Genomic DNA, 55,791 nt, shown 5'->3' on the forward strand with positions numbered 1-55,791 from the left:
CATTGCGACACGATCTGCAGCTCTGCGAGGCGGCGCTCGAGCAGGGCCGCGGGCTGCCGGGCTTCGAGCCGGGTCAGGGCGACGCCGCCGTGCGTTTCCAGCCGAGCGGCCGGCTCTACGGTCGCGAGTCGGCGCAGGCGCAACTCGGTCAGGCCTTCGAGGACGCCGCGTCCGGCCCTGCCATCGGCGCCGGGCTGGTGGCGGTGGCCGGCTTCTCCGGCATCGGCAAGACCGCGCTGGTGCTGGCGGCGCAGCGCAGCCTGCTGGCGCAGCGCGGGCATTTCGCGGCGGCCAAGTTCAATCAGTACGGACAGGACCGCGCTTACGGCCCGCTGCTCCACCTGCTGCTCCAGCGCGCCGCGCAGGTGCTGGCGCTGCCGGCGCCGCAGCAGGCGATGTGGTGCGAGCGCTTGGGCGAGCGCCTCGGCGCGAATGCCGCATTGCTCGCGCAGGCCCTGCCGGAGATGAGGCCGCTGCTGGCCGTGGACGCCCCGCTGATGCCGGTCGGTCCGGCCGAAGCGGAGAACCGTTTCCTGCGCGCCGTCAGCCAGGGGTTCGCGGCGCTGGCGCGCGAGGGCGAGCCGCAGACGCTGTTCCTCGACGACTGGCAGTGGGCCGACCGCGCCTCGCGTCGCCTGCTGCGCGAGTGCCTGCACGACGCGACACTGCGCCACACGCTGTTCGTCATCGCCTACCGCGACAACGAGATTCCGCCCGGTCATCCGATCGCGCAGGAACTCGCGGAACTGCGCCAGCAGCTCGGCGAGCGCTTCATGCCCTTGCGCGTCGGTCCTCTCGGACTCGACGACACGCGGCAACTGCTGGCCGACAGCCTGCATCGCGACCCGTCCGAGGAGGACGCGGGGCTCGACGAGCTCGCCCGCCTCTGCCAGACGCGGACCGCCGGCAATCCCTTCTTCCTCCGCCGCCTGCTCGAGGACCTAGTCCGGCGCGGCCTGATCCATTACGACCCCGCCGCGCAACGGTGGGACCACGCACTGGAGCGCATCGCGGCCACGCGCACGGCAGACAACGTCGTCGCGCTGATGCTGCAGCAGCTCGAGCGCCTGCCCGACACGACGCGACAGGCGTTGAGCGTGGCCGCGCTGCTGGGCGCGGGTTTCGGCCTGGACAGCCTGGCGACCGCGCTGGACGTGCCGGCCGATCTGCTCGCCATCGACCTGTTGCCGGCGCTGCAGGCGCAGTTGCTGGTGCCGGCGAGCGCGCTGTACCGCTACGCGCCGCAGCTGCAGGGCCAGGCCAGCGAGTCGGTCCGTTATGCCTTCGCGCACGACCGCGTGCAGGAGGCCGCCTTGCAGCGCATCGCGGCCGACCAGCGTCCCGCCTTGCAGCTGCGCATCGGCCGCCTGCTGCGCGACGGCCACCTCGCCGCGCATCCCGATGTGCCGCTGCCCTACACGGTGCTGCATCACCTGAACGCCTCGCGCCTGCTGCTGCACGAGGCGCACCACGATGCCGAGCGCCAGGCGCTGGCCGGCTTCAACGCCCAGGCGTCCCGGCTGGCGATGGACGCCGCCGCGTTCGAGCCCGCGGCCGACTACGCCGAACTCGCGCTCGAACTGGCGCCCTGCTCGCCGCAGCGCGCCGCCTGGCTGCATCACGCGGCGCGCATGGCCTACCTGGCCGGTCGTCCGTCCCGTATGGACGCGCTGCTGGAATCGGCGATCGCCGATGCGGCGGACAACGCGCAGCGGGCGCGGCTGCTGGAAGTCCGCATGGAGGCCTTCTACGCGCAGGGCCGGCTCGCGGACACCGTCGATCTCGGGTTGGAGCTGTTCCTGCTGCTCGGCGCCGAGCTGCCGCGCGCCGGCGGTCCCGATGCGATGGCCCAGGTCATGCAGCTGCTGGCCGACCTGCAGCAGGAGATCGCCGGCATCGGCCTGGACACGCTGGCCGCGCGCGGACCGATGCGCGACGAGCAGCGGCTGCTGCTGATCTCGATCGCCGCCAAGATGACCGCCGCGGCCTACATCGTGCGGCCGGCGCTGCTGCCGCTGCTGACGCTGTTCCAGGTCCGCCTGATGGTGGACCACGGCCATGTGCCGCAGGCGCTGTCGGCGTACTCGGTGCTGGGGCTGATGTGCGCGGAGTTCCTCGGCGACTACCGCTTCGCCCACGACCTGGGCCGCATGTCCACGCAACTGGTCGAGCGGCACGGCTGGATGCAGGTCTTCGCGCATGCGGGCTTCTCGTTCCATGCCTTCCTCAGCCACTGGGTGCAGGGGCTGCGCGTGAGCATGGACGGCCTGATGCAGACGCACCGCAACGGGCTGGAATTCGGCAACCTGCGGCATGCGGGCCTCGGCCTCTACGTGCACGACGTGCATGCGCTGCTGTCCGGCAGGCCGCTGCCGGCGCTGGAAGAGCAATTGGTCACGCACGGCCAGCGCCTGCGCGCGATGCGCCAGCCGGTGGCCGCGGACTATGAAGAGGCGCTGCTCGGCCTCGTGCGCGCGTTGCGGCAACCGCGACTGCCGGACGAAGGCTTCGACGGCCTGGAGGCCTTGGCGCGCACCTACGGCGAGCGCCAGGACCAGACCGGCCTGATGTTCCTGCACGGCTGGCAGGCGGTGCTGCATTTCATCGCCGACCGGCCGGCGCCCGCGCTGCGCCTGGCGCTCGAAGCGCGGTCCCTGTTCGCGGCGGGACGCGGCATGCACGCGCAATCGCTGCTGCTGTTCGTCGCGGCCTGGGCGGCGCAGCGCGTCGCGTTGGCGGGCGGTGCGCGCGATCAGGCCCTCGAGGACGACGCGCTGCTGCGCCTGCGGCGCTGGCGGGATGCCGGACCCGGCCACCTTCACGACCGTGTCGCGCTGCTGCAGGCGCAGCAGGCGATGCTGTCGGGAGCGCCGGAGCAGGAGGTCGACCGGCTGCTGGCCGAGGCGCTGGACGCGGCGGCCGGACCGCAGGGGACGCCGCTCGATCTGGCGGCGGTGCTGCGGGCCCAGGCGGACGCCTGGCGCGATCGCGACCCGGCGCGGGCCGCCCAGGCGCGGCTGCGCCTGCAGCGCACATGGAAGGACTGGGGCGTCACCGCGCTGGCAGGCGAGGCGATGTCCTTGCCGATCGAGGACGGACCCCCCGCGATCGAGGCGGCCTCCGACACCGGCGAGATCCGTGCCGACGCGGCCGACCTCAGCACGCTGACCAAGGCCGTGCAGGCGATCAGCAGCCAGCCCGATCTGCCGCGTCTGTTGCGACGTCTGCTGGAAGTGGTCGCCGAGAACGCCGGCGCGCAGCGCGCGGCGATCGTGCTGGCCAGCGGCACGGCCGGTCCCTCGCGCTGGGTGCTGCAGGCGGAAGCGACGCTGGGCGAGCTGCCCCGGCTGCATCTGCTCGAGCAGCTCCCGCTGGAGCGCGCGGGCCAGCAGCTGCCGCTGTCGCTGATGAGCCGCGTGCTGCGCGACGGTCAGCGCGAGTTGATCGTCGACGCCCGCGGCCTGGCCACGATGGAGGACTACTTCCAGCGCCACGCCTCGCCGCCGCGTTCGGTGCTGGCGCTGCCGCTGCTCAAGCAGGGACAGACGGTGGGCGCGCTGTACCTGGAGAACGCCGCCGCGGCCGGCGTGTTCACCGAGGCACGCGTGAGCTTCCTGGAACTGCTGTGCGCCAACGTCGTCAATGCCGTGGACAACGCGCGGCTGGTGACCGAACTGCAGGAGCTCAATGCCCACCTGGAGCGCCGCGTGGCGCAGCGCACGCGCGAGCTCGCCGACAGCGAAGAGCGTCTGCGCGCCGTGCTCGATCACGCGCCGATCCCGATGGTCGTGACGCGCGATCACGACGCGCTGATCGTGTACGCCAACGGCCCGTCGGCGGCGATCGTGGGCCGTCCGCTGGACGACCTCGTCGGCAAGCCGGCGATCAGCTTCTACCGCGAGCCCGGCGAGCGGGACCGCATCCAGGTGAAGTTCAAGGAACACGGCCGGCTGCAGGGCGAGGAGATCTGCCTGCTGGCCGCCGACGGCAGCGAGCTGTGGATGCTGCTGTCGATGGTGCCGGTGGTTTACGACGGCGCGGCCTCGGTGCTGAGCACGCTGGTGGACTTCACCGACCGCAAGCGGCTGGAGATCGAGCTGCAGCGGCTGGCGACGACCGACGCGCTGACCGGCGCGGCCAACCGGCGCTGCTTCCTGGAGCATGCCGACGCGGAACTGGCGCGCAGCCGGCGCTACGGCTTGGAGATGTCGCTGGTGATGATGGACGTCGACCACTTCAAGCGCATCAACGACACGCTGGGCCACGCGCGCGGCGATGCGGCGCTGTGCCACCTGGTGCAGCTGTGCGCGCAGATCGTGCGCAAGCAGGACCTGCTGGGCCGGCTCGGCGGCGAGGAGTTCGCGCTGCTGCTGCCGCAGACCTCGCTGGAGGACGCGACGCACCTGGTGGAGCGCCTGCGCCACCACATCGAGATCAGCGGGATGGCGCTGCAGCCGGGCTCGGCGCCGACCTCGCTCACGGCGAGCTTCGGCGTCACGGCGCTGCGGCCGGAGGATCTGCGGGTCGAGGAACTGCTCGGCCGCGCCGACCAGGCGCTGTATCGCGCCAAGGACGGCGGACGCAACCGCGTGGAGCGGCAGTCCTGAGCGTCGCGAGTGCCGCGAGTGCCGCGAGTGCCGCGGCGTCGGCGGGTCGGCGGTCGCCGGCGATCGCCGATGACCCCCGTCGGTGAGGATCAGGGGTCGATGCGAGACGGTTTGCTGCGCTCGCGATAGAACGCATCGAAGCGCGCCGCATAGTGGGCCTTCGTTTCCGGCGTGAGCCAGCGCATCAGGCCCTGCCGCAGGTTGGCGGCGCCCTCTGGCCGGCCGTAGGCCTTGTCGATGCCGCGGATCGCCGCGAGTCCCCACGGCGTCCTCGCGCAGGCGATGCCGGCCATCACCAGCTCGCTGGCGCCCTGGATGGGCACGCTGACGAGGTCCTCCGGATTCCCGGCCATGACCAGCGCCATGTCCATCTCCACCGAATAGTCGGCGCGCCCCAGGCTGAGCATCTGCAGCACGCGGGCGCCGAAGTCCTTGGGCGAATAGAGCGTGACGGTGCTGTCGACGGACCGGGCGGCCAGCATCTCGTCGAGCGCCGGCCCGTAGCTGCGGCCGTCGATGAGCGCGCCGCGCAGGGCGTGGTCGGCGAGCAGCCGGGGCAACTGCACCTCACCGGCGGCGTTGCGCGGCAGCAGCTTGAGCTTGTCGCGACGGACGATCAGGCCCGGCGGCGGGGTGAGCTGGGTGTTGATGAAGTAGGCCGACTTCTCGCGGTCGGGCGTGCGGACCATGTTGGCGCGGCACACCTCTTCGCCGTTCTCGATCATCTGCCAGCTGCGCTTGGCGTTGGCGAAGACGACCTCGTGCCGCACGCCCGGCCATTGCTTCTCGAGGTAGGCGGTGACGCGCGCGGTCACGCCGCTGGCGTTGGCGCCGGTCATCTGGGGTGCGTGGTCGGACGCAAGCCAGGTGATCTTCGTGACGGGAGGGGCGGGGGCCACGGCGGTGGCCGTGGGGGCAGGCGTTGCGCCGGACGCCTGGGCATGTGCATGCGGCGCCGCCATCAGAAGGATGGCCGACGGCAGGAGGGCGGCAAGGCGCGAGCGGAGCGGAGCGAGGAACTTCACGACCGACAGCATACGGGGATCGCTGCGGGCGACGGTCGCGCGGCGGCCATGGCGTGCGCCGGGGACCGGTAGTTGGTCACTGCCGGTCCTGATCCGGCGGGGGAGACGAAAAAAGGCCCCGCCGGCTTGTGGCCAGCGGGGCTGCTCGCACAGAGCGAACGGTCTGGTTGCCTATGACGCCGCTTGCGCAGCGCCCGAGACCGACCGAGGAGACAAACGTTGATGCGTGAAGCGCGGTCCCGTCGGGACTCAGCGCACCGCGCTGATCTGGTCGAAGACGCCGCCGTCGTCGAAGTGGGTCTTCTGCGCATTGCGCCAGCCGCCGAAGACCTCGTCGATGGTCACCAGCTTCACCGGCGCGAAGGTCTTGGCGTACTTCGCGGCGATCTTGGGATCACGCGGACGGTAGTAGTTCTTGGCCGCGATCTCCTGGCCTTCCGGCGAGTACAGGTACTCCAGGTAGGCCTGCGCCACCTTGCGCGTGCCCTTCTTGTCGACGGTCTTGTCGACCACCGACACCGGCGGCTCGGCCAGGATGGACAGGCTCGGCGTGACGATCTCGAACTTGTCCGGCCCCAGCTCCTTCACCGCCAGGTAGGCCTCGTTCTCCCAGGCGATCAGCACGTCGCCGATGCCGCGCTCGACGAAGGTGGTCGTCGAACCACGCGCGCCGGAATCCAGCACCTTGGTGTTGGCGTAGATGCGCTTGACGAAGGCCTTGGCCGACTCCGCATTGCCGCCCGGCTGCTTCAGCGAATACGCCCAGGCCGCCAGGTAGTTCCAGCGCGCGCCGCCCGAGGTCTTCGGGTTCGGCGTGATCACGTCGATGCCGCTGCGGGCCAGGTCCGGCCAGTCGTTGATGTGCTTGGGGTTGCCCTTGCGCACCAGGAACACGATGGTCGAGGTGTAGGGCGAGGCGTTGCTGGGCAGACGCTTCTGCCAGTCGGCCGGCAGCAGCTTGCCGTGGTCGTGCAGGGCGTCGATGTCGTAGGCCAGCGCCAGCGTCACGACGTCCGCGTCCAGGCCGTCGATGACGGAGCGCGCCTGCTTGCCCGAGCCGCCGTGCGAGTTCTTCACCGTGACCGTCTCGCCGGTCTTGGCCTTCCAGTACTTCGCGAACGCGGCGTTGTAGTCCTGGTAGAGCTCGCGCGTCGGGTCGTACGAGACGTTGAGCAGCGTGACCGAGCCCTGCGCGTGGGCCTGGGGCATCAGCGCGGCGCCGCTCAGCAGGGCGGCGGTGGCAAGCAGCGAGACTTTGCGGCGAAGTGGGTTCACGGGATTCTTCTCATCACGGGGGGTGGAGGGGAGCGCCCAATGTAGGCAAGCGCACAGTCCAAGGGAACGAAGAAGATCTGCTTTGCTTTGCAGATCAGACGCCGAAGCGGTGCTCCAGCTCGATCCAGCCTTGCCGCCCGTGCGGCGAGTAGTAGCCGACCGGGTAGTACGGCCAGGTGGCGCTCGGATCGCGGCGGATCTTGTCGAACAGGTTGTTGACGATCAGGCTGACGCTGGTCCGCTTGCCGATCTGCCAGGCGGTGCTGGCGTTGAAGTTCCAGTACGGGCCCAGCGTGCCTTCCTGGTCTTCGCGCGTGATGCGGCCGTTGCGCTGCGCGGAGAGCGCATGCGTCCAGTCGCCGACCTGCCAGACCACGCTGGCATTGAGCCGGCTCGGCCAGTCGGTGAAGTCTGGCGTCCCCACCACGTTCCGGTTCTCATCGCCGGCGAACTGCTGGTACTTGAAGCTCTTCACCCGCGTGTACTTCGCGTCGACCGTCCACTTGCCCCAGGAGGCCGTTCCCCACGAATAGCGCGTGCCGACGTCGACGCCCCAGGTCGACTCGTTCGCCGCGTTGATCGGGTTGACGCGGACCTCCGCGACCTCGCCCGGACGGACCAGCGCGTCGGCCGGGTTGCGGCGCACGCGGGCGATCGCGTCCACGCAGGTCGGCGACTGGATGTCCTTGACGCCGGTGCGGCAGTCCGATTCGTCGCGCAGCACGCCGTCGGCGCTGAGGTCGGTGACCAGGTCGCGGATGGCGATCTTCCACAGGTCCAGCGACACGTCGAAGGACGAGGCCGGCTGCCACACCGCACCCAGGCCCCAGGAGCGGCCGCGTTCGGACTTCAGGTCCGACGATCCGGTGCGCACGAAGTTGAAGCCCGGCGAGACGTCGGCGAAGTCGCAGGTCGACAGCGGCTGGCCGGTCTGCTTGCAGCGGTAGTAGTCGGTCGACGACGAGTAGTAGCCTTTGGTCTGCTGCGCGAAGATGTAATTCATGTCCGGCGCGCGGAAGCTGGTCGCGTGCTGCGCGCGCAGCAGCAGCGTGGACAGCGGCCGGAACTCGAGGCCCGCGTTGTAGGACGTGCTGCCGTCGCTGCGACCGGCGAATTCGTAGCGGTCGTGCCGCGCGGCCAGCGTGGCGGTGAGCTGCTTCGTGATCGGCGCGTTGAGTTCCCCGCCCAGCGCCAGCCGCTCGCGCGTGCCGCGCACCGTCGGCGAAGTGCTCGTGTTGTAGAACACGCCCTGGCCCAGCCGGGGGTCGGCCTCGTTGCGGAAGCCTTGCGTGCCGGCTTCGGCCACGACGGCCGCGCGCACCGGACCGCCCGGCAGCTGGAACCACTCGCCGCTGGCGGAAGCGCTCAGCTGCTGGTTCCAGCTGGCGTTGCGCGTCCAGCTGCGGTCGGTGACGCTCTCGACTTCCTGCGGCGTCAGCGGTCGGAACAGGCGCGCCGGATCGGCCGAATAGATCGGCGTGCCGTCCGCCTCGGTGCCGAGCTTCTGTCCGAGCAGCAGTGGCTCGATACCCGCGGTCAACCGCGGCGTCGTCGTGCGGTTCAGGTAGTACGAGCTGTTGGCCGCGACCTCGAAGGTCCAGGTGCCGGTCAGCTCGCCGCGCGCGCCGACGGCGACGTTGTGCGTCGAGTCCTGCCACTTGCGGTTGAAGTTGTCGACGCCGCCAAGCTCCTCAGGCGCGAAGCGCCGCGTCCAGATCTCCAGCTGGCCCGTCGCGGCGTTGCGGAAGTAGCCCTTGTTGGCGATGTCCGAGGTCCAGGTCGGGCCGCGCGTGTTGTTCTCGGTCCTCGCCCAGCCGAACTGGCCTTCGGCGAACAGCTCGAGGCCGTGATCGAGCGCGAGCGTCAGCGAGCCCGCAGCCTGCGCGCTGCGGTTGCCGGTCTGCGTCGTCCAGTAGGTCGTCGAGGCGCGTCCGCTGCCGCAGTAGCTGCCGTTCTTGGCCGTGTACGGCGAGACCGAGCCCTCGAACAGCGAGGCCGCGCCCGCGCAGCCGTCGGCCGGCGCGAGGTAGGCCCCGCCGCTGGCGTTGCGCCGGCCGATGACGACCGACGGCGCGGCGCCCTTCAAGGTCGTGTCGGCCATGAAGTCGCGCTGGCGGCTCCAGATCGGCTGGCGTCCGCTGAGCTCGACACCCCACACGCCCTGGAGCCGCCCCGCATCCAGGCCGCCGGTGATCTGCGCGCGGGCGTTCTCGCCGCCGCCGCGTTCGGTGCCGCCGGCGCGCAGGTTCACGGTGACGCCGTCCACATGCTTCTTCAGCACGATGTTGACGACGCCGGCGATCGCGTCGGAGCCGTACACCGACGACGCGCCGCCGCTGAGCACCTCGATGCGGTCGATCAGCGCGGACGGGATGTTGGCGATGTTGACGAAGTTGACCGAGCCCTCATAGGCGGTCGGGTAGTCCGCGACGCGTCGGCCGTTGACCAGCACCAGCGTGTGGTTGGGGCCGAGGCCGCGCAGGCTGATCGCATTCGCCGCGGGCGTGAAGGTGTTGCCGAAGTCCTCGCCCTGCGTGAAGCCGGTGTTCTCGGTCAGGCTGCTCAGCGCGTCGGAGACGTTCTTGTAGCCGAGCCGGTCGAGGTCCTCCGACTTGATCACCGTGATCGGGCTCGGGCCTTCGCTGTTGACGCGCGAGATGCGCGAGCCGGTGACGACCACGGATGGCAGCGGCGCGTCCTTCGTCGGAGCCGCGTCTTGCGCGAAGGCGGTGAAGGGGAAGGCGGCGGCCAAGGCCGCGACCAGGGTGGCGGCCGGTCCGGTATGGCGGGCCACATGCTCGGCGAACTGCTTCAAGAGACTTCCTTGTGGGAGTGAACAGATGAGCCCGTCACTCTAGGAAGCCCCTTCAGCGCGATGAACCAATGCTTTCTGCGTTGCTTAGCTGTGCACCGTGCCTATGCACATGCGAAATTTCTTTTGGCACGGTCAATCCGAGCCGTTCGGCGCGACGCGCGCCTGCTCCACCAGCTCGCGCGACAGCGGCGGCGCGAAGGTCTCGATGAAGGCGTAGACGTAGTCGCGCAGGTAGGCGTCACGGCGCACCGCGAGCCGCGTCAGGTTGTCCGCGAACAGGTGGCGCGCGTCGATCGAGCGCAGATGGCGGTCGCGTTCCTCGTCGTAGGCGATCGCGGCCACGATGCCGACGCCCAGTCCCAGCTCCACGTAGGTCTTGATCACGTCCGCGTCCATCGCGACCAGCACGACGTTGAGGTCCAGCCCCGCCGCCGCGAAGGCGTCGTCGATGTGCGAGCGGCCGGTGTAGCCGGTCTCGTAGGTGATGACCGGGAACTCGGCCAGGCGCTCCAGCGTCAGCGGCGTGCCGGCATTGGCCTCGGCCTCCAGCGGATGGCCGGGCGGCACCAGCACCGTGTGGGTCCAGCGGTAGCAGGGCAGCGTCAGCAGCTGCGGATGCAGCGCGAGCGCCTCGGTGGCGATGCCGATGTCCGCCTCGCCGTCGATCAGCAGCCGTGCGACCTGTTGCGGCGAGCCCTGCGTGAATTGCAGGCTGACCTCGGGATGCGATTCGCGGAAATCGCGCACCGCCGGCGGCAGCGCGTAACGCGCCTGGCTGTGCGTCGCCGCGATGCGCAGGTGGCCGCTGTCGGCGCGGGCGAAGTCTTCGCCGGCGCGGCGCAGGTTCTCGGCTTCGCGCAGCAGCCGCTCGACGATGGGCATCACGTTGCGGCCCGGCTCGGTGAGCCCGGTGAGCCGTTTGCCGGCGCGGATGAAGATGTCGATGCCGAGCTCGTCCTCGAGCTCGCGGATCTGCCGGCTCACGCCGGGCTGCGAGGTGTGCAGCGCCTGCGCGACCTCGGTCAGGTTGAAGTTGCGGCGCTGGGCCTCGCGGACGGATCGGAGTTGTTGGAAGTTCATCGTCGGCCACACATCGGGGGAACGTCAGCCGATGCGAAGCGACATCGGAAAGCGTCGGGGGAGGATCGAACGACGTCCGCGGACGTCGGGGGAAGTTCCGGAAAGCTCGGAGAAGCTCGGAAAAGATCGGGAAAGCGGATTGCTTATGCGGATTGATTATTCGAATCCGCGCGGCCCGTGTCCTCCAACAAAAATCGATAAGCATTCCCGCGCCGGATGCATGTGCATAGAAGGCCTATGCTGCGAACCTTGCCGTGCTTATGAATCGCCGTTCCCCGCTCTCATCGTCGACGGTCGCGCTGTCGATCGCGATCGCCCTCGGCGCGCCCGCCACGGGTCGGGCCGTCGACAAGATCGTGTGGCTCATGCCCGAACTCGACACCGTGGCACCGCCTTCGCCCGGCGCGGCGTCGGTGCCCGTGCGCCGCGGGCTGGCCCAGCCGCTGTCGGACTATCTGGCCGCCCACTGGGGAACGCCCGCGAAGCACGAGGTGCTGATCGCCAACGTCAAGCGCAGCTGGCGGATGATCGAGGACGGCGAGCCCGCCTGCCACCTCGGCGTGCTGCGGACGCCGGAGCGCGAGGCCGTCGCCTACTTCTTCGATACGCACCTGATTCCGCCGCATCAGCTGATGGTGCGGCGCAGCGCGTTGCCCAAGGTGCCGCGTTTCACGGATGGCGACGCGGACCTCGAAAGGATCTGGGCCGAGAAGCAGCTGCGGGGCGCGATCGTCGCCGGACGCAGCTATGGACGCGCGCTCGACGCGCTGCTGGCCAGGCGACCGCCGGGCGTGATCGATGAATACACGACCTCGGACTTCGGCGGGAACATGCTGTCGATGATCGCCATCGGGCGCGCCGACTACACGATCGAATACGACTTCGTCCTCGCCAACCAACAGGAGCTGCGCGCGGCCGGCGGTCCGGGCAGCGCCAGCGGCAAAGGCAGGGTGTCCACCGCCGATCTCGTCAGCGTGCCGATCGAAGGTTCCGGCAGTCCCGTGATCTCCGGCATCGCCTGTCCCCGCAACGCATGGGGCAGACGCATCATCGACCAGGTGGAGCGCGTGCTCTCCACGCCGCAGGCGCGGCAGTTCATGCGGGACGAGTTCATCGCCCACCTCAGCCCCGAGGCCCAGGCGCGCTACGGACCGCGGATCGACGCGTTCTACTTCTACGCGAAGCCGGCCGCCAGCGCGCCGAAATGAGACGGCACGCTCACGCGTCGGGATCCATCGCCTCGCGCACCGCTTCCTCGGTCAGCTCGGCCACGCATTCCTGCAGGAAGCGGTAGGCGAAGCCGCGCAGGTAGTGGCCGCGCTTGAGCGCGATGCGCGTCGTGTTTGGCGGGAACAGGTGCGTCGCGTCGATCAGCTGCAGGCCCGCATCCCGCGCGGGCTCGAAGGCCATCGCCGCGATGACGCCGACCCCCAGCCCGATCTGCACGTAGGTCTTGATGACGTCCGCGTCCAGCGCCGACATCACCAGGTCCGGCGCCAGGCCGGCCGCGGCGAAGCTCGCATCGATGCGCGCGCGGCCGGTGTAGCCCTCGTGGTACGTGATCAGCGGCTGCTCGGCCAGCGCCTCCAGCGTCAGCGGCTGGCGCGTCAGCGCGTGTCCTTCGGGCACGACGACCGCGTGGCGCCACTCGTAGAACGGGAAGGTGACGAAGGCGTCGTCCTTGCCGAGCGCCTCGGTGGCGATGCCGATGTCGGCCTCGCCGGACTGCAGCAGCGAGACGATCTCCGACGGGCTGCCCTGGTGCAGCACCAGGTGCACGCGCGGATAGGCGGCCTTGAAGCGCGCCACCACCTGCGGCAGCGCGTATCGCGCCTGCGTGTGCGTCGTCGCGATCGTCAGCTGGCCCTGGTCGGCGCTGCTGAACTGCTGCGCCAGGCGCTTGATGTTGCGCACGTCCTGCAGCATGCGGTCGACGACGACCGCCAGCTCTTTCCCGGGTTCGGTCAGCCCGAGCAGGCGCTTGCCGCGGCGCTGGAAGAGCTCGACGCCGAGCTCGTCCTCCAGGTCCTTGATGTGCTTGCTCACCCCCGACTGCGAGGTGAACAGCGCGGCCGCCACCTCGGTCAGGTTGAAGTTCTGCTGCACCGCCTCGCGGACGATGCGCAACTGTTGAAGGTTCATGGTGCGGGACCGCTCGCTCTTCGGCTCGTCGATCGATGGCGATCAGGCGGCCTGGTCGATGCCGAACAGGCTCAGGCGGGAGGCTTGCAGACGCACGTGCTGGCCGGCGGACAGCTGCAGCGCTTCGGCCTGCTCGCGGCTGAGCTCGGCTTCCAGATGCTCGCCCTGCGCGCCGCGCAGCTCGACACGCGCGGCGGCACCGAAGGCCAGCACGCGTTCGACCGTCGCCGGCAGACCCGGCGCGTCCTGCGACGGGATGATCACCAGTTCGTGCGGACGCGCATACGCCTGCACGAGACCGTGCTGGGCGCCTTCGATCGAAGCGGCAGCGCCCTGCGCGAGCGTCTGATCCCCGACGCGCACGATGCCGCTGTCCACGCGGCCTTCGAAGCGGTTGACCGCGCCGAGGAAACCGTAGACGAAGGGCGTCGCCGGACGCTGGTAGACCTCGACCGGCGAGCCGACCTGCTCGACCCGGCCGTGATCCATCAGCACGACGCGGTCGGCGACTTCCAGCGCCTCTTCCTGGTCGTGCGTGACGAAGATGCTGGTGATGTGGAGCTCGTCGTGCAGGCGGCGCAGCCAGCGGCGCAGCTCCTTGCGGACCTTCGCGTCCAGCGCGCCGAAGGGCTCGTCGAGCAACAGCACGCGCGGCTCGACGGCCAGCGCGCGGGCCAGCGCGATGCGCTGGCGCTGACCGCCGGACAGCTGCGGCGGATAACGGTCGGCCAGCCAGTCCAGTTGCACCAGCTGCAGCAGCTCATGCACCTTGCGCTTGATCTCCGCTTCCGGCGGACGCTGCTTGCGCGGCTTCACGCGCAGGCCAAAGGCGACGTTGTCGAAGACCGTCATGTGGCGGAACAGCGCGTAATGCTGGAACACGAAGCCGACTTCGCGCTCGCGCACATGCGTGTCCGACGCGTCGGCGCCGTCCAGCAGCACCTGGCCGCGATCAGCCGTCTCCAGCCCCGCGATGATGCGCAGCAGCGTGGTCTTGCCGCAGCCCGAGGGGCCCAGCAGCGCGGTCAGCTCGCCGGTGGGGAAGTCCAGGCTGACGTCGCCCAGCGCGGTGAAGCTGCCGAAGGACTTGTGGATGTTGCGGACCTGGATGCTCATGCTTCTTCCTTCACGACGCTGCGCGTCGCCTGCCATTCCACGAGCTGCTTGAGCCCGAGGGTGACCAGCGCCAGCAGGGCCAGCAGCGATGCGACCGCGAATGCCGCGGCGAACTGATATTCGTTGTAGAGGATCTCGACCTGCAGCGGCAGCGTGTTGGTCTGGCCGCGGATGTGGCCCGACACCACCGACACCGCGCCGAATTCGCCGAAGGCGCGCGCATTGCACAGGATCACGCCGTAGAGCAGGCCCCACTTGATGTTGGGCAGCGTCACATGCCAGAAGGTGCGGAAACCGCTGGCGCCGAGCACCGTGGCCGCTTCCTCCTCGTCACGCCCCTGTGCCTGCATCAGCGGGATCAGCTCCCGCGCGACAAAGGGGAAGGTCACGAACACGGTGGCCAGCACGATGCCGGGCACGGCGAAGATGATCTTGACGTCATGCTCCTGCAGCCACGGCCCGAACCAGCCCTGCGCGCCGAAGATCAGCACGTATATCAGGCCCGCGACCACCGGCGACACCGAGAACGGCAGGTCGATCAGCGTGATCAGCAGCTGCTTGCCGCGGAAGTCGTGCTTGGTGATGGCCCAGGCGGCGCAGACGCCGAAGATGATGTTCAGCGGCACCGAGATCACCGCCGCCAGCAGCGTGAGCTTGATCGCGGAGACGGCGTCCGGCTCGATCAGCGAGGCGAGGTAGGTGTCCCAGCCCTTGCGCAGCGCCTCGGTGAAGACGGCGGCCAGCGGCAGCAGCAGGAACAGCGCGAAGAAGGCCAGGCCCAGCGTCAGCAGCGTGTAGCGCACCCAGCGCTTCTCTGCCGTGGCGGGGTTGCCCTGGTAGTGGCCGGCGGCGCGACCGCGGCCGAGTGATGCGGCGGATCCGGCCATGTCAGCGCTTCCCGTCCAGACCGTTGCGACGCAGGCTCCAGGCCTGCAGTCCGTTGATGCCCAGCAGCAGCAGGAACGAGAACACCAGCATCACGACCGCGATCGCGGTGGCGCCGACGTAGTCGTACTGCTCGAGCTTGGTGATGATCATCAGCGGCGTGATCTCGCTGACCATCGGCATGTTGCCGGCGATGAAGATCACCGAGCCGTATTCGCCGACGGCGCGCGCGAAGGCCAGCGCGAAGCCGGTCAGCAGCGCCGGCGTCAGCATCGGCAGCACCACCAGGCGGAAGGCCTGCCAGCGATGCGCGCCCAGCGAGGCGGCGGCTTCCTCGAGCTCCGTGTCCAGGTCTTCGAGCACCGGCTGCACCGTCCGCACGACGAAGGGCAGGCCGATGAAGATCAGCGCGATCAGCACGCCCAGCGGCGTGAAGGCGACCTTGATGCCCAGCGGTTCCAGCCACTTGCCCATCCAGCCGTTGGGCGCGTAGAGCGCCGTCAGCGCGATGCCGGCGACCGCGGTGGGCAGCGCGAAGGGCAGGTCGATCAGCGCGTCCACCAGCTTCTTGCCCCAGAAGTCGTAGCGCACCAGCGACCAGGCGAGGATGAAGCCGAAGATCACGTTGATGAACGCGCCCAGCAGCGCCGCGCCGAAGCTCAGGCGGTACGAGGCCAGCACCCGAGGCGACGTGGCCGCGGCCCAGAAGGCTTCGACGCCGTGGCCCGCGGACTTCAGGAAGACCGCGCACAGCGGGATCAGCACCAGCAGCGAGAGATAGAAGAGGGTGAAGCCCAGCGTCGGCGCGAAGCCGGGCAGCACGCGGCGTCGCTTGCGGGCAGGCGCGGGGGCGGCCTGCGTCGCGGGGAGCACGGCGGTGTTCATCGTCGGGTCGTGATCGGGTCGGGAGATCGGGATCGGGCGCAGACGGTCAGCGGCGCGCGGCCATGATCTCGTCGTAGGTGCCGCCGTCGGCGAAGTGGGTCTTGCCGACCTTGGCCCAGCCGCCCAGCGTCTGGTCGACGGTGAACAGCTTGATCGCGGCGTAGCGGTGCGCGTGCTTCTTGAAGATCGCCGCGTCGCGCGGACGGAAGTTGTTCTGGGCGATGATTTCCTGCCCCTCGGGCGTCCACAGGAAGTCCAGGTAGGCCTTGGCGAGCGCGGCGGTACCGCGCTTGGCGGCGACCTTGTCGACCACCGCGACCGGCGCGTCGGCTTCGATCGAGATGCTGGGCGCGACCACCTCGAAGTTGCCCTTGCCGAATTCGTTCTCGATGAGTTCGGCTTCCGATTCGAAGGTCAGCAGCACGTCGCCGATGCCGCGTTGCGTGAACGTGGTCGTCGCGCCGCGACCGCCGCCGTCCAGCACCGGCACGTTGGCCAGCACCTTGGAGACGAAGTCCCTGGCCTGCGCGTCCGTGCCGCCCTTGGCGATCACGCTGCCCCACGCGGCCAGGTAGCCGTAGCGGCCGTTGCCGGTGACCTTGGGGTTGGGGATGATCACCGACACGCCGGGACGCGCCAGGTCGGCCCAGTCCTTGATGCCCTTGGGGTTGCCCTTGCGGACCAGGAACAGCATCGTCGAGCTGTAGGGCGCGGCGGCGTTCGGGAACTTGCTGCGCCAGTCGGCGCCGGTCAGGCCCTTCTCGGCCAGCGTGTCGACGTCGGTGGCCTGGTTCATCGTCACCACGTCGGCCTCCAGGCCGCCGATCACCGAACCGATCTGCTTGGACGAGCCGCCGTGCGACTGGTTCACCGTGATCGTCTGACCGGTCTTGGCCTTGTACGACGCGACGAACGCCGGATTGATCTGCTTGTAGAGCTCGCGCGCCACGTCGTAGGAGACGTTCAGCAGCGTCGTCGGCTGGTCGGCTGCGGCCGCGACCATCGACGTGCCCAGCAACGGCACCGCCGCGGCCAGCATCAACGCCTGGCGGCGCGAGGCGGAGAACAAGGAGCGGGTGTTCTGGTGGGCGTTGTTCTGGGTCATGGCGGACGGGGCAAGCAGGCGGAAGCCGGCGACGTTGAGGGTCGGGCTGCGAAGCTTGCCAAACAGTCCTTATTCCAGGAACGATTGTTTGGGCATTTGCTTATCTCGCATAACGCATATGCGAAGAATGCAGAAGGCCGGGTGGAAGAAAAGCGCCAGGACCGCGATCGGACACCGCCGGAAGCGCCTCCCCCAAGACCCCGAGGGCGGCCCCCGGTCGCGACCTGGGCTCTCACCATGCCTTCCCGGCGGCCATACTGCCGCCGCCGGCGGGGGCGACATGGGCGCGCCCCGTGGAACGGAGTCTGGGCCGCGATGCGCCGCATCGCCAATGCGCAATGGGCGCAAGCTGCTGCGGGGCCGTCATATGCCCGGCCAGGCAAGGGCTGTCGCCCTGGCGGCGAGGTCTTCCCCCGTCATCCCCAGTCGGTCCCTCTCAAGGGCGACCCGGGTGGCGCCCGGTGGATGGCTCGGATAGTCTGGCGTTTCGAAGGCGTGGCGGGAGACCGTCCGCGCAGGGAGAGCACAACAACGGAAGAGCGAGGAACCGCGTCCATGATGAATGCCCCGATTCCTGACAACGAAGTCGACCGGCTCCAGGCGTTGCGCGATCTGCTGATCCTGGACACCCCGCCCGAGGAGCGCTTCGATCGCATCGTCGCGTTCGCCGCCGAGGAGTTCGGCGTGCCGATCTCGCTGATCAGCCTGATCGACGACGACCGCCAGTGGTTCAAGGCCCGCTTCGGCCTGGCGGTCTGCGAGACCGACCGCAAGAGCAGTTTCTGCGGCCACGCGATCCATGTGTCCGAGGTGATGGTGGTGGAGGACGCGACGCAGGATCCGCGCTTCGCGGACAACCCGATGGTGCTGGGCCCGCCGAACATCCGCTTCTATGCGGGCGCGCCGCTGGAGATCCGCCCCGGGGTGCGCGTCGGGACGCTGTGCCTGATCGACCGGCGCCGACGGACGCTGGACGAGACCGACTTGGCCATCCTCATGAGCCTGCGCGATCTGGCGGTGTCGGAGTTGCTGGGCCAGGCGGTCGAGGAGGGGCGTTGATGCCGGGTTCTCAGCCTCAGCTCCTGCTGGTCGATCCCCACTCGCTGTTCCGCCGTACGGTCGCCATGGTGGCGCGGCAGCTGCAGATCGCGGAGGTCCACGAATCGAGCAGCATCGAGGCGGCCCAGCGACTGCTGGAAAGCCAGCCGATGGACGGCCTGCTGCTGGACATCGGCGGGGGGCTGGACGCGCTGGCGCTGCTGCAGAGCGTGCGGGCCGGGGCGTTGCGCTGCCCGGCGGACACACCGGTCGCGCTGACGGCAGAGGCCTGCGACCTGTCGACGGCGCAGCTCTACAAGGAACTCAAGGTGCGGCGGATCATGCTCAAGCCGTTCAAGGTGAAGACGGCGCTGGAGGTGATCCAGGATCTCGCGAGGCGGGGGGTGCCAGCTGGCACTTTGGAGTAGGGCAGATCTCTTTCGTACTGCCACCGCCGCTGGCCCTCACCCCTACCCTCTCCCGCAAGCGGGAGAGGGAGTTCGACCGGCTCGACTCAAGGAGCTGGCTCCTCTTGCCCCCTCTCTTGCTTGCGGGAGAGGGAGAGTTACTCGACCCAGTGTTGCGCCACCCACGGGGGCGGCAGCACGAAGCTGCGCAGGTGGCGCCAGCGGTGCTTCACGCCGCCCGAAAAGGCCGCGCGGAAGTGATCCCACGGCTTCTCATGCGGCGGATCCTGCGTGTTCCAGCGACCGAGCAGCACGTCGGCCGGATTCGGGCCGCCGGGGAAGGTCACGATGCGGGCGCCCGAAGGCAGGCGCGCCGGCTTGAAGTAGCGCAGCGGGAACGGCGGCAGGCAGTGCAGGCGGAAATGCCGCGTCCACAGGTGCGGCCAGAACTTGATGCCGCCCGGGACCGAGGCGGTGACCCAGTGCTGCTCGAAGCCGTGCTTGTCCGCGACACCCTGCGGGTTGGCGCGGAAGTTCTCGATGATGTGCGGGTACTTGCCCACCGGGAAGCGGAACACCGAGGTCTGGCCCAGGCGTTGCATCGGCTTGGCCCAGTTGCGGGCCAGGATCACGTCGTCCGGATGGCCGTGCGAGAAATAGCCGTCGATGTTGTCGACGACCACCGAGTCCAGGTCCACGAACAGCACCGGACCCGACAGGCCGGTCTTCTCGCCCATGTCGGCGCTCCACATCACGAGCTTGCGCCACTTGCCCATCGACTTCTTCGGCCATTCGCAGCCGAGCTCGGGCAGGTCGTAGGCGTCGACCTCGGGACGCAGGCCCTCGGCGTTGTCGGTGAGGCAGACCAGGCGGAACTCGCCGGTGATGTGCCGCCGCAGCATGCCGTACAAGCGGTTGACGTACTCAGGACCGTACGCGGTTCCCCATTTGACGCAGATGACTTGTTTCACGGGGCTCGTGCTCCTCTGGTTGTTATCCCTACTGGCTTCGGGGAAGTTCATCACTATACGCATGCAGATGTAAACCAATTGCAAACGGGGCATTCCGCGCGATGGCGTGTGGCCTCCAGGGAATGCGCCGCCTTCGCTCACCCGGGCGATCCTTGGAGCCGATGGGGTTGAACGGGCTCGTTATTCGGTTTCCGCGCTAGGACATGCCGTCAGCTTCGTTCCGGCGAGGCAGGCCGATGCCTAGAGTCGGCGACCATGACAGCCCTCGCCCCGCCCCTTGCCACCGCGGTTCCGGCCCAGGCCGCCACACCGACGACGTCGACGGCAGCCTTCGCCGACGCGCCCTCGCAGCGCTTCGAGATCCACGCCTTCGACGAGCCGCTCGGCGCCGAAGTCGTGGGGCTGGACCTGACGCAGCCGCTGAACGACGCCGACTTCGCCCGGCTGCACTGCGCGCACCTGGATCACCACGTGCTGGTGTTCCGCGATCAGCGCATCACGCCGGCGCAGCACATCGCGTTCAGCCGCCGCTGGGGACCGCTGCAGATCCACGTGCTGCGCAACTTCCAGCTGGCCGGCCACCCGGAGATCCTGCAGGTGTCCAACGTGCGCGATTCGCAGGGCCAGCCGGTCGGACTGGGCGATGCCGGGCAGTACTGGCACTCGGACCTGTCGTACAAGGAGCGGCCCAGCCTGGGCTCGCTGCTGCACGCGCAGGAGCTGCCCGAGGAAGGCGGCGACACGCTGTTCGCCAACCAGCATCACGCCTACGACGGGCTGCCGCTGGCGTTGAAGACGGCGATCGCCGGCAAGCGCGCCGAGCACAGCTACCTCGCGAAGTATGAGGAGCTGCGCGCGCGCAACCCGTGGCGGCCGAAACTGACGCCCGAGCAGATCGCCGAAGTGAAGCCGGCGTCCCAGCCGATCGTGCGCACGCATCCGGAGACGGGTCGTCGCGCGCTCTTCGTCAGCGAGCACTTCACGACACGCATCCTCGACGTGCCCGAGGACGAGAGCCGCGACCTGCTCGCCCAGCTCTTCGAGCACAGCAGCCGCAAGAGCATCGTCTATCGCCACCGGTGGCTGCCGCACGACCTGGTGTTCTGGGACAACCGCTCGCTGCTGCACCTGGCCACCGGCTGCCCGGACCACCTGCGCCGACACCTCTACCGCACCACCATCGAAGGCGACATCCCCGCATGAAACCCCACCGCCCCGCTCTCCTGAAATCCCTGCTCACGGGCGCGCTGGCGGCCGGGCTGTCGCTGTCGGCCCTCTCCGCGCACGCGGAAGGCAAGATCCGCATCGCCGAGCAGTTCGGCATCGTCTACCTGCTGCTCAACGTCGCGCAGGACCAGCAGCTGATCGAGAAACACGGCAAGGCCGCGGGCGTCGACATCCAGGTCGAGCGCGTGCAGCTCTCCGGCGGCCCGGCGATCAACGAGGCGCTGCTGTCGGGCAGCATCGACATCGCCGGCGCGGGCGTCGGTCCGCTGCTGACGCTGTGGGACAAGACGCAGGGCAAGCAGAACGTGCGCGGCATCGCCTCGCTGGGCAACTTCCCGTACTACCTGACCAGCAGCAACCCGGCCGTCAAGACGATCGACGACTTCGGCGACAAGGACCGCATCGCGCTGCCGGCGGTGGGCGTATCGGTGCAGTCGCGCATCCTGCAGCTGGCCTCGGCCAAGCGCTGGGGCGATGCGCAGTTCAACAAGCTGGACCGGCTGCAGGTCGCGTTGCCGCATCCGGAAGCGACAGCGGCGCTGATCAAGGGCGGCACCGAGATCAACGCGCACTTCGGCAATCCGCCGTTCCAGGAGCAGGGCCTGGCGGGCAACGCGAACGTGCACATCGTGCTGAACAGCTACGAGGTGCTGGGAGGACCGGCATCGGCGACGGTGCTGTACACGACGGAGAAGTTCCGGCGCGACAACCCGAAGACCTACCAGGCCTTCATCGGCGCGCTGGCCGAGGCGGCGGACTTCATCTCGAAGAACCCGGAACGCTCGGCCGACATCTACATCAGGAACGAGAACTCCAAGGTGCCCAAGGAGCTGCTGCTGAAGGTGATCAAGAACCCGGAAGTGCAGTTCAAGATCACGCCGCAGAACACCTTCGCGCTGGCGGCCTTCATGCATCGCATCGGCGCGATCAAGAACAAGCCGGCGTCGGCGAAGGACTACTTCTTCGACGACCCGCACAACGCGGCCGGCAGCTGAGCATGAGCGCGGTGCTGGAGCAGCTCGACGCGGCGCCCGACCATGAGGCTCGCGAGGCCCGCGAGGCCCGCGAGGCATGCGAGGCGTGCGACGGCTTCGCGGGCGCGCATCCGCACGAGCGGCAGGCGCGTTTGCGAGTCGATGGCGTCAGCCTCGACTACCGGAGCGATCGGGGCGTGGTGCGCGCGACGCACCGCGTCGGCTTCGACGTGCTGCCGTCCGAGCGCTTCGTGCTGCTCGGCGCGTCGGGCTGCGGGAAGTCCTCGCTGCTGAAGGCGGTCGGCGGCTTCGTCACGCCGGCGGAAGGGCGCATCCTCGTCGACGGCAAGCCGGTGAACGGCCCGGGGCCGGACCGCATCGCCGTGTTCCAGGAATTCGACCAGTTGCCGCCGTGGAAGACGGTGCTGGAGAACGTCGCGTTCCCGCTGATCGCATCGGGCACGGCCTCGCGCAAGCAGGCGCTGGAGCGGGCGCGGGACTGGCTGTCCCGCGTGGGGCTGAGCGACTTCGCGTCGGCCTATCCGCACCAGCTGTCGGGCGGGATGAAGCAGCGCGTCGCGATCGCGCGCGCGTTGGCGATGAAGCCGCGCGTGCTGCTGATGGACGAGCCGTTCGCGGCGCTCGATGCGCTGACGCGCCGGCGGATGCAGGACGAATTGCTCGCGCTGTGGGAGCAGGAGCGCTTCACGCTGCTCTTCGTGACGCATTCGATCGAGGAAGCCCTGATCGTGGGGCATCGCGTGCTGGTGCTGTCGCCGCATCCGGGACGGGTGCGGGCGGAGCTGAATGCGCAAGGTCTGACGCCGGCGCAGCGCGCCGCGCAGGCGCAGCGCATTGAGCACCTGCTCTTCGGCGATGAGCCGATTGCGGAATCGGCGGCTTCAGCGGCTTCTTCGGCTTCTGCCGCCAACACCGCTGCTGCCACTGCTTCCGCTGCAGCGATCGGTCCCGCCGCCTCTGCCACGGTGGCCTTGAGCTGAGGGAGTCACCGATGACCGTCACCGTGCTGCCGACGCAGCGGCCGCTCGATCCGCCCCCGCGCGCGGAGCGCGAGGAAGCGCTCGCCGATTACGTGCCCGTGCAGGTGGCGGCGATCCCGCTGTGGCGTCGCGCGCTGGATTCGAGCGCCTGGCGCCAGGCCGCGCTGCTGGCGTTGCTGGCCACGCTCTGGGAAATCGCCGCACGAGCGGCGGACAACGATCTGCTGTTCCCCTCGTTCGTCTCCGCGGCGCGGGCGCTGTGGGAAGGCTTGTACGGCGGCGAACTGCTGGTGCGGGCGGGCATCTCGCTGAAGCTGCTGCTGCAGGGATACGCGTTGGGGGTGGTGCTCGCGCTGGGTCTGACCGCGCTGGCCACCTCGTCGCGCTGGGGTCGGGACTTGCTGGCCAGTCTGACGGCCATGTTCAACCCGCTGCCGGCGATCGCCTTGCTGCCGCTGGCGCTGCTGTGGTTCGGACTGGGGTCCGGGAGCCTGATCTTCGTGCTCGTGCACGCGGTGCTGTGGCCGCTGGCCCTGGCGGCATCGGCGGGTTTCTCGTCCGTGCCGGAGACGCTCCGCATGGCGGGTCGCAACTACGGACTCACGGGGCCGCGCTATGTCGCGCAGATCCTGCTGCCGGCGGCGCTACCGTCCCTCCTCTCCGGACTGCGCGTGGGCTGGGCCTTCGCGTGGCGGACGCTGATCGCCGCCGAGCTGTTCTTCGGCGCTTCCTCCGGCCAGGGCGGTCTGGGCTGGTACATCTTCCAGAACCGCAACGAGCTGCAGACCGACCGGGTCTTCGCAGGCCTGGCCTTGGTCATCCTGATCGGATGGCTCGTCGAACGCCTCGTCTTCAGCACCATCGAGAAGGCGACGGTCACGCGGTGGGGCATGCAGCGGTGAGTGAACCAACGGACCGCTGTCCAGGTTCATTGCTCTGGCGGAAGTGACCTATCCCGATCGATCATGCTTGACTCCTTGAAGCTCGAAATCGCCAGGTTGATCTCATCGCCCTCCGCCGTCACTGACTGGTTCTTGTGTTCCTTGCCAGCGTGCTTACTGGATTCCTTGGTCCCCCTCGCATGAATGCGTAGAAGCGGTGGACGGCAGAGGGAGATAAGACGAGCGGGGCGCGCTGCCGACTGATCCTCCGCTCCACGGCATGCGCCAGCCGCGACAGCCCGAAGCACATCACGAAGTAGCCGCCGGCCAGCGTGCCGTAGACCGCCACCGGCTGAACCAGCACCTGCGCGTTGACCTGGCCGGCGATGAAGGACAGCTCCGACAGCCCGATGATCGTGCCCAGCGAGGTCTCCTTGATCGTCGACGCGAACTGGTTGACCAGCGACGGCAGCATGTGACGCAGCGCCTGCGGCAGCAGCACCAGGCGCAAGGACTGGCCCCGCGACATGCCCAGCGCCTCCGCCGCCAGCCGCTGGCCGGACGGCAGCGATTGCAGCCCGGCGCGCACGATCTCGGCCAGGTAGGCGGCGTCGAAGATCACCAGCGCCGCCAGCATCGTGTTGAACTGGTCCGTCTTGTGGCCGGTCACCGCCGGCAGGAAGAAGTAGGCCCAGAACACCACCATCAGCAGCGGCGTGCCGCGCACGACGTAGACCAGCGCGGTCACCGGCCAGCGCAGCCAGGCCCGCCGGCTCACCCGCGCGACGCCGAGCAGCACGCCCAGCGGCAACGCGAGCAGCAGCCCCAGCGCGGCCAGCACCACGGTCAGCGCCAGTCCGCCCAGCGGCCCGTTCGGGTACTGCCCCACCAGCACATAGAGCCAGTAGGTGTCGATCATCTCGGCGATGCTCATCGCGATGCGCTCCTGCCCATTGCGCTTCTGCCCATTGCGTTGCTCGTCACCATGGCCGCTTCAGTGCCCAGCCGGCCTCACCGGATACCGGCGCTGGTACAGCACGCCCGCGCCGGTGATCAGCATCGACACGCCCAGGTAGGTCGCGGTCGCCATCGCGAAGGTCTCGAAGCCGCGGAAGGTCGCGGACTCCACGCGCTGCGCCTGGTACATGAGCTCGGCGGCGCCGACGACCGTCGCGATGCTGGTGTTCTTCCAGAGGTTCAGCGTCTGCGAGATCAGCGGCGGCACCGTCGCCCGCAGCGCCTGCGGCAGCACGACCCATCGCACGGAGCCGGCGAACTGGAGCCCCATCGCCTTCGCCGCTTCCCATTGCCCCGGCGGCACCGATCTCAGGCCGGAGCGCACGTCCTCGGCCATGAACGCCGCCGTGTAGACGACCAGCGCGGCGAGCGCCGCTGCGGCCTCGACGTTGCCCGCGTAGAGCCACGCCTTCACATCGTCGGGCAGCAGCTCCGGCACCGCGAAGTACCAGAACAGCATGTGCGCCAGCAGCGGGACGTTGCGCACGGCTTCGACGTAGGTCCAGGCCAGCGCGCGCAGCGGCGGGAACGGCGCCAGCCGCGCCAGCGCGATCAGCGTGCCCAGCGGCAGCGCGATCACCAGCGCGAGCACCGTCAGCGTCAGCGACAGCCGCACGCCGGCCAGCAGCCAGTCGAGGAACTGCCCTTGCAGCAGCACCGAGAAATCGAGATGAGGCATGGAATCAACGCGGCTCGCAATAAACAACGCCCCGGCCGAAGCCGGGGCGTGCTCGCATCGGATGACAAGGTAGATCAGTTCATCTGGGTCGTGCTCAGCCCTCCACTTGGTCGCTATCGATCTTGAAACTGCGCGTCTGGAACTTCAGGCGCGTCGTCGGTCCGTACCACTTGTTGAACAACTGCTCGGCGGTGCCATTGGCCTCGAGCTCGCGCAGCGCGCCGTCCACCTGCGCCTTCAACTTGGTCTCGCCCTTGCGCAGGCCCAGCGCCAGCGGTTCGACGCTCAGGTTGGCCGACAGGATCTCGTACTGCGCCGCCGCCGGGCCCAGCTTGGCGTACTGGTCGAGCAGCGACACCTCGTCGTTGACGAAGGCCACGCCCTTGCCCTGCTGCAACGCCTGGAAGGCTTGCGGACCGGTGTCGAAGGTGACGACGTCGACCGACGGCACCGCCTTGCGGACGTTGGGTTCCTGCGTGCCGCCCTTGATGGTCACGACCTTCCTGCCGGCCAGCTGGTTCAGCGCCTTGATGCCGCTGTCCTTCTTGACCAGCACCTTCTGGCCGGTGACGAAGGTGGTCAGCGAGAAGTCGATCACCGCCTCGCGTTCCTTGTTGTGCGTCAGACTCGCGGCCAGCACGTCGACGTGGCCCTGCTGCAGCTCGGGGATGCGCGCCGCGACCGCCAGCTGCTTCAGGCGCAGCTTCACGCCGAGCTTCTGCGCGACCGCCTTCGCCAGATCGACCTCGTAGCCGACGATCTCGCGCGTCTTCGGATCGATGAAGCTGTTGGGCTCGTCGGTGCCCAGCACGCCCACCACGAGCTCGCCCTTCTTCTTGATGTCGTCCAGCTGGTCCGCATGGGCGATGCCCAGCATGGCGGCCGAGGTGGCGATCACGAGCAGGGCGCGGCGGGTCACGTTCAGGGTCATGGCGTCGGTGTCCTTGTGGAGGCGGTGGTTCACGATGGACATCAGCTTAGGAACGCCGGCCTTCACGCGGAACGAACGGTTGGGCATATGCATGCGCGGCTTTCGCACGTCCTCTTCCCCGTTCCGTTCTCCGTCCCCTTCATCGACGCGGTGTCGCGCTTGCGGCATGCTGGCCCCATGAGCCTCCTCCACGACCGCGTGCCCGTCATCGACATCTCGGGGCTGCACGACCCGGCGTCCGGCGATCCGGCCTCGCCCGGCGGCCGCCTCGCCGCCGTGCAGATCGGCGAGGCCTGCCGCGCGCACGGCTTCTTCTACGTGAGCCATCACGGCGTCGACGCCGAGCTGATCGCGCGTCTGGACCGGCTGGCGCGCAGCTTCTTCGCGCTGCCCGAGGACGAGAAACGCCGTTGGCCGATGACCGACGGCGGCCGCGCGTGGCGGGGCTACTTCAGTGCCGGCGGCGAATTGACCTCGGGCCGGCCGGACTGGAAGGAAGGGCTGTACCTCGGCGCCGAACTGCCGCCGGACGACCCGCGGGTGTTGGCCGGCACGCCCTTGCACGGCGCCAACCTGTGGCCGGACGTGCCGGGATTGAGGGACACGGTGCTCGAGTACCTCGCCGCCGTGACCGCCGTCGGCCAACGCGTGCTCGGCGGCATCGCGCTGAGTCTCGATCTGCCCCCCGCCTACTTCCTGACGCACGCCACCGCGGATCCGCTGGTGCTGCTGCGGCTCTTCAACTATCCCGCCGTGTCCGAGGCGGCCCACGTCGACGCCCCCTGGGGCGTCGGCGAGCACACCGACTACGGCCTGCTCACGCTGCTGTACCAGGACGACAGCGGCGGACTGGAGGTCCATGGCCGTCGCGGTTGGATCGAGGCGCCGCCGCTGCCCGGCACCTTCGTCTGCAACATCGGCGACATGCTGGACCGCATGACCGCCGGCCTCTACCGCAGCACGCCGCATCGGGTGAAGCTCAACCGCGGCGCGCACGACCGACTGTCGGTGCCGCTGTTCCTCGATCCGTCCTTCACCAGCCGCGTGCAGCCGATCGCCGGCCTGCCGCCGGCGGAGGACGACAGCGCCTCGCGCTGGGACGCGAGCAACGTCCATGTCTTCGCCGGCACCTACGGCGACTACCTGATGGGCAAGGTCGGCAAGGCGTTCCCGGAACTCGGCGCGTCGGTGCTGCCGTGAGGACGGTGGTCGCTCATGCCATCCGCGGATAAGCTGCTGCGACAACCGCGCTTGGAGGCCATCGCTTCCAGCGGATAACCTACGCGGTTTGCCCGCGCCCGGCACCACCCCCGCCGGTCGCGTCGCCCGATCATCCCACCAGGATCACAAGGAGCGCCCATGAGTGCCAAGGAGACCTCTTCCACCCCCGTGCATCGGCAGCCCGACCGCGTCGTCGAAAGGCCCGCCGTGCTGGACCTGATCGGCAACACGCCGCTGGTCCCCGTGCACCGGCTCGACACCGGCCCGTGCCAGCTGTTCCTGAAGCTCGAATCGCAGAACCCCGGCGGCTCGATCAAGGACCGCATCGGCCTGTCGATGATCGAGGCCGCCGAGCGCGACGGCCTGCTCCCGCCCGGCGGCACCGTCGTCGAGGCGACCGCCGGCAACACCGGTCTCGGGCTCGCGCTGGTCGCGCGGGCGAAGGGCTACCGTGTCGTGCTCGTGGTGCCGGACAAGATGTCTGCCGAGAAGGTGCTGCAGCTGAAGGCGCTGGGTGCCGAGGTCCACATCACGCGCTCCGACGTCGGCAAGGGCCACCCCGACTACTACCAGGACCGCGCCGCGCGCCTGGTCCAGGACCTCCCCGGCGCCTGGTACGCCGACCAGTTCAACAACCCCAACAATCCGCTGGCCCACGAGACCACGACCGGCCCGGAGATCTGGCAGCAGGTCGGCCACCGCATCGACGCGATGGTGTGCGGCGTCGGCTCCGGCGGGACGATCACCGGCCTGTCGCGCTTCTTCGCGAAGGTGCGTCCGGGACTGGACATGGTGCTGGCCGATCCGGCCGGGTCCATCCTCAAGGACTACATCGAGACCGGCAGCTTCGGCGAAGCCGGCTCCTGGGCCGTCGAAGGCATCGGCGAGGACTTCATCCCGCCGATCGCCGACCTGAGCGGCGTGCGCCACGCCTACTCGATCACCGACGAGGAGAGCTTCGCCACCGCGCGCGACCTGTACCGCGCCGAAGGCATCCTGGCCGGCTCCTCCACCGGCACGCTGCTGGCCGCGGCGCTGAAGTACTGCCGCGCGCAGACCACGCCCAAGCGCGTCGTCACGCTGGTCTGCGACACCGGCACCCGCTACCTGTCCAAGGTCTACAACGACCCGTGGATGTTCGACCAGGGCCTGCTCAAGCGCGCCACCAAGGGCGACCTGCGCGACCTGATCGCGCGCCTGCCCGAGGACGGCGCCGTCATCAGCGTCAGCCCCGAGGACACGCTGGCCACCGCCTTCTCGCGCATGCGCCAGGCCGAGGTCTCGCAGCTGCCGGTGCTCAAGGACGGCCAGCTCGTGGGCCTGCTCGACGAGTCGGACCTGCTCGCCCAGATGCACATGGACGCGCGCCACTTCAAGGACAGCGTGGACAGCGCGATGAGTCATGATGTGCAGACCCTGCCTCCCGGCGCGCCGCTGTCCGACCTGATCGCGCAGCTGCGCAAGGGCCTGGTGGCCGTGATCGCGGACGATCGCGGCTTCCACGGCCTCGTCACGCGTTTCGATCTCTTGAACCACCTGCGAAAGGGCTTGTCATGAGCCACGACTCCGACCAAGACAATCCGCCGAATCAACCCTTGCACGGCGCCGACCTGCGCTTCGACACGCGCGCCATCCACGGCGGCCAGCATCCCGATCCCACGACCGGCGCGGTGATGCCGCCGATCTACGCGACCTCGACCTACCGCCAGCAGAGCCCCGGCGTGCACCAGGGCTACGAATACGGCCGCACGCACAACCCGACCCGCCAGGCCTATGAGCGCGCGATCGCCAGCCTGGAAGGCGGCGTGCAGGGCTACGCGTTCTCGTCGGGCCTGGCCGCGATGGCCACGGTGCTGGACACGCTGGATGCCGGCTCGCACATCGTCGCCGGCGACGACCTCTACGGCGGCAGCTACCGCCTGTTCGAGCGCGTGCGCAAGCGCAGCGCCGGCCTGCAGGTCACCTACGTCGACAGCAGCAAGCCGGAGAACGTCCGCGCCGCGCTGCGTCCCGAGACCAAGATGATCTGGATCGAGACGCCCAGCAACCCGCTGCTGACGCTGACCGACCTGGCGGCCGTCGCGAAGATCGCGCGCGAGCACGGCGCGCTGGCCATCGCCGACAACACCTTCGCCAGCCCCTGGTCGCAGCGTCCGCTGGAACTGGGCTTCGACGCGGTGATGCACTCGGCCACCAAGTACCTGAACGGCCACAGCGACGTGATCTCGGGCGTGGTGGTGGTCGGCGGCGAGCAGCGCCAGGCGGCGCTGCGCGAGCAGCTCGAGTTCCTGCACAACGCCGTCGGCTCGATCGCCGGACCGTTCGACAGCTTCCTCGCGCTGCGCGGGCTGAAGACGCTGGCGCTGCGCATGGCGCGCCACAACGAGAGCGCGCTGGAACTCGCCGGCTGGTTGGAGGCGCAACCGAAGGTGCGTCGCGTCCACTACCCGGGCCTGGAAAGCCATCCCCAGCTGGCGCTGGCCAAGCGCCAGATGCGCGGCGGCGGCGGGATGATCAGCGTGCAGCTCGACACCGACCTGGCCGGCGCGCGCCGCTTCCTGGAGCGGGTGCAGATCTTCTCGCTCGCGGAAAGCCTCGGCGGGGTCGAGAGCCTGATCTCGCTGCCCGCGCTGATGACGCATGCGTCGATCCCGGTCGAGACGCGCAACCGGCTGGGCATCACCGATTCGCTGGTGCGGATCTCCGCCGGCATCGAGGACGTCGAGGACCTGCGCGATGACCTGAAGGCGGGTCTCGCCGCCATCTGACGGGTCGAGCGGAGGACCTCGACCGGAGGACGTCGATCGGACGACGTCGATCCACGCCCGGCGGACGACCCGGTCCGCCCATCGAATGAACGCGCCGAGGCCGGGAGGCCTTCGGCGCGTTCTGCTTTTCCGAACCGCAGTCCGCACAAGAAACGAAGTGTGGTGTGAAGAATGCGTGAAGATATGCGCGTCAACCGCGCGCTGAACCGATCCGACAGGGGCACGGACTCCACCTGACCGGATCGACACGCCGTCGGAAAAACCTTCGGTTCAATCGCCTTAACTTCCGTTTAAGCGAAGTTCGTTATCATCCCGGTTCGTCTTTTTCGGAGGCCCCGCCATGTCCACCCTCAACTACCGTCACCTCCACTACTTCTGGGTCGTCGCCAAGGAGGGCGGCTTCGCCCGGGCGGCCGACCGCCTGGGCATGGCGGTGCAGACGATCAGCGCGCAGGTGCGGGAGCTGGAGCGGTCGCTGGGCCACCAGCTGCTCAAGCCCGAGGGCCGCGGCCTGGTGCTGACCGAGGCCGGCCAGGCCGCCTTCGCGCGGGCCGAGGAGATCTTCCAGATCGGCCAGATGGTGCCGAACGAGGTCCACGAGGCGGCCACGCAGCGCGTTCAGCGGCTGTCGGTGGGCCTGTCGGACGGGCTGTCCAAGCTGGCCGCGCACGCGCTGCTCGCGCCGGTGCTGGACACGCCGCAGCTGCGCCTCGTCTGCCATGAAGGCGAGGTCGACCAGTTGATCGGTGAGCTGGCCCTGCATCACCTGGATCTGGTGCTCACCGACCAGCCCGCGCCGGTCAATCCGACGCTGCGCATCACCAGCCAGCTGCTGGCGAGCACCACCGTCGACTGGTACGGCCCGGCCGAGCTGATCGAGCGCGCCCGTCGCGCGCCGAACAAGGGCTTCCCGTACGTGCTGGAAACGCTGCCGGTGCTGCTGCCCACGCGCCACGCGTCGCTGCGTTCGGGCCTGGAGCGCTGGTTCGAGCAGCACCACATCCGGCCGCAGATCGTCGGCGAGTTCGAGGACAGCGCGCTGATGAGCGTCTTCGCCGCCCGCGGCCTGGGCGTGTTCCCGGTCAGCCGGCTCGGTGCCGACGACCTCTCGCTGATGGCGGGCCTGCATCTGCTGGGCCAGACCGAAGTGGTCGAGGACGTGCACGCGATCTACTCGCGCCGCGGCCAGAACCACCCCCTGGTGGCCAAGCTGCTGGAGCGCCGCGGCACCCCCATCAACCTGAACGAATTGGAAACGGAAATTGCTTCAGCAAAATGAGTAAGAGGCAGGTTTATTCGATGTGATGGTGGCGTTAAGGTCAGCCCCTCATGCGCGCGCGAGCGCGCTTCCCGTTCAACGGCTTCATCGGCTCAAACGGCCAAGCGGTTCTGAACGGCTTCCACGACTTTCAAGGCTTCAGGAGAACTTCTCATGAGCGACTTCCAACGACAACCGGCGTCTCCCCAGAGCTGGACGCCCGTCACCGCGAACGGCGGCGATTCGGTCTTCACCCAGCGCGCCGACGTGGCGCGCGTGCTGCGCAACACCTACGCGCTGCTGTCGATGACGCTGCTGTTCAGCGCCGCCGTCGCGGCCGCCGCGGTCGCGTACCGGCTGCCTGCCCCGGGCATGATCATCACGCTGATCGGCTACTTCGGCCTGCTGTTCGCGATCCACAAGACGCAGAACAGCGCCGCCTCGGTCCCGCTGGTGTTCGCGCTGACGGGCTTCATGGGCTACACGCTGGGGCCCTTGCTCGGCGCGATCCTGAAGATGGCGGGCGGCGCCAGCATCATCGCCCTGGCGATGGGCACGACCGGCGCGACCTTCCTGGTGCTGTCGGCCTACGTGCTGGCGACCAAGAAGGACTTCAGCTTCATGGGCGGCTTCCTGTTCGCCGGCATGATCATCGCGATCCTGGCGTCGCTGGCCAACCTGTTCTTCCAGCTGCCGCTGCTGTCGGTGGTGGTGTCGGGCGTCGTGGCGCTGCTGTCGGCGGGCATGATCCTGTTCCACACCAGCATGATCGTGAACGGCGGCGAGCGGAACTACGTGATGGCCACGGTCAGCCTGTTCGTGTCGCTGTTCAACCTGTTCACCAGCCTGCTGAGCATCTTCGGCTTCGCCGGCTCCAGCGACGACTGATGCAACGGTTGAAGCAACGGTCGATGCAAGCCGGGCAGGACACGCGATGAAGACCTTCCTCTGGTCCGTGACCGGGCTGTTCGCGCTGATCTGGAGCGGACTGGCCTGGGCCACGGCGGCCCTGGTGCGCTGGACGGTGGAGGCCCTCTCCACCGGTCGCGCGGCCGAACTCGGCAAGAGCGCGGTGGAGTTCAAGTTCCCCGCCTGGCTGGAGCCTTTCCTCGACACCGGGCTGCTCGAGGCCGTGCAAGGCCTCGTGCAATGGCTGCTGGAGATGGCCGGCACCGGCGCGCCGATGGCGGGCTCGGCGATCGGCTGGCTCGTGCCCGTGGTCTGGGTGGCCTGGGCTGTCGGCCTGACGGTGCTGCTGGTGATCGCCCTGGTGATCCATCACCTGATCAAGCGGCTGCCGAGCGCCGGCACGACCGGGACGCGCGCGGCGGCATTGCGCTGAACCGGGTCGGCAACACCGACCGACATCGACACCGACCGAACGACGAGGCGCCCCAGGGCGCCTCTTCTCTTTCACGCGTCCGCGGGCAGTCCGACGGCGAAGCGATAGAGGCAGCACTCGTCCTCGTGGAGGGTGCGGACCTCGCGGGTGATCTCGCCGGCCGCCCGGCCGCGGATCACCCCCGGCCAGAACTGCGCCGCCGGCGTGTTGGCCATCAGGTGGTAGACCTCCCAGCGCCCGGGGAAACGGGCCAGCACTTCCCCTGCCGCGCGCGCCGCCAGCCCGTGGCCGCGATAGCCGCGCGCCAGGAAGAAGTAGCCCATGTTGTGGTCCGAGTCGGGCTGCTCGCACTCCCCGTCGACCACCGCGAAACCGGCGAGCTCGTCGCCGACCCAGATCAGGAAGGGATGCACGTCGTCCTGCGCCCAGTACGGCGCCTTGGGGCGCAGCTGGTAACGGCCCTCGTGCGCGAACGCCACCGGCGTCCACTCGCTGAGGTCGTAGTTGTAGAACTGCATGAGGTTCTCGATGCGCGGCAGGTCGTCGGGCGCGGCGCGCTCGATCCTCAGGGCCGGACTGTCCGGCGGCGGGACCGGGATCGAGTCGTCGAAGTCGGAAGGTCTTGTCTCCATCGTCGCTTTCTGGTGGCGCTCTTCAGGCGCTTGGGGGGAACGCGTCGTCGAACGGCGACTTCACGCCGGCCAGCGCGCGGATGCGGTCCATCCAGCCGAGCACCGCCAGCGTCTCCGCATGCGGCACCACGGGGCTTTCGATCGCGCCGGCGCGTGCGCAGCGCATCGTCTCGCGGATCTCGTTCTCGAAGCCGTTGATCTCGAACGGGCGGGCGATCGTCTCGGGCGTGCCGCGCGCCGGCAGCCACTGGGCGCGCGTCGCCTCCCAGAAGGTCTCCGGCAGCACGATCGCGCCGGCCTCGCCGAGGATGTGCATCGTGTTCGGCGCGAAGGTGTCGATGGCGCACTGGAACTGCGAGGTCAGGCCGTCGCCGAAGTCCAGCGTCACCGCCAGTCCGGCGTCCACGCCGGTCGGCGCGAGCCGGGCCTTCACCGCCAGGTCCACCAGCGGCGGCACCTCGCCGAGCGCATGCTGCAACACCCAGCGCGTCGCGGTCAGGTTGTAGATGCCGATATCCAGCAGCGCGCCGCCCGCCAGCGCGGGGCTGAAGATGCGGCTGTCGGGATCGTAGGGCGCGGGGAAGCAGAAGCTCGACTGCATGCCGCGCAGGGCGCCGAGGCGACCTTCGCGCAGCCAGGCCGCCAGGTCCTGGTACAGCGGCAGAAAGCGCGTCCACACCGCTTCCATCAGGAAGCTGCGGTGCGCGCGCGAGGCCTCGACCAGGCGGCGGCCCATCGCCTGGTTCGGCACCAGCGACTTCTCGCACAGCACGGCCTTGCCGGCCTGCAGCGCGGCGAGGACGTACTCGTAGTGCTGGCCGTGCGGCGTCGCGACATAGACGCCGTCGACGGCGGGATCGTTCATCACCGCGGCGGGATCGGTGTGGGCGAGCACGGCGCGCTCGCCGGGGCGGGACCAGCGTTCGGCGAAGGCGGACGCGCGTTGCGCGTCGCGCCCGCAGACCGCGTGCAGGCGGCAGCCGTCGAGCTGGGCGACGGCCTCGGCGAAGCGCTGCGCGATCGAGCCGGGGCCGATGACGGCCCAGTGGAAAGTGCGTTCGGACATGTGCGGCGATGCTAATCGGACGGACCCGCCGCGGACCGCCGAAAGCCCCGGATCGCGGGGGCCTCAGGGTTGTCCCGGGTCGGGTTCTCCACGGGGCGGACGGCGCCCATGGCGTTCGGTTTCGAGAAGCGCTTCGGCTAAGGTGACGGCCTCGCACAACACGAACGCCCGCCCACAAGACGGGCCGTCCCCCATGAGGATTCCCTTCGTCCTGGCCGCCACCGTGGCCCTCGCCGCGCCTGTCCTGGCGCAGACCGCCGCGCCGGTCGCTCCGACCGGCGTCGCCGCCTCCGCCGAGGCCGCGAACACCGCCAACCTGCTGCTCGCGCCGAGCACGCTGCCGCTGCAATACCCGCCCTTCGACAAGATCCGCGATGCCGACATCGGTCCCGCGATCGACCAGGGCATGGCCGAGCAACTGGCCGAGGTCGCCGCAATCGCCGACAACCCGGCGGCGCCGACCTTCGACAACACCATCGTCGCGCTGGAGCGCGGCGGGCGCACGCTCGGCAGAGCGACCACGCTGCTGATGAGCCTGACCGGCGCGGACGCCAATCCCGCGCGCCTGAAGCTGCAGGCCGACTACGCGACCAAGCTGGCCGCGCACCGCGATGCGATCCAGCTGAACCCGGTGCTGTTCGCGCGCATCGAGTCGCTGTACCAGCGCCGCGCGTCGCTCGGCCTGGGCGCGCAGGAGCAGCGCCTGATCGAGCGCCAGTACAACCAGTTCCTGCGCGCCGGCGCGAAGCTGGACGAGGACGGCAAGGCCCGCATGAAGGCCATCAACGCCGAGATGGCGCAGCTGGGTGCGCGCTTCAACCAGAACGTGCTGGCGGAGGTGAACGATTCGGCCGTGACCGTCGACAGCGCGGACGAGCTGAAGGGCTTGAGCGACGAGCAGATTTCCGCCGCCGCGTCCGCGGCGAAGGAGCGCGGCCTGGACGGCAAGTACCTGATCGCGCTGCTGAACACGACCGGTCAGCCGGTGCTGTCGCAGCTGGAGAACCGCGCGCTGCGCCAGCGCATCTACGAGGCCTCGGTCGTGCGCGGCTCGCGCGGCAACGCCTACGACAACACGGCGCTGGTGTCGCGCGTCGTGTCGCTGCGCGCCGAGCGCGCGAAGCTGCTCGGCTTCGCGACGCACGCGGATTTCGTGCTGAAGGACGAGACCGCCCGCAACCAGCAGGCCGTCAACGGCATGCTGCGCCAGCTCGCGCCGGCGGCGGTCGGCGCCGCGCGCCGCGAGGGCGCGGAGCTGCAGGCCATCATCGATCGCGAACAGAAGGCGAACAAGCAGCCCTCGTTCACGCTGGCCGCCTGGGACTGGAGCTTCTACAGCGAGAAGCTGCGGGCCGAGAAGTACGGCTTCGACGAGGCGCAGCTCAAGCCCTACTTCGAGATGAAGAACGTGCTGGAGAACGGCGTGTTCTACGCGGCCGGCCAGCTGTACGGCCTGAAGTTCAAGCAGCGTCACGACCTGCCGGTCTATCACCCGGACGTGCTGGTCTACGACGTGTTCAACGCCGACGGCTCGCAGCTGGCCATCTTCATCGCCGACATGTACGCACGGCCGTCCAAGCGCGGCGGTGCGTGGATGAACGCCTACGTCGACCAGAGCGGGCTGATGAACCAGAAGCCGGTGGTGGCGAATCACCTCAACATCCCCAAGCCCGCGGACGGCAAGCCGACGCTGCTGACGTGGGACGAGGTGACGACGATGTTCCACGAGTTCGGGCATGCGCTGCACGGCATGTTCTCGAACGTGAAGTACCCGAGCATGGCCGGCACCAAGGTGCCGCGCGATTTCGTCGAATACCCGTCGCAGGTCAACGAGATGTGGGCGGACTGGCCGAGCGTGCTCGCCAACTACGCGAAGCACTACAAGAGCGGCGAGCCGATGCCGCGCGCGTTGCTGGACAAGGTGCTGGCGGCCAAGCAGTTCAACCAGGGCTTCGCGACGACGGAATACCTCAGCGCCGCAAGCCTGGACCAGCGCTGGCACCAACTGCCCGCGGACCAGGTGCCCGGCGCCGACGGCGTGATGGCCTTCGAGGCCAAGGCGCTGCGCGAGGAGGGCTACGACTACGACGCGGTGCCGCCGCGGTACCGCACGCCCTACTTCAGCCACATCATGGGCGGTTATGCGGCGGGCTACTACGCCTATGTCTGGTCGGAGGTGCTCGACGCCAACACGGTGCAATGGTTCAAGGCCAACGGCGGCCTGAAGCGCGAGCTGGGCGACGCGTTCCGCGCGAAGCTGCTGTCGCAGGGCGGCAGCCAGGACGCGCTGACGCTGTTCCGCGGCGTCGTCGGCCACGAGCCTCAGATCCAGCCGCTGCTGGAGCGCCGCGGCCTCGTCCTCGAGAAGACCCGCACGGCGGGCAAGCCGCAGGCATCGACGCCACAGTGATTCGGGGGAGACGACCCACCCGGAGGTGGGTTGTCACCTGTGTTCCGTCAAAGGGCGCTCATCGAGGCGCCCTCTTTCGTTTCTGGGAGGAACTTCCCGCACCAGACTTTCCGCCATGTTGTCGTGGTGGAGCAGTGCGGATGGACGAGATTACGAAGCGGTGGTTTGATGCGTCGACGGTGGAGGTATGGAGGGCGGCGGAACTGGACGGATGGCGCTCGGACGACGAGTTGGTTCGTCTATCCGGTGCACCGAAGGGCAGCCGGCTTGAGGTTGCGCCAACGCCGACAGGCAGGATCCAACTGCGGGTCATCAATCAAGATTTGCTTCTCGAGCCACTGATCCGATTTGTCAACCAGGAGGCAAGTGGGAACTACATCTTCGAGATCCACAATGCCGCCTTCGTTCTGCGGCCGGAGTTTCGGGGGCGGGGCATCGGTACGCGCAGCGTTTCGATCGAGCTCCTTGAGGCCAAGCGGCTCGGCAACTTTTCGAGGGTGACGGTCCACGCAGTTGGCGATCGCAGCAGCTTGGAAGGACCCATGACAATGAACGGTTACTTCGTGTGGGCGCGCATGGGGTTCAACGCAGCTCTCCCGGAAGACTTGAAGGAGCATCCGTCGATGCCGCAGGCTGCTTTGGGATGCCTGGACCTGAAGCAACTCCTCCTAAGCCCCGGGGGTGAAGAATTCTGGTTGCGCTTCGGGCGCAGCATGCATCTAGAGTTCTCACTGAACGAACGGTCTGACTGCTGGGATCAATTTGAGCGCTACGCTCGCAGCCATAACATTGAGATCACGCCATGAACCCCTGGGAAATCGCCGCGCGTGTATGCCGGCCCATGTCGACCGAAGAGGCGAGGCGCCTGACGCATCAGGAGTGTGGTTCTCGCGAATATGGCGATACCGACCCGTTGCTGGAGGCGGAGATCCAGGAAATGCTCGCTCGCATCAAGGTCGCCGAGCGCGAAGAGCGCGAGCGAGGTCACAAGGCTTGAGCGAGGTGACAGGCGCTGAACTCACCCGCCCGTCTTGTCCAGATCGCTCGTGCCCTCGGTCCCCTGCTGCGTGATCAAGCGCTGCATCAACGCGAAGAACCGGTCGTAGAACTGTCCGGCGGGGATGGTTTCGGAGGCGACCTTGACCAGCGATTCCGTCGACGAGGACAGCGGCACCGAGATCGAGCCGATCGCGCTCACGCCCAGGCTGGTGGAGTTCGCGCTGCGCTTGACGTTGTAGCGGTCCTGCAGCGCCGAGACGTAGGCCGTCGCCAGCTTCCCGCCGCCGCCCTCCGGCACGCACACCACCGTGAAGCTGATCTCCACGTGCACCTCGCCCTCGGGCTGGAATCGCTTGGTGCCAGAGATCGAATCCGGCAGCGCCGTGTTGATCACGTAACCCTGGCTCAGCAGCGCGCGCCGCGCCGCCTCGCAGGTGTCCTGCACGCTCGAATCGAACAGCCGCGAAAAGGTCTCGTCCGAGGCGAAGCGCTCGTTCTGGTACACGGAGTTCTTGCGCTCGGCGCTGGTCGTCCCGAAGGTGCCGCAGCCCGTCATCAACGCGGCAGCCAGGACGGCCACGGCAGCCAGGGCGAGCGGGCGGAAGGTGGCGGAGAAAAGGGAAGCAGGGCGTCGGATCATCATCGTTGGGCCGTGATCGGCCAGTGACGGATTATCCGCGCCCTGTCTTAGAGCAGCTTGAGGCGCTGCCCGGTTCGCACTCAAGGTGCCGGCGTGATCGCCGTGCGCTCAGTGCGTGGTTTGCGCCGTCAGCAGCGTCTGCCATTCGCCGTCGACGCAGGCCGACAGGTGACGGGCGCAGCCCGGGCAACGTTGCCAGTGCTCGGTCGCGGCCGACAGCAGCGCCGGCCAATAGGGATGGTCGCCGGCGCAGCGACTGCGCGGGATCACCAGGGCGATCTCCTCGACGTCGGCCCGACCCTCGGCGTCGATGTAGGAAAGCCGCGCCTTCACCACGACCGTCAGCGGCGTGGAGAGCAGCAGCTCGGCGTTCACGCAATGGGAAGGACGGAAGTCCGGGTGGGCGGGGGCGCCGGCCAGAGGCGCGCTTCCAACGGTGGCGGAGAAGGTGTTCATCTTGTTCTCGTCTCAGGTCTTCATTCGTTGCCTGCATCCTAGGGAGACCGGCTCATCCACCCTGTGGGGGCCTCGCGCGATGCCTTGTAGGACAACGCCTCATTCCGCCCGTGGGCGAAGCCATTTCCGCTTGTCCTACAAGACATCGCGGACGCGGACGACAGGGCGGACTGTTCGGGATACGTAGAGTCCATCTCAGCGCACCACGGGGTGCACAAGGAGCTGACAGATGGGCATCGCCGACCACCATTCCCTCGCCTTGCACGTTCATGATTTCGCCTGCCAGGTCCAATGGACCGCGGTCAGCGACCACGAACCGGTGCTGGGATTGGAAGCGGCGCTTCCTTATCTGCTGGACCACGCCCCCGCGACGTTCGCCGAGCCGGCCCCTGCTGTCGTGTCGTCAGACCGCCACGCCGCGTGAGTCCGAGCCTTTTCATCAATCGAAGGAGATCAACATGATGATTCGAGCCACCGTTCTCGCCCTGGCCACCGCTGTGGGCGCCCTGACCCTGCTGCCTGGCTGCGCCGTGACGCGCGGTCAATCCTCCGTCGGCGAATACGTCGACGACGCAGCCGTCACCACTGCCGTGAAGTCCAAGTTCGTCGAGGCCAAGTCGGTCGACGCCAGCTCCATCCACGTGGAGACGCTGCAAGGCGAGGTGATGCTGACCGGCTTCGCCAAGAACGCCACCGAAAAGTCCGACGCGGAACGCCTGGCGCGTGAAGTCAAGGGCGTGAAGCGCGTCAAGAACGAGATCGCGATCCGCAACTGATGCGCTGACGCGATTCCCCTGATCGTGTGTCCGTCGGCGGCCTGACCAACCGCCAGCGGACGCACCGCGCGAACGGACGGTCTGCCTGGCAACCCGTCCGTTCGCGCGTATCCGCTTGTGGTTACCAGCCGTTCACGAGCTTCCCATGGATGCCCAGCCCGCCAGCGCCGCCCTCACCTGCTTCCTCGTCGAGGACAACGCCGTCATCCGGGAGAACCTGGTGGCCACGCTCGAGGAGATGGTGGACCTGCGCGTCCTCGGCCACGCGGTGGACGAGAACGGTGCGTTGAACTGGCTGTCGCAGGACCATCCCGGCTGCGACCTGCTGATCATCGACATCTTCCTGGCGCAGGGCACGGGCCTGAACGTGCTGCGCGCGGCCAGCGAGCGCATGCCGGGGGCGCGCCGCGTCGTGCTCAGCAACTACGCCACGCCCGACATGCGCCAGCGCTGCTTCGCGCTGGGCGCCGACAAGGTCTTCGACAAATCGGCCGAGCTGGAAGACCTGCTCGCCTACTGCGGCGGCCTGGCCGACGCGGCCAACCGCGACGCCGGCGATGCCGCTACTCGATCAGCCCGTTCTTGAGGGCGTAGTAGGTCAGCTCGCTGTTGGTGTTGAGCGAGAGCTTCTCCAGCACGCGCGAGCGGTAGGTCGAGACCGTCTTCACGCTCAGCGACATGCCGTCGGCGATGTGACCGACGGTCTCGCCGCGCGCCAGGCGCAGGAAGACCTGCAGTTCGCGCTCCGACAGCGTGTCGTGCGCGGCCTGGTCGGCCGGCGAGCCCAGGCCGTCGGCCAGCAGTTCGGCCACGGCCGGCGTGATGTACTTGCGACCGCGGAACACGGTCCGGATCGCCGTGGCGATCTCCTCGGGGTCGCATTCCTTGTTGAGGTAGCCGCTGGCGCCCTGGCGCAGCAGCGTGGTCGCGTAGTGCGTCTCCGGGAAGCCGCTCAGGATCAGCACCGGCAGCTCCGGCTTGCGCGCCTTGATCGCGGCCAGGGTCTCGACGCCGCTCTGGTCGGGCAGCGAGAGGTCCATGAGCATCACGTCGAGCTCGCCGGCGCGCACGAGGTCCAGGGCCTCGCGCCCGGATCCGGCTTCGCCGGTGACGCGCAGGTCGACTTGTTCGGAGAGGAATTGCCGCAGCCCGGCGCGGACAATCGCGTGGTCGTCGACGATGGCGATTCGGATCATGGTGGCGATGGTCAAGTGAGCGAAATCGCTCAGGGAGTGTAGAGGATGAGTCTGAAGGACACCGTCACGAACCTGGGTCGCAAGACCTGGGCGATGCCGCTGGGTGTGTTCGTGGCCCTGCTGATGATCCTGATCAGCGAGCTGGCCTACTTCGGCGCCGTCTCGCAGATGGACCGTCTGGACACGCTGGGCCGGGCCCGGATGGAACTGCTCCGGCTGATGGCCCGCGTGACCGACGCGGAGTCAGGGCAACGGGGATACCTGATCACCCGCCGGCCGGAATACCTGGACCCCTACCGCTTCGCCGCCGAGGATGCGTCGCAGGGGCTGAGTTCCCTGCAGCGGATGTACGCGCAGGTCGGCGCGGAGGATGCCGAGCGCCGCAGCAAGGAGATCGCCGGCGCCGTCAGCGCCAAGCTGAGCGAGCTGCAGGAGGTGCTCAAGCTCTACGAGACCGGCCGCGAATCGGCCGGCCGCGAACTCATGATGACCGACATCGGCCGCGACCAGATGGAGCAGATCCGCCGCCGCTCCGCCGAACTGCTGGCCGACGAGAACCGCCGCATCGCCCTCGGCACCGGTCAGGTTTACGACACGCTGATGCTGAGCCGCATCGGGGTGGCCGGCATGACGCTGCTGAGCCTGATCGTGTTCGTGCTCTTCGTGCGCAAGAGCCGGGCGCTCGACGTCCAGCGCGCCGAGCAGGCGCAGGAGGTGCGCGCCGAGCGGGACCGGCTGGAGGTCGAGGTGTCGCGCCGCACCGCCGAGCTGACGCAGCTGGCCCGCCACCTGCAGACCGCGCGCGAGGACGAGCGCGCCCGGCTCGCCCGCGACCTGCACGACGAGCTCGGCGCCCTGCTGACGGCAGCCAAGCTCGACGTCGCGCGGCTGCGGCCCAAGCTCCAGGCCGGGGCGCCGGACCTGATGCAGCGCCTGAACCACCTGACCGAGACGCTCAACAGCGGCATCGCGCTCAAGCGCCGGATCATCGAGGACCTGCGCCCGTCGACGCTCGACCAGCTGGGCCTGGTGCCCGCGTTGGAGATCCTCTGCCGCGAGACCTCGGAGCGGCTCGGCGTGCCGATCGCGGTGGAACTCGATCCCGCGGTCGACCTGGTCCCGAGCGCCCAGCTGACGGCCTTCCGGCTCGTGCAGGAGGCGCTGACCAACACCGCCAAGTACGCGCAGGCGACCGAGGTGGCCGTGTCGCTCAAGCGCGAGTACGCGCAGGCGTTGGTGACCGTCACCGACAACGGCCAGGGCTTCGACCCGAGCCGACTGGCCCTCGGCTCGCATGGGCTGCTGGGCATGCGCTTCCGCGTCGAGGCCGAGCGCGGTCAGCTGCAGTTGCGCAGCGTGCCCGGCCAGGGCACCGAGGTCTGCGCCTGGCTACCGCTCAAGCGCGACGAACCGGACATTCCGCGGATCGATTTCCCGATTCCCGGCATGACGCCCATGCCAGGCGCGGCGGGCGCGGCGCCCTCGCCCTCGCCTCCGTCCCCGTCTCCGTCTCCGTCTCCGTCTCCGTCTCCGTCTCCATCGCCGTCGGCCTTTGCTCCGGGAACGCCGGGCGAAGGCGGCCTTCCCCCGGCTGGCGGCGGGCTGTAGGCGCGTTCCTACGACGGACCGGGCCGCCGGGGGACCGCCGCTTCCGGCGGCCACCGACCTGTCGCGGACGGCCTGCGGCCTAGAGTGAAGTCATGGATCCGCGGCCACCCGCGGAATGTCCGCGGAGTTTCCGCGATCCCCGCCTATCCCGCGATTAGCACCCGCGAAAGGAGCCTCGCCATGAAGCACTCTTCCCGCCCCGCCGCCCTGTCCCTGCTGCTGCCCGCCGTGGTCGCCGCCATCGCGCTGACCGCCTGCGGTCGTGAGGACGATGGTCGCACCGCCGGCCAGCGCCTGGACGACGGCATCGCCAAGATGGAACAGAAGTCCGAAGTCGCCAAGCAGGACACCGAGCAGGCCATGGACAAGGCCGGCGCCAAGATGGAACGGGCCGCCGACAAGGCGGGCGCCGCCATCGACGACGCGCAGATCACGACGTCCATCAAGACCTCGCTGGCCGGCGACCCGAAGCTCAGCGCGCTCGACGTCAAGGTCGAGACCGAGAAGGGCCACGTGACGCTGGACGGCACCGCGCCGGACCTGGCCTCGCGCGACCGCGCGGGCTCCATGGCCCTCGCGGCCAAGGGCGTGCAGTCGGTGAACAACCGCATCAAGGTTAACGGCTGATCTCCTCCTCTGCAGCCGTCTGACCGGAGCCCCGGATCGCGTCCAGCGTGACGCGACCCGGGGCTTTCTGCTGGGGGAATCCCCGATTCTTGTAGTATTCGTGTCGATTCGTTAACCCTCTTCACGGGGCTGTCATCGCCGGCCCCTAGCGTGCCGCCCTGTCGCGTCACGGCTCTGTCGAGGGAAGCCGGGCGCGTCAGTCCTCGAGCCACGAAAGATCGACATGAGGAAGACGACCGACCGTTCCGCCACGCATACCGCCACACATGCCGCCACACGTTCCAGCGCGGTGTCCCTCCGCCTGGGCCTGACCGTGATGACCCTGACTGCCGCAGCGGCCCTGACCGCCTGCAATACCAAGGACAACGATCCGTACGTGATCCCCCAGAACGGCGCGGCGATGCAGGCGCAGCTGGTGGACGCGCCGGTCGAGGGCGTCACCTACGCCGCGGCGCCGTCGGGCATCACCGGCAAGACGGGCGTGAACGGGGTGTTCACCTGCAAGGCGGGTGACACGGTCAGCTTCAGCGTCGGCAGCGTGGTGCTCGGCAGCGCCGCGTGCGCGGCGACGGTCGCCGCCGGCGACCTGGCCGGAACGGCCGTGCTGACCGACGCCAAGCTGCAGAACCGCCTGGTGTTCCTGCAGGCGCTGGACGAGGACGACGATCCCACCAACGGCATCAAGATCACCGCCGCCGTGCACGACACGCAGACCAAGACGCTGGACTTCAGCTTGGCCGCCGCCGATTTCGACAAGGCCTTCGCCGCGCTGCTGCCGGCCGGCCAGAACGACGTCTACGGCCAGCCCTACTCGGGTCGGACGATGAACGCCAACCGCCGTGCCGCGGCGGTCGAGCACTATGAATCGACGATGGCCACGCTGCTCGGCAAGACCGAGACCAGCAGCGCGACGCAGGACACGGCGGGCGGCGCGGTCGCGATCACCAAGTTCCAGATCCGCGCGGCCGACAGCCAGTACGTGCCCTACGAGGGCAGCAACGCCGACGCGAAGAAGGACTTCCCGAAGGGCTTCTACCCGGCGGTCGGTTCGGGTCTGGTCTACAAGGGAAAGAACGCCGCCGGCGCGCTCGAGTTCTGGGGCATCACCGACCGCGGCCCCAACGGCGACAGCCCGAACGCGCCGCGTCCGGACAACGGCGCCGTCGTGACCACCAAGATGTTCCCGGCGCCGAGCTTCGCGCCGTCGATCGGCGTGATCACGCTGGGCAAGGACGGCGCGGTCATCTCCAGCCTGAATCCGCTGAAGAACCCGAACGGCAGCAAGGTCACGGGCCGTCCGCTGCCCTTCGGCGCCGTCGGCAGCAGCGCCGAGGTGCCGCTGGCCGACACGATGAAGTTCGACTCGACCAAGGGCAACTTCGACGCGAACGGCCTGGACAGCGAGACCCTGGTCTACGACGACGCGAACAAGGCCTTCTGGACCTCGGACGAGTACGGCCCGTTCATCGTCAAGATCGACGCGGCGACCTTCCAGATCATCAAGCGCTACGCGCCGGGCACGACCGCGGGCAGCCTGCCCGAGGTGCTGAAGAACCGCCGCGCCAACCGCGGCATGGAAGGCCTGGCGATGGACACCGGCAGCGGCAAGCTGCACGGCTTCCTGCAGAGCCCGATCGATCCGGTGGACAACGCCGGCAAGAGCGTCGAGGCCGTCGACAGCGCCGACCTGGACCAGGACGGCAAGAAGGACGACAAGGTCAAGGTGCGCGACTTCGCGCAGTTCGCGCGCTGGATCGAGTTCGATCCGAAGACCGAGACCTCCAAGCTCTATGCCTATCCGCTGAGCTACCCGCTCGCGGCCAAGGGCGAGAAGTGGGACCGCAACCGCACCGGCAGCGCCAAGCTGGGTGACCTGGTGGCGCTGGGCAACGGCAAGTTCATCGTCGTCGAGCAGGGCGCCGATGCGACCGGCGCCGTGCGCAACTTCCTGATGCTCGTCGAGCTGCCGGCCGCGGCGACCGACATCGCCGCGATCGGCATCGAGCTCGAGAAGAACAGCATCGACGGCGTGACCGCGTCGGCGGTGAGCTGGTCGAACGTCGTGAAGCTGAAGAAGACGGTGCTGCTCGACCTGAACGCCGCCGGCTGGAAGGCCGAGAAGGCCGAAGGCCTGGCGATCGTCGACGGCAGCACGTTGGCGCTGATCAACGACAACGACTTCGGCCTGAAGTCGGTGCTGGTCGACGCGAAGGGCAAGGTCGTCGCCGGCGATCCGACCGAGTGCACGGTCGACGTCAACGGGGTGATCGTCCAGGACGGCACCTGCGCGACCGGCGCGGTCCTGTCGCGCGTGACGCGCGGCAACGAGGTCGATCGCCTCACGCACCTGTGGCTGTTCAAGTTCCCGAAGGCGCTCAACAGCTTCAGCGTGCAGTGATCCGGCAAGGCGCAGGGCGCACGGGGCTCCGTGCCGCCCGGCGCCAAGACGGGTCAACCCGAGGTGTCGTCCGGCACCCCGCGGCGGTGGGCGCCTGGCGGAGAATGCCCGCCAGCACCCACTCTCCGCTGTCGAGCATGACCCCTCACCTCCTCGCCCGCACCGCCGCGGCCGCGCTCGTCGCGGCCGTTTCCTGGGGCGCCGCTGCCGACGCGCGCGCGCAGAACGCCGCTTCCGCCGCCTCCGCGGCCCCCGCCGGCCCGGTTGCCGCAACAGCCCCAGGCCCCGCGGCGACGGCCGAAGGGCCGCTCGACAAGCTGCCCTACACGCCCAGCCTCGACACGGCCGCGATGGACCGCGGCGCCGATCCGTGTGAAGACCTCTACCAGTACGCCTGCGGCGGCTGGATGGCCGCCAATCCGATCCCGCCGGACCAGGCGCGGTGGTCGGTCTACGCCAAGATGGCCAACGAGAACCAGCGCTACCTCTGGGACATCCTGGACAAGCTCTCGGCCGCCGATCCGCAGCGCAGCGCGAACCAGGTCCGCATGGGCGACTACTTCGCCGCCTGCATGGACGAGTCCGCCGCCGATCGCCAGGCGCTCGCGCCGCTGCGTCCGCTGCTGTCGCGCATCGATGCGCTGAAGGACCGCCGTGAACTGCCGGCGCTGCTCGCCGCGCTGCACCTGGCGACCAACAACGAGCGCGTCTTCTTCCACTTCACGTCCGGCCAGGACATGGCCGATTCGACGCGGGTGATCGCCTTCGCCTACGCCGGCGGCCTGAGCCTTCCCGACCGCGAGTACTACTTCAAGACCGACGGGAAATCGCGCGCGTTGCGCGAGCAGTTCATCGCCCACGTGGCGCGCAGCTTCGAGCTGCTCGGCGATGCGCCGGAAGCTGCCCGCGCGCAGGCGAAGCAGGTGATGGCCATGGAGACGGCGCTGGCGCGCGCGTCGCTGAGCCGCGTCGACAAGCGCGATCCGTACAAGGGCTTCCATCCGATGACGGCCGCCGGCCTGCAGGCGCTGACGCCGGGCTTCGACTGGGCCGCCTACCAGCGCGGGCTGGGCCTGGATCCGCAGGCCGCCTACAACGTGACCGAGCCGGCGTTCTTCAAGGCGCTGTCGAAGGAGTTGCGCCAGCGCGATCTCGCACAGCTGCGCAACTACCTGCGCTGGCAACTGGTCAGCAGCCAGGCGCCGACGCTGTCGAGTGCAGCCGTGTCGGCCAACTTCGAATTCTTCGGCCAGACGCTGCAAGGCGTGCCGCAGCTGAAGGCCCGCTGGAAGCGCTGCGTCGAGCTGGTCGACGCGCAGCTCGGCGAGGCGCTGGGCCAGGAGTTCGTCGCCCGCAACTTCAGTCCGGACCTGAAGGACAAGACGCTGACGATGACAAAGCAGATCGAGGACGCGATGGCCGCGCGCATCCAGTCGCTGGGCTGGATGAGCGCGACGACGAAGCAGCGCGCGGTGGAGAAGCTGCACGCGATCGTCAACAAGATCGGCTACCCGGACCGCTGGCGCGACTACGGCGCGCTGACGGTGGCGCGCGACGATTTCGCCGGCAACGTGATGCGCGGCAACGACTTCGAGCTGAAGCGCCAGCTGGCGAAGATCGGCAAGCCGCTGGACCGCGGCGAATGGGGCATGACGCCGCAGACGGTCAATGCGTACTACGACGCGCAGATGAACGACATCAACTTCCCCGCCGGCGTGCTGCAGGCGCCGCTGTTCGATCCGAAGCTGGACGATGCGCCGAACTACGGCAACACCGGCGGCACGATCGGGCATGAGCTGATCCACGGCTTCGACGACGAAGGCCGGCAGTTCGATGCCAAGGGCAACCTGCGCGACTGGTGGACGAAGAAGGACGGCCAGGCCTTCGAGCAGCGCGCCGCATGCGTGACGAAGCAGTACGCGCAGTACGTGGTCGTCGACGACATCCGCATCAACAGCAAGCTGACCCTGGGCGAGGACCTGGCCGACCTGGGCGGCCTGGTGCTGGCGCACGCGGCGTGGAAGGCGCAGATCGCGGACATGTCCCCCCAGCCCGCGGACCGCGACGGGCTGACGCCGGAGCAACGCTTCTTCGTCGGTTTCGCGCAGTGGGACTGCAGCCACGCCCGACCCGAATATGCGCGCGTGCATGCGTTGACCGACCCGCATTCACCGGGGCGCTACCGAATCAACGGGGTCGCGGTGAACATGCCGGAGTTCGAGCAGGCCTTCCACTGCAAGCCCGGGCAGAAGATGGTGAAGCCGGACGCGGAGCGTTGCCGGGTGTGGTGAGCCGGTTTTTTGAGCGAACCGGACAGGTTTGCCTCGGCGACTGAAGCATCGGCCCTGCCGCGCATCGCGTGCAGGGCCGATGTCTTTCAACTTCGTCCCTTCCCACCATGTCTCCCCCCATTCCGCCCCGTGCCTTTCCGCCCGCGACGCCTGACGTCGTCTACGCCAACCTGACCCCGAGCGCCGGGACTTCGGAGCGTCGATCCCCGTCCTCGCAAGACGAATCACTGGCGCCCTATCGCGACGACGCGCCGAGCCTGAACTACAGCCAGATCGAGTTCCACTCGAAGTCCGGCGGCCGACGCCTTGGCGGCGTCAACTCCGCCACTGTCACGCCTGAACGGGCCGGGACGATCTATTCGACGGTGGACCACTTCTCGACCGCCGAGCGTCAACGATCACCCGGACTGTTCGACGCCGGACAGCAATTCGCGAAGGAGGTGCAGACGCTCGTCCAGGAATTCGCCACCTCGAAAAAGGCGGGCGTGTTCAACAAGCTTGTCGCGTCGAAGGAGACCTACGGCGCGGGCGCAGCGGCCAGAGCGCTGGCGAGCCGCTTGAACGGCGACGCCTTCGCCAAGTGCGCGGACGACTATTTCAGCGCCTTGGGGACTGTGGAAGGGCACTACCGGTATACGGAACGCGATCAGCTGACCGGAAAAGCCGCCTCGGCGGCGACCCTTCAAGCGATCCAGCAGCTGACGTCGGCTCAAGTGAAGGTCCTTGTGCGCCACCTGCGCGACCCTTCGGCGGTGGACAGCGTGGTCGCGGGCTCGGAGCCTCACAAGTCCTCGGTGCCGTCCGCGAACGCGCGCGGCGCGGTCCTCCAGACGATGAAGGACTTTGTCGACGGGAAGATCGCGCCGCGCGGCGCGAGCGTTCAGCGGGTCGGCTGATCAGCTGATCAGCAGCTCCTCGGCCGTCTTCCCGGCGGTCAGCGCATCCTTGAACCAGTTGGGCCGCTTGCCCACGCCGGTCCAGGTGCGGCCGGTGCCGTCGTGGTACTTCGGGGCACCGGCGCTGCGCGGGGCCTTCGCCTTGCGCGGACCCGCGGGGGCCTTGCCGGCCTTGGCGACCTTCGCCGCTCTGCCCCGGCCCGCCGGCTTCGTGGCGCCGGTGCCGAACAGTTCCTCGGGGGTGAGCCCGTAATGATCGATGGCCTCACGGATGCGCTCGACGACGCCGGAGATTTCCTTCGCGCGCAACGACGCGGCTTCCTTCTGCAGCTTCTCGATCTGGGACAGGACTTGCTTCAACGACTTGGCCATTCAACGGGCTCCATTCGGGTGTTTGACATCGGGCATTCGCCTCTGCGTCGCAGACCTCCCGGCCGCGACTGTAGCGCTTGGTGGCCACCGATGCGGAAACGACACAGTGCCTTCCCTCGATGCGGCATCGATTCCACTGATTCCAGTAGGGTGCGGCGCGACAAATGCGTGGATTGAGCAGTCGATTCGCCGCCCGATTGCGCATTCATTGCGCTTCGGCAAGAACGCCGCTGCCGAGGTATCCGGACCGCGCCGGGGACGCCGGCCTCTCCGTAGAGTGAATCGTCATTCACCCCATTCACCGGACGGAGTGCCGCGATGGTTCGTTCCACACATCCGATCAATACGCCGACCTACCTGCGGCTGCGCGACCAGATCCGCGCCGACATCGAGGACGGCTGCTGGCGGCTGGGGCAGCACCTGACGCTGCACGAGCTGAGCGCGTATTACAGCGTCAGCAACGTGCCCGTGCGGGAGGCCCTGCTGCAGCTGCAGGGCGACGGCATGGTGGACATGCGGATGAACAAGGGCGCGGTGGTGCTGGCGGTCGACGCGCGTTTCATCGACGAGTACTTCGACGTCCGCGAGGCGCTGCAGGCGATGCTGCTGGCGCGCGCGTGCCGGGGCCCCTCGGCCGGCATGGCGCGGACGCTGGTCGGCGTGACGGCCTTGCTGAAGCCGTTGGAAGAGGCCACGCGCCTGGGTCGCGTGGGGGAGTTGCTGACGGCGGACGATGCGTTGCAGCAGCACCTGGCGCGCCTGGGCGGCAACGACCAGGCGCTGGGCATGCAGGCCTCGCGCGGACGGCTGCTGGAGGCGTTCCGGCGCGCGCGGATGGCGCTCTGGGCGCCGGAGCTGGAGATCCTGGCGGTGCAGGGCGGCGCGATGCTGCAGGCGCTCACGCACGCCGATCCCGCCATTGCCGTCGAGGCCGTGCGCCGGCACGTGGCGGCGTCGCGCACTTACATGATGAGGCTGCTGAAGGTGCCGGAGCTGCCGGTGACGAAGTGAGGCCGGTGCGCGCCGGTCCACGCCAGGGGGCCGTCAGAGCGGCAGGGAACTCGCCTTCAGGCAGCGCAGCACGAAGCTCGACTTGCTGTGCCGCACGCCCGGGATCTTGTAGAGCTTCTCCCGGAGCAGCCGCTCGTAGTCGCGCGTGTCGCGGACGGACAGGCGCAGGACGTAGTCGTAGTCGCCGGACACCAGATAGGCGTCGATCACTTCGGGGATCGCCTCGAGGTGACGGGCGAACTCCGCCATCGCGGCATCGGTGTGCTTGTTCAGCGTGAGCTGGACGATCAACTGCTCCGGCCGTCCGACCTTCTCGGCATTGACCTTGACGGTGTACCCCTCGATCACGCCGGACTCCTCGAGCCGCTTGATGCGCGTCCAGCAGGGAGAGGTGGTCAGTCCGACCTCCTCGCTGACCTCCTGCAGGCTGGCGCGCGCATTGCGCTGCAGGGCCCGCAGGATGGCGCGGTCGAACTTGTCGAGCTTGATTTCCTGATCCATGTCGCTTTCGAAGGAAAGTTTGCTGCGCTGGCAATTCTAGGAGGCAAGAACGGCAACGCTTCCCGAGGGGACGCCGGGATACTGGTCCGCATGAACGCACTGATCGACGGCGCCGTGCTGGGCGCCCCTGAGACCCTGACGCGCAACGGCGCGCAGACGCTGCTCGACACGCTGGTGGCCTGCGGCGTCGACACCGTCTTCGGTTATCCCGGGGGTGCCGTGCTGCCGCTGTACGACGCGCTGCATGGCGAGCCGCGGCTGCGGCACATCCTGGTCCGTCATGAGCAGGCGGCCGTGCATGCGGCCGAGGGCTATGCGCGCAGCACCGGGCGGCTGGGCGTGGTGCTGGTCACCTCGGGACCGGGGATGAGCAACACGACGACGGGGCTGCTGGATGCGCTGTGCGATTCGATCCCGGTGCTCTGCATCAGCGGGCAGGTGAACAGCGCGGTGATCGGGACGGATGCCTTCCAGGAGTGCGACGCGCTGGGCATCTCGCGTCCGGTGACGAAGTGGAACGCGCAGCTGCGGCCTGGCGACGACGTGGCGGCGCGCGTGCGGCAGGCCGTCGACATCGCGCGGGGCGGACGTCCGGGACCCGTGCTGCTGGATGTGCCCAAGGACGTGCAGCTGGCGCCGGCGCGTCAGACCACGAGCCTGCCGATCCGGACGCTCAGGGAGATGCCGGCCGTGGACGTGCGCGCGGTCGAACTGGCGGCGGACTGGATCGCGACAGCGCAGCGGCCGGTGTTCTACGGCGGCGGCGGCTTGATCAACGCGGGCGACATGGCCTGCTCGGCGTTTGCGGCCGCTGTCGAGCTGAGCGGCGCGCCTTGCACCTTGACGCTGATGGGCTTGGGCGCGCTGCCGGCGTCGTCGCCGCAGTGGCTGGGGATGCTCGGCATGCACGGCACGCTCGAAGCGAACCTGGCGATGCATCACGCCGATCTGATCGTGTGCGCGGGCGCGCGATTCGACGATCGGGTGACGGGGCGGCTGGACAGCTTCGCGCCGGGCGCGCGGGTGATCCATCTGGACGTCGATCCGGCGTCGATCGACAAGGTCCGCCGCGCGGATCTCGCGTTGTGCGGCGATGCGCGCGTGCTGCTGCCGAGGCTGCGCCACGCGCTGGGACGCCGCGCCATGCCGCCGGAGCGCCTCGCCGACTGGTGGGCGCGCATCGACGCGTGGCGGGCGCAACGCTCGCTGGACTTCGAGGACACCCCCGATGTGATCGCTCCGCAGGCGCTGATGACGCGGTTGCAGGCGCAACTCGCGGGCCGCGACGCGATCGTGTCGACGGACGTCGGCCAGCATCAGATGTGGGCGGCGCAGCACCTCGCGTTCGAGCGGCCGCGGCGCTGGCTGACCTCGGGCGGCGCGGGCACGATGGGCTACGGCCTGCCGGCGGCGATCGGCGCGCAGGTGGCGCATCCCGACCGCCTGGTCGTGTGCGTCAGCGGGGATGCGTCGATCCTGATGAACCTGCAGGAGATGGCGACCGCGCGGCAGCACCGGGCCGGCGTGAAGGTCGTGCTGTGCAACAACGGGCACATGGGCATGGTGCGCCAGTGGCAGGAACTCCACCACGGCGAGCGCTACAGCCACAGCTACAACGCGTGCATGCCGGACTTCGTCGCGGTGGCGAAGGGCTTCGGGTGGCAGGCCTCGCGCGTGGAGCGGCGGGAGGACCTCGACGCGGCGCTCGCCGAGTGCCTGGCGAGCGACGGGCCGTACTTCCTCGACGTCGCCGTCGCGCCAGCGGAGAACTGCTTCCCGATGATCCCGGCGGGGAAGGGGCATCAGGAGGTGATGCTGGGGCGGTGACGCCGTTCCGAGGATCAGTCCGACAACGCCCGCATCACCGCATACAGATCCGACTTCCCCTCGAACCCGATGCCCGGCAGGTCCGGCAGCGTGACGTAGGAGTTCTCCACCTTCACCCCGTCCGGGAAGCCGCCGAAGGGCTGGAACAGGTCCGGATACGACTCGTTGCCGCCCAGGCCCAAGCCGGCCGCGATGTTCAGCGACATCTGGTGCCCGCCGTGCGGCACGCAGCGGCTCGCGGACCAGCCGTGTTCCTTGAGCATGTCCAGCGTGCGCAGGTACTCGACCAGGCCGTAGCTCAGCGCGCAGTCGAACTGCAGCCAGTCGCGGTCCGGCCGCATGCCGCCGTAGCGGATCAGGTTGCGCGCGTCCTGCATGGAGAACAGGTTCTCCCCCGTCGCCATCGGGTTCGCGTAGTAGTTGCGCAGCGTCGCCTGCAGCTCGAAGTCCAGCGGATCGCCGGCCTCCTCGTACCAGAACAGGTCGTACTTCGAGAGCGCCTTCGCATACGCGATCGCGGTGTCCAGGTCGAAGCGCCCGTTGGCGTCGACGCACAGCTTCTGACCGTCGCCGAGCACGCTCAGGATCGAGTCGATGCGGCGCAGGTCCTCGTCCAGCGAGGCGCCGCCGATCTTCTTCTTCACCACCGAGTAGCCGCGGTCGATGTAGCTGCGCATCTCGTCCTTGAGCTTGCCGTGGTCCTGGCCCGGGTAGTAGTAGCCGCCCGCGGCGTAGACGAAGACCTTGCGGTTCGGCGTGCCGGTGCCGTAGCGCTCGGCCAGCAGCTGGAACAGCGGCTTGCCCTCGATCTTGGCGACCGCGTCCCACACCGCCATGTCGATGGTGCCGATGGCGACGGAGCGCTCGCCGTGGCCGCCGGGCTTCTCGTTGGTGAACATCGCGTCCCAGACCTTGTGCGCGTCGAGGATGCCGCGGCTGTCGAGCAGCGATTCGGGGTCGGCTTCCAGGATGCGCGGGATGAAGCGCTCGCGCATCAGCGTGCCCTGGCCGTAGCGGCCGTTGGAGTTGAAGCCGTAGCCCACCACCGGCTTGCCGTCGCGGATCACATCCGTGATGACCGCCACGAGGCTCAGGGTCATCTTGCTAAAGTCGATGTAGGCGTTGCGGATGGGGCTGCTGATCGGCAGCGTCTTTTCTCGGATCTCGACGATCTTCACGGGGAACTCCACTTCGGATTGGCTGGGAACGGATCGCATGATCCCGCCGGGCCCTCTCGCGAGGCCAATTCAGTTTTCTTAGCTTTTGATGCTTTGCGGGCACCGCCTCCTTCCCACCTTGCCACCCCATGACGCTGAACCTGAGCTGGATCGATGACTTCATGGTGCTGGCCGCCAGCGGCAACTTCTCGCGCGCCGCGGAAGAGCGCCACATGACGCAGCCGGCCTTCAGCCGGCGCATCCGCGCGTTGGAGGAATGGCTGGGCACGGACCTCTTCGACCGCAGCTCGCAGCCCGCGCGGCTGACCGACGCGGGCCTGTGGTTCCGCAAGACTGCGCAGGAGCTGCAGGCGCATGTCGCCCGCGTCCCTGGCGAGGCCCGCGCCATCGCGGAGGCCAGCTCGCAGACGCTGCGTTTCGCGGCGACGCATGCGCTGTCCTTCTCGTTCATGCCGCGCTGGCTGCGCGCGCTGGAAGCCCGCACCAGCGTCGGTCCGGTCAACCTCGTCTCCGACACCCAGCAGAAGTGCGAGGCGCTGCTGCTGCAGAGCCAGGTGCAGTTCGTGCTCGCGCACGGGCATCGGCAGGTGTCGGGGCCGCTCGATGAAGCGGCCTTCGCTTGTGTCGTCGTCGGGCAGGATCAGTTGCTGCCGGTCTGCGCGCCCGACGCGACCGGCGGGCCGGCGCATCCGCTGGAAGGGGGCAAGGGGGCCAAAGGCGCGAAAGGCGCCCCGGTGCCGCTGCTCGCGTACAGCTCGGAGTCCGGGCTGGGCCGCATCCTGCGCGATCTCAAGGGTTCCGCGCTCGACCGGCTCAGCGTGCAGCCGGTGTTCACGGCGCACCTGGCGTCGGTGCTGCGCACGATGGCGCTGGACGGCCGCGGCGTGGCCTGGCTGCCGAAGATCCTCATCGGCGAGGACCTCGCCGCCGGGCGCCTGGTGGTCGCCGGGGGCAAGGACTGGCACCTGGACCTCGACATCCGGCTGCACCGCGATCGCGGCCCGATGGGCGCGGCGGCGGAGACGTTCTGGACGGCGGCCGCGTAGCGCCCCGGCGGTGCCGGCGCGGCATCAAAGCCAACAAATCCGGCATTGGTGTGAAGCGGCGCGGATCTCGATGATCGGTGCAGGCCGGGGCGGTCGCCTCGGGCAGAGCCACAGATCCCATCAGAGGACATCGAGGAGACACGCATGGAGAAGATCCGCAGGCGGCTGGCGTTGACCGGCATCGCGGCGGCGCTGGGCGTCGTGACGACGCTGGCGCGGGCCGAGTTCCCGGACAAGCCGGTGACGCTGATCGTGCCGTTCGCGGCCGGCGGGCCGTCGGACAAGATCGCCCGCGACCTGGCCGAGGCGCTGCGCAAGAAGCTCGGCCAGACCGTGATCGTCGAGAACGTCGGCGGCGCGGGCGGCACGCTGGGCACCTCGCGCGTGGCCAAGGCGCCGCCCGACGGCTACACGCTGCTGGTCCACCACATCGGCTTCGCGACCGCGCCGTCGCTCTACCGCAGGCTGCCCTACCAGGGCATCAACGACTTCGCCTTCCTCGGGCTGATCAACGAGGCGCCGTCCACGCTGATCGCCAAGCCGACGATGCCGGCCAAGACCTTCGACGAGCTGCGCAAGTTCATCGCCGCCGATCCGACGAAGATCAATCTGGCCCACGCCGGCGTGGGCTCCGCGTCGCAGCTGTGCGGGCTGATGCTGCAGGCGGCGTTGAAGACCAACCTGACCTCGGTGCCGTACAAGGGCACCGGCCCGGCGATGACCGACCTGATGGGCGGCCAGGTCGACATCATGTGCGAGCAGGCCACCAACGCCGTGCCGCAGATCGAAGGCGGCAAGGTCAAGGCCTACGCGGTGACCAGCACCCAGCGGATGACGCTGCCGGCGCTCGCGGCGCTGCCGACCTTGTCGGAAGCCGGTCTGAAGGACTTCAGCGTCACCGTCTGGCACGGGCTCTACGCGCCCAAGGACACGCCCGCGCCGGTGCTGAAGAAGCTCAACGACGCGCTGAAAGCGGCATTGAAGGACCCGGACCTGATCAAGCGCTCGGAGGCGCTGGGCATCAGCGTCGTCAATGACGGGCGACTGGAACCGGCCGGCCACAAGCACTTCGTTGAAACGGAAGTCGCGCGCTGGAAGAAGGTGATCGAGGCGTCGGGGCAGTACGCCGATTGATGCACGATGCCGCCGCTTCCGAAGGAGCGGCGGCCGGGCTCAGCCCATGCTGCGGAGCACGTTCTCCGCCGCCTGCT

At 68.9% G+C, this 55,791-nt stretch carries 51 protein-coding genes (2 of these 51 only partly in view); 29 read left to right on the forward strand and 22 right to left on the reverse strand.

Going from position 1 to position 55,791, the window contains the following annotated elements:
• A protein-coding gene (locus AC07O8_RS02270) for a diguanylate cyclase (protein WP_495046494.1) crosses the window boundary here: on the forward strand, window positions 1–4,607 show its 3' portion. It extends 814 nt beyond the left edge of the window; the window shows 4,607 of its 5,421 coding nt (coding positions 815–5,421); the start codon falls outside the window, past its left edge; it ends in the stop codon at window positions 4,605–4,607.
• Between the two features lie 89 nt (window positions 4,608–4,696).
• Here AC07O8_RS02270 and AC07O8_RS02275 read toward each other — a convergent pair whose 3' ends face one another.
• The 4 genes from AC07O8_RS02275 to AC07O8_RS02290 form a co-directional block, all read right to left on the reverse strand.
• Entirely contained in the window at window positions 4,697–5,506 is an 810-nt protein-coding gene (locus tag AC07O8_RS02275) for a TIGR02285 family protein (protein ID WP_495046495.1), read from the reverse strand.
• Between the two features lie 375 nt (window positions 5,507–5,881).
• Window positions 5,882–6,907, reverse strand: a complete 1,026-nt coding sequence (locus tag AC07O8_RS02280; protein WP_431264437.1) for a sulfate ABC transporter substrate-binding protein — start codon at window positions 6,905–6,907, stop codon at window positions 5,882–5,884.
• Window positions 6,908–7,001: 94 nt separating this feature from the next.
• The gene (locus tag AC07O8_RS02285) at window positions 7,002–9,722 is read right to left on the reverse strand and encodes a TonB-dependent receptor plug domain-containing protein (RefSeq protein ID WP_495046496.1); all 2,721 of its coding nucleotides are present in this window, start codon (window positions 9,720–9,722) and stop codon (window positions 7,002–7,004) included.
• 132 nt (window positions 9,723–9,854) lie between these two features.
• Window positions 9,855–10,802: a CysB family HTH-type transcriptional regulator gene (locus tag AC07O8_RS02290; protein WP_088408061.1), complete on the reverse strand. Its 948-nt coding sequence runs from the start codon at window positions 10,800–10,802 to the stop codon at window positions 9,855–9,857.
• Between the two features lie 260 nt (window positions 10,803–11,062).
• Here AC07O8_RS02290 and AC07O8_RS02295 point away from each other — a divergent pair, with 260 nt between their 5' ends.
• The gene (locus tag AC07O8_RS02295) at window positions 11,063–12,010 is read left to right on the forward strand and encodes a hypothetical protein (protein ID WP_495046497.1); all 948 of its coding nucleotides are present in this window, start codon (window positions 11,063–11,065) and stop codon (window positions 12,008–12,010) included.
• A gap of 10 nt (window positions 12,011–12,020) precedes the next feature.
• On the opposite strand, the gene AC07O8_RS02300 is transcribed toward AC07O8_RS02295, so the two are convergent.
• The 5 genes from AC07O8_RS02300 to AC07O8_RS02320 are packed head-to-tail and all read right to left on the reverse strand — an operon-like array spanning window position 12,021 to window position 16,869.
• Complete coding sequence (locus AC07O8_RS02300) at window positions 12,021–12,944, reverse strand: CysB family HTH-type transcriptional regulator (protein WP_067280254.1); 924 nt, start codon at window positions 12,942–12,944, stop codon at window positions 12,021–12,023.
• A 42-nt stretch (window positions 12,945–12,986) separates the two neighbouring features.
• On the reverse strand, window positions 12,987–14,060 hold the full coding sequence (locus tag AC07O8_RS02305; protein WP_495046498.1) for a sulfate/molybdate ABC transporter ATP-binding protein: 1,074 nt from the start codon (window positions 14,058–14,060) through the stop codon (window positions 12,987–12,989).
• Complete coding sequence (gene cysW, locus AC07O8_RS02310) at window positions 14,057–14,947, reverse strand: sulfate ABC transporter permease subunit CysW (protein WP_495046499.1); 891 nt, start codon at window positions 14,945–14,947, stop codon at window positions 14,057–14,059. The genes AC07O8_RS02305 and cysW overlap by 4 nt, the downstream gene beginning before the upstream one ends.
• 1 nt (window position 14,948) lies before the next feature.
• Complete coding sequence (gene cysT / locus AC07O8_RS02315) at window positions 14,949–15,830, reverse strand: sulfate ABC transporter permease subunit CysT (protein ID WP_495046500.1); 882 nt, start codon at window positions 15,828–15,830, stop codon at window positions 14,949–14,951.
• A 46-nt stretch (window positions 15,831–15,876) separates the two neighbouring features.
• Entirely contained in the window at window positions 15,877–16,869 is a 993-nt protein-coding gene (locus tag AC07O8_RS02320; protein ID WP_495046964.1) for a sulfate ABC transporter substrate-binding protein, read from the reverse strand.
• Window positions 16,870–17,490: 621 nt separating this feature from the next.
• Between AC07O8_RS02320 and AC07O8_RS02325 the strand changes: the two genes are divergently transcribed.
• Both AC07O8_RS02325 and AC07O8_RS02330 read left to right on the forward strand, forming a co-directional pair.
• Window positions 17,491–17,994, forward strand: coding sequence for a GAF domain-containing protein (locus AC07O8_RS02325; protein ID WP_495046501.1), 504 nt, complete (start codon window positions 17,491–17,493; stop codon window positions 17,992–17,994).
• The gene (locus tag AC07O8_RS02330; RefSeq protein WP_495046502.1) at window positions 17,994–18,401 is read left to right on the forward strand and encodes a response regulator; all 408 of its coding nucleotides are present in this window, start codon (window positions 17,994–17,996) and stop codon (window positions 18,399–18,401) included. Before AC07O8_RS02325 ends, AC07O8_RS02330 begins: the two co-directional genes overlap by 1 nt.
• 137 nt (window positions 18,402–18,538) lie before the next feature.
• Here AC07O8_RS02330 and AC07O8_RS02335 read toward each other — a convergent pair whose 3' ends face one another.
• Window positions 18,539–19,351 carry a glycosyl transferase gene (locus tag AC07O8_RS02335; protein WP_495046503.1) on the reverse strand — a complete coding sequence of 271 codons (813 nt, stop codon included), beginning with the start codon at window positions 19,349–19,351 and terminating at the stop codon, window positions 18,539–18,541.
• Between the two features lie 255 nt (window positions 19,352–19,606).
• Here AC07O8_RS02335 and AC07O8_RS02340 point away from each other — a divergent pair, with 255 nt between their 5' ends.
• From AC07O8_RS02340 to AC07O8_RS02355, 4 genes are read left to right on the forward strand one after another with little or no spacing between them, the layout of a single operon-like run.
• On the forward strand, window positions 19,607–20,554 hold the full coding sequence (locus AC07O8_RS02340) for a TauD/TfdA dioxygenase family protein (RefSeq protein ID WP_495046504.1): 948 nt from the start codon (window positions 19,607–19,609) through the stop codon (window positions 20,552–20,554).
• Window positions 20,551–21,573, forward strand: coding sequence for an ABC transporter substrate-binding protein (locus AC07O8_RS02345; protein WP_495046505.1), 1,023 nt, complete (start codon window positions 20,551–20,553; stop codon window positions 21,571–21,573). Before AC07O8_RS02340 ends, AC07O8_RS02345 begins: the two co-directional genes overlap by 4 nt.
• Window positions 21,574–21,575: 2 nt before the next feature.
• Complete coding sequence (locus AC07O8_RS02350) at window positions 21,576–22,553, forward strand: ABC transporter ATP-binding protein (RefSeq protein ID WP_495046506.1); 978 nt, start codon at window positions 21,576–21,578, stop codon at window positions 22,551–22,553.
• Between the two features lie 11 nt (window positions 22,554–22,564).
• A complete protein-coding gene (locus tag AC07O8_RS02355; RefSeq protein ID WP_495046507.1) occupies window positions 22,565–23,455 on the forward strand; it encodes an ABC transporter permease in 891 nt (296 codons plus the stop codon).
• 118 nt (window positions 23,456–23,573) lie between these two features.
• Here the strand turns inward: AC07O8_RS02355 and AC07O8_RS02360 are convergent, their stop codons facing one another.
• The 3 genes from AC07O8_RS02360 to AC07O8_RS02370 form a co-directional block, all read right to left on the reverse strand.
• Window positions 23,574–24,368 carry an amino acid ABC transporter permease gene (locus tag AC07O8_RS02360; protein WP_495046508.1) on the reverse strand — a complete coding sequence of 265 codons (795 nt, stop codon included), beginning with the start codon at window positions 24,366–24,368 and terminating at the stop codon, window positions 23,574–23,576.
• 60 nt (window positions 24,369–24,428) lie between these two features.
• The gene (locus AC07O8_RS02365; RefSeq protein WP_495046509.1) at window positions 24,429–25,130 is read right to left on the reverse strand and encodes an amino acid ABC transporter permease; all 702 of its coding nucleotides are present in this window, start codon (window positions 25,128–25,130) and stop codon (window positions 24,429–24,431) included.
• A 94-nt stretch (window positions 25,131–25,224) separates the two neighbouring features.
• A complete protein-coding gene (locus AC07O8_RS02370; RefSeq protein ID WP_495046965.1) occupies window positions 25,225–26,061 on the reverse strand; it encodes an ABC transporter substrate-binding protein in 837 nt (278 codons plus the stop codon).
• Between the two features lie 177 nt (window positions 26,062–26,238).
• Here AC07O8_RS02370 and AC07O8_RS02375 point away from each other — a divergent pair, with 177 nt between their 5' ends.
• From AC07O8_RS02375 to AC07O8_RS02400, 6 genes are all read left to right on the forward strand, one after another.
• Window positions 26,239–27,261, forward strand: coding sequence for an isopenicillin N synthase family dioxygenase (locus tag AC07O8_RS02375; RefSeq protein WP_495046510.1), 1,023 nt, complete (start codon window positions 26,239–26,241; stop codon window positions 27,259–27,261).
• A 159-nt stretch (window positions 27,262–27,420) separates the two neighbouring features.
• Entirely contained in the window at window positions 27,421–28,839 is a 1,419-nt protein-coding gene (locus AC07O8_RS02380; RefSeq protein ID WP_495046511.1) for a pyridoxal-phosphate dependent enzyme, read from the forward strand.
• Entirely contained in the window at window positions 28,836–30,050 is a 1,215-nt protein-coding gene (locus AC07O8_RS02385; RefSeq protein WP_495046512.1) for a trans-sulfuration enzyme family protein, read from the forward strand. Before AC07O8_RS02380 ends, AC07O8_RS02385 begins: the two co-directional genes overlap by 4 nt.
• Before the next feature lie 340 nt (window positions 30,051–30,390).
• Window positions 30,391–31,329: a LysR family transcriptional regulator gene (locus tag AC07O8_RS02390; RefSeq protein WP_067280298.1), complete on the forward strand. Its 939-nt coding sequence runs from the start codon at window positions 30,391–30,393 to the stop codon at window positions 31,327–31,329.
• A gap of 153 nt (window positions 31,330–31,482) precedes the next feature.
• Complete coding sequence (locus AC07O8_RS02395; RefSeq protein WP_495046513.1) at window positions 31,483–32,196, forward strand: Bax inhibitor-1/YccA family protein; 714 nt, start codon at window positions 31,483–31,485, stop codon at window positions 32,194–32,196.
• A 46-nt stretch (window positions 32,197–32,242) separates the two neighbouring features.
• On the forward strand, window positions 32,243–32,650 hold the full coding sequence (locus AC07O8_RS02400; RefSeq protein WP_495046514.1) for a hypothetical protein: 408 nt from the start codon (window positions 32,243–32,245) through the stop codon (window positions 32,648–32,650).
• Between the two features lie 71 nt (window positions 32,651–32,721).
• Here AC07O8_RS02400 and AC07O8_RS02405 read toward each other — a convergent pair whose 3' ends face one another.
• Both AC07O8_RS02405 and AC07O8_RS02410 read right to left on the reverse strand, forming a co-directional pair.
• Complete coding sequence (locus AC07O8_RS02405) at window positions 32,722–33,282, reverse strand: GNAT family N-acetyltransferase (protein WP_495046515.1); 561 nt, start codon at window positions 33,280–33,282, stop codon at window positions 32,722–32,724.
• A 22-nt stretch (window positions 33,283–33,304) separates the two neighbouring features.
• The gene (locus tag AC07O8_RS02410) at window positions 33,305–34,348 is read right to left on the reverse strand and encodes a Gfo/Idh/MocA family protein (protein ID WP_495046516.1); all 1,044 of its coding nucleotides are present in this window, start codon (window positions 34,346–34,348) and stop codon (window positions 33,305–33,307) included.
• A 193-nt stretch (window positions 34,349–34,541) separates the two neighbouring features.
• On the opposite strand from AC07O8_RS02410, the gene AC07O8_RS02415 reads away from it, so the two are divergent.
• The 3 genes from AC07O8_RS02415 to AC07O8_RS02425 all read left to right on the forward strand — a co-directional run bounded on the left by AC07O8_RS02415 (window position 34,542) and on the right by AC07O8_RS02425 (window position 37,755).
• Window positions 34,542–36,758: a M3 family metallopeptidase gene (locus AC07O8_RS02415; RefSeq protein ID WP_495046517.1), complete on the forward strand. Its 2,217-nt coding sequence runs from the start codon at window positions 34,542–34,544 to the stop codon at window positions 36,756–36,758.
• Window positions 36,759–36,898: 140 nt separating this feature from the next.
• Window positions 36,899–37,564 (forward strand): hypothetical protein, encoded by a 666-nt coding sequence (locus AC07O8_RS02420; RefSeq protein ID WP_495046518.1) that lies wholly within the window; start codon window positions 36,899–36,901, stop codon window positions 37,562–37,564.
• A complete protein-coding gene (locus AC07O8_RS02425) occupies window positions 37,561–37,755 on the forward strand; it encodes a hypothetical protein (RefSeq protein WP_495046519.1) in 195 nt (64 codons plus the stop codon). Before AC07O8_RS02420 ends, AC07O8_RS02425 begins: the two co-directional genes overlap by 4 nt.
• Before the next feature lie 21 nt (window positions 37,756–37,776).
• Here the strand turns inward: AC07O8_RS02425 and AC07O8_RS02430 are convergent, their stop codons facing one another.
• Both AC07O8_RS02430 and AC07O8_RS02435 read right to left on the reverse strand, forming a co-directional pair.
• Complete coding sequence (locus AC07O8_RS02430) at window positions 37,777–38,400, reverse strand: DUF2242 domain-containing protein (protein ID WP_495046520.1); 624 nt, start codon at window positions 38,398–38,400, stop codon at window positions 37,777–37,779.
• A 105-nt stretch (window positions 38,401–38,505) separates the two neighbouring features.
• Entirely contained in the window at window positions 38,506–38,853 is a 348-nt protein-coding gene (locus AC07O8_RS02435; RefSeq protein WP_495046521.1) for a hypothetical protein, read from the reverse strand.
• Between the two features lie 229 nt (window positions 38,854–39,082).
• Here AC07O8_RS02435 and AC07O8_RS02440 point away from each other — a divergent pair, with 229 nt between their 5' ends.
• The 3 genes from AC07O8_RS02440 (at window position 39,083) to AC07O8_RS02450 (ending at window position 40,215) form a co-directional block, all read left to right on the forward strand.
• Complete coding sequence (locus tag AC07O8_RS02440) at window positions 39,083–39,277, forward strand: hypothetical protein (RefSeq protein WP_297524734.1); 195 nt, start codon at window positions 39,083–39,085, stop codon at window positions 39,275–39,277.
• 37 nt (window positions 39,278–39,314) lie between these two features.
• On the forward strand, window positions 39,315–39,629 hold the full coding sequence (locus tag AC07O8_RS02445; protein ID WP_297524751.1) for a BON domain-containing protein: 315 nt from the start codon (window positions 39,315–39,317) through the stop codon (window positions 39,627–39,629).
• 145 nt (window positions 39,630–39,774) lie between these two features.
• Window positions 39,775–40,215 carry a response regulator transcription factor gene (locus AC07O8_RS02450; protein ID WP_495046522.1) on the forward strand — a complete coding sequence of 147 codons (441 nt, stop codon included), beginning with the start codon at window positions 39,775–39,777 and terminating at the stop codon, window positions 40,213–40,215.
• Here AC07O8_RS02450 and AC07O8_RS02455 read toward each other — a convergent pair.
• Window positions 40,193–40,825 carry a response regulator gene (locus tag AC07O8_RS02455; RefSeq protein ID WP_495046523.1) on the reverse strand — a complete coding sequence of 211 codons (633 nt, stop codon included), beginning with the start codon at window positions 40,823–40,825 and terminating at the stop codon, window positions 40,193–40,195. The genes AC07O8_RS02450 and AC07O8_RS02455 overlap by 23 nt on opposite strands.
• Window positions 40,826–40,870: 45 nt before the next feature.
• Between AC07O8_RS02455 and AC07O8_RS02460 the strand changes: the two genes are divergently transcribed.
• From AC07O8_RS02460 to AC07O8_RS02480, 5 genes are all read left to right on the forward strand, one after another.
• A complete protein-coding gene (locus AC07O8_RS02460) occupies window positions 40,871–42,433 on the forward strand; it encodes a CHASE3 domain-containing protein (protein WP_495046524.1) in 1,563 nt (520 codons plus the stop codon).
• A 180-nt stretch (window positions 42,434–42,613) separates the two neighbouring features.
• The gene (locus AC07O8_RS02465; protein WP_495046525.1) at window positions 42,614–43,060 is read left to right on the forward strand and encodes a BON domain-containing protein; all 447 of its coding nucleotides are present in this window, start codon (window positions 42,614–42,616) and stop codon (window positions 43,058–43,060) included.
• A gap of 223 nt (window positions 43,061–43,283) precedes the next feature.
• Window positions 43,284–45,458, forward strand: coding sequence for an esterase-like activity of phytase family protein (locus AC07O8_RS02470; protein WP_495046526.1), 2,175 nt, complete (start codon window positions 43,284–43,286; stop codon window positions 45,456–45,458).
• A gap of 137 nt (window positions 45,459–45,595) precedes the next feature.
• Window positions 45,596–47,749, forward strand: a complete 2,154-nt coding sequence (locus tag AC07O8_RS02475) for a M13 family metallopeptidase (RefSeq protein WP_495046527.1) — start codon at window positions 45,596–45,598, stop codon at window positions 47,747–47,749.
• A 68-nt stretch (window positions 47,750–47,817) separates the two neighbouring features.
• Entirely contained in the window at window positions 47,818–48,645 is an 828-nt protein-coding gene (locus tag AC07O8_RS02480) for a hypothetical protein (protein ID WP_495046528.1), read from the forward strand.
• Here the strand turns inward: AC07O8_RS02480 and AC07O8_RS02485 are convergent, their stop codons facing one another.
• Complete coding sequence (locus tag AC07O8_RS02485) at window positions 48,646–49,017, reverse strand: H-NS histone family protein (RefSeq protein ID WP_495046529.1); 372 nt, start codon at window positions 49,015–49,017, stop codon at window positions 48,646–48,648.
• 318 nt (window positions 49,018–49,335) lie between these two features.
• Here AC07O8_RS02485 and AC07O8_RS02490 point away from each other — a divergent pair, with 318 nt between their 5' ends.
• Complete coding sequence (locus AC07O8_RS02490; RefSeq protein ID WP_495046530.1) at window positions 49,336–50,028, forward strand: GntR family transcriptional regulator; 693 nt, start codon at window positions 49,336–49,338, stop codon at window positions 50,026–50,028.
• 33 nt (window positions 50,029–50,061) lie between these two features.
• Here AC07O8_RS02490 and AC07O8_RS02495 read toward each other — a convergent pair whose 3' ends face one another.
• Window positions 50,062–50,529 (reverse strand): Lrp/AsnC family transcriptional regulator, encoded by a 468-nt coding sequence (locus tag AC07O8_RS02495; protein ID WP_297532034.1) that lies wholly within the window; start codon window positions 50,527–50,529, stop codon window positions 50,062–50,064.
• A gap of 90 nt (window positions 50,530–50,619) precedes the next feature.
• Here AC07O8_RS02495 and ilvB point away from each other — a divergent pair, with 90 nt between their 5' ends.
• Window positions 50,620–52,356: a biosynthetic-type acetolactate synthase large subunit gene (gene ilvB / locus AC07O8_RS02500; RefSeq protein ID WP_495046531.1), complete on the forward strand. Its 1,737-nt coding sequence runs from the start codon at window positions 50,620–50,622 to the stop codon at window positions 52,354–52,356.
• A gap of 14 nt (window positions 52,357–52,370) precedes the next feature.
• Here the strand turns inward: ilvB and AC07O8_RS02505 are convergent, their stop codons facing one another.
• Complete coding sequence (locus tag AC07O8_RS02505; protein WP_495046532.1) at window positions 52,371–53,534, reverse strand: mandelate racemase/muconate lactonizing enzyme family protein; 1,164 nt, start codon at window positions 53,532–53,534, stop codon at window positions 52,371–52,373.
• A 128-nt stretch (window positions 53,535–53,662) separates the two neighbouring features.
• Here AC07O8_RS02505 and AC07O8_RS02510 point away from each other — a divergent pair, with 128 nt between their 5' ends.
• Both AC07O8_RS02510 and AC07O8_RS02515 read left to right on the forward strand, forming a co-directional pair.
• On the forward strand, window positions 53,663–54,580 hold the full coding sequence (locus tag AC07O8_RS02510) for a LysR substrate-binding domain-containing protein (protein WP_495046533.1): 918 nt from the start codon (window positions 53,663–53,665) through the stop codon (window positions 54,578–54,580).
• A gap of 144 nt (window positions 54,581–54,724) precedes the next feature.
• Complete coding sequence (locus tag AC07O8_RS02515) at window positions 54,725–55,714, forward strand: tripartite tricarboxylate transporter substrate-binding protein (RefSeq protein WP_495046534.1); 990 nt, start codon at window positions 54,725–54,727, stop codon at window positions 55,712–55,714.
• Between the two features lie 39 nt (window positions 55,715–55,753).
• Here AC07O8_RS02515 and AC07O8_RS02520 read toward each other — a convergent pair whose 3' ends face one another.
• Window positions 55,754–55,791, reverse strand: partial view of a GntR family transcriptional regulator gene (locus AC07O8_RS02520; protein WP_495046535.1) — the end only. It continues 622 nt past the right edge of the window; 38 of the gene's 660 nt are visible here — the last part of the coding sequence; its start codon lies off the right edge, out of view; the stop codon is at window positions 55,754–55,756.

Source organism: Roseateles sp. GW821-FHT09G09, assembly GCF_059415965.1.

What these genes read in the sequence shown, in the direction of transcription:
- AC07O8_RS02290 (WP_088408061.1), bottom strand. Translation starts at nt 10,802, where the DNA reads ATGAACTTCCAACAACTCCGATCCGTCCGCGAGGCCCAGCGCCGCAAC.
- AC07O8_RS02295 (WP_495046497.1), top strand. Translation starts at nt 11,063, where the DNA reads ATGAATCGCCGTTCCCCGCTCTCATCGTCGACGGTCGCGCTGTCGATC.
- AC07O8_RS02300 (WP_067280254.1), bottom strand. Translation starts at nt 12,944, where the DNA reads ATGAACCTTCAACAGTTGCGCATCGTCCGCGAGGCGGTGCAGCAGAAC.
- AC07O8_RS02305 (WP_495046498.1), bottom strand. Translation starts at nt 14,060, where the DNA reads ATGAGCATCCAGGTCCGCAACATCCACAAGTCCTTCGGCAGCTTCACC.
- cysW (WP_495046499.1), bottom strand. Translation starts at nt 14,947, where the DNA reads ATGGCCGGATCCGCCGCATCACTCGGCCGCGGTCGCGCCGCCGGCCAC.
- cysT (WP_495046500.1), bottom strand. Translation starts at nt 15,830, where the DNA reads ATGAACACCGCCGTGCTCCCCGCGACGCAGGCCGCCCCCGCGCCTGCC.
- AC07O8_RS02320 (WP_495046964.1), bottom strand. Translation starts at nt 16,869, where the DNA reads ATGCTGGCCGCGGCGGTGCCGTTGCTGGGCACGTCGATGGTCGCGGCC.
- AC07O8_RS02325 (WP_495046501.1), top strand. Translation starts at nt 17,491, where the DNA reads ATGATGAATGCCCCGATTCCTGACAACGAAGTCGACCGGCTCCAGGCG.
- AC07O8_RS02330 (WP_495046502.1), top strand. Translation starts at nt 17,994, where the DNA reads ATGCCGGGTTCTCAGCCTCAGCTCCTGCTGGTCGATCCCCACTCGCTG.
- AC07O8_RS02340 (WP_495046504.1), top strand. Translation starts at nt 19,607, where the DNA reads ATGACAGCCCTCGCCCCGCCCCTTGCCACCGCGGTTCCGGCCCAGGCC.
- AC07O8_RS02345 (WP_495046505.1), top strand. Translation starts at nt 20,551, where the DNA reads ATGAAACCCCACCGCCCCGCTCTCCTGAAATCCCTGCTCACGGGCGCG.
- AC07O8_RS02350 (WP_495046506.1), top strand. Translation starts at nt 21,576, where the DNA reads ATGAGCGCGGTGCTGGAGCAGCTCGACGCGGCGCCCGACCATGAGGCT.
- AC07O8_RS02355 (WP_495046507.1), top strand. Translation starts at nt 22,565, where the DNA reads ATGACCGTCACCGTGCTGCCGACGCAGCGGCCGCTCGATCCGCCCCCG.
- AC07O8_RS02360 (WP_495046508.1), bottom strand. Translation starts at nt 24,368, where the DNA reads ATGAGCATCGCCGAGATGATCGACACCTACTGGCTCTATGTGCTGGTG.
- AC07O8_RS02365 (WP_495046509.1), bottom strand. Translation starts at nt 25,130, where the DNA reads ATGCCTCATCTCGATTTCTCGGTGCTGCTGCAAGGGCAGTTCCTCGAC.
- AC07O8_RS02370 (WP_495046965.1), bottom strand. Translation starts at nt 26,061, where the DNA reads ATGACCCTGAACGTGACCCGCCGCGCCCTGCTCGTGATCGCCACCTCG.
- AC07O8_RS02375 (WP_495046510.1), top strand. Translation starts at nt 26,239, where the DNA reads ATGAGCCTCCTCCACGACCGCGTGCCCGTCATCGACATCTCGGGGCTG.
- AC07O8_RS02380 (WP_495046511.1), top strand. Translation starts at nt 27,421, where the DNA reads ATGAGTGCCAAGGAGACCTCTTCCACCCCCGTGCATCGGCAGCCCGAC.
- AC07O8_RS02385 (WP_495046512.1), top strand. Translation starts at nt 28,836, where the DNA reads ATGAGCCACGACTCCGACCAAGACAATCCGCCGAATCAACCCTTGCAC.
- AC07O8_RS02390 (WP_067280298.1), top strand. Translation starts at nt 30,391, where the DNA reads ATGTCCACCCTCAACTACCGTCACCTCCACTACTTCTGGGTCGTCGCC.
- AC07O8_RS02395 (WP_495046513.1), top strand. Translation starts at nt 31,483, where the DNA reads ATGAGCGACTTCCAACGACAACCGGCGTCTCCCCAGAGCTGGACGCCC.
- AC07O8_RS02400 (WP_495046514.1), top strand. Translation starts at nt 32,243, where the DNA reads ATGAAGACCTTCCTCTGGTCCGTGACCGGGCTGTTCGCGCTGATCTGG.
- AC07O8_RS02405 (WP_495046515.1), bottom strand. Translation starts at nt 33,282, where the DNA reads ATGGAGACAAGACCTTCCGACTTCGACGACTCGATCCCGGTCCCGCCG.
- AC07O8_RS02410 (WP_495046516.1), bottom strand. Translation starts at nt 34,348, where the DNA reads ATGTCCGAACGCACTTTCCACTGGGCCGTCATCGGCCCCGGCTCGATC.
- AC07O8_RS02415 (WP_495046517.1), top strand. Translation starts at nt 34,542, where the DNA reads ATGAGGATTCCCTTCGTCCTGGCCGCCACCGTGGCCCTCGCCGCGCCT.
- AC07O8_RS02420 (WP_495046518.1), top strand. Translation starts at nt 36,899, where the DNA reads ATGGACGAGATTACGAAGCGGTGGTTTGATGCGTCGACGGTGGAGGTA.
- AC07O8_RS02425 (WP_495046519.1), top strand. Translation starts at nt 37,561, where the DNA reads ATGAACCCCTGGGAAATCGCCGCGCGTGTATGCCGGCCCATGTCGACC.
- AC07O8_RS02430 (WP_495046520.1), bottom strand. Translation starts at nt 38,400, where the DNA reads ATGATGATCCGACGCCCTGCTTCCCTTTTCTCCGCCACCTTCCGCCCG.
- AC07O8_RS02435 (WP_495046521.1), bottom strand. Translation starts at nt 38,853, where the DNA reads ATGAACACCTTCTCCGCCACCGTTGGAAGCGCGCCTCTGGCCGGCGCC.
- AC07O8_RS02440 (WP_297524734.1), top strand. Translation starts at nt 39,083, where the DNA reads ATGGGCATCGCCGACCACCATTCCCTCGCCTTGCACGTTCATGATTTC.
- AC07O8_RS02445 (WP_297524751.1), top strand. Translation starts at nt 39,315, where the DNA reads ATGATTCGAGCCACCGTTCTCGCCCTGGCCACCGCTGTGGGCGCCCTG.
- AC07O8_RS02450 (WP_495046522.1), top strand. Translation starts at nt 39,775, where the DNA reads ATGGATGCCCAGCCCGCCAGCGCCGCCCTCACCTGCTTCCTCGTCGAG.
- AC07O8_RS02455 (WP_495046523.1), bottom strand. Translation starts at nt 40,825, where the DNA reads ATGATCCGAATCGCCATCGTCGACGACCACGCGATTGTCCGCGCCGGG.
- AC07O8_RS02460 (WP_495046524.1), top strand. Translation starts at nt 40,871, where the DNA reads ATGAGTCTGAAGGACACCGTCACGAACCTGGGTCGCAAGACCTGGGCG.
- AC07O8_RS02465 (WP_495046525.1), top strand. Translation starts at nt 42,614, where the DNA reads ATGAAGCACTCTTCCCGCCCCGCCGCCCTGTCCCTGCTGCTGCCCGCC.
- AC07O8_RS02470 (WP_495046526.1), top strand. Translation starts at nt 43,284, where the DNA reads ATGAGGAAGACGACCGACCGTTCCGCCACGCATACCGCCACACATGCC.
- AC07O8_RS02475 (WP_495046527.1), top strand. Translation starts at nt 45,596, where the DNA reads ATGACCCCTCACCTCCTCGCCCGCACCGCCGCGGCCGCGCTCGTCGCG.
- AC07O8_RS02485 (WP_495046529.1), bottom strand. Translation starts at nt 49,017, where the DNA reads ATGGCCAAGTCGTTGAAGCAAGTCCTGTCCCAGATCGAGAAGCTGCAG.
- AC07O8_RS02490 (WP_495046530.1), top strand. Translation starts at nt 49,336, where the DNA reads ATGGTTCGTTCCACACATCCGATCAATACGCCGACCTACCTGCGGCTG.
- AC07O8_RS02495 (WP_297532034.1), bottom strand. Translation starts at nt 50,529, where the DNA reads ATGGATCAGGAAATCAAGCTCGACAAGTTCGACCGCGCCATCCTGCGG.
- ilvB (WP_495046531.1), top strand. Translation starts at nt 50,620, where the DNA reads ATGAACGCACTGATCGACGGCGCCGTGCTGGGCGCCCCTGAGACCCTG.
- AC07O8_RS02510 (WP_495046533.1), top strand. Translation starts at nt 53,663, where the DNA reads ATGACGCTGAACCTGAGCTGGATCGATGACTTCATGGTGCTGGCCGCC.
- AC07O8_RS02515 (WP_495046534.1), top strand. Translation starts at nt 54,725, where the DNA reads ATGGAGAAGATCCGCAGGCGGCTGGCGTTGACCGGCATCGCGGCGGCG.